The sequence below is a fragment of the Streptomyces sp. NPDC006997 genome (assembly GCF_040635175.1).
Classification (GTDB): Bacteria; Actinomycetota; Actinomycetes; order Streptomycetales; family Streptomycetaceae; genus Streptomyces.
Window position 1 is genome coordinate 112581 of sequence record NZ_JBEYHH010000009.1, and the last position, 56955, is coordinate 169535.

At 72.9% G+C, this 56955-nt stretch carries 52 protein-coding genes and 2 tRNA genes (2 of these 54 running past the window's edge); 12 read left to right on the forward strand and 42 right to left on the reverse strand.

Annotated elements, in window-relative coordinates:
* From ABZ659_RS11495 to leuA, 4 genes are all read right to left on the reverse strand, one after another.
* A protein-coding gene (locus ABZ659_RS11495; RefSeq protein ID WP_360216896.1) for a histidine kinase crosses the window boundary here: on the reverse strand, nt 1–139 show its start. Its footprint begins 1034 nt before the window's first position; 139 of the gene's 1173 nt are visible here — the first part of the coding sequence; its start codon is at nt 137–139; its stop codon lies off the left edge, out of view.
* 113 nt (nt 140–252) lie between these two features.
* Entirely contained in the window at nt 253–2346 is a 2094-nt protein-coding gene (locus ABZ659_RS11500) for an MMPL family transporter (RefSeq protein ID WP_360216621.1), read from the reverse strand.
* A gap of 170 nt (nt 2347–2516) precedes the next feature.
* Nucleotides 2517–3212, reverse strand: coding sequence for a TerB family tellurite resistance protein (locus ABZ659_RS11505; RefSeq protein WP_360216624.1), 696 nt, complete (start codon nt 3210–3212; stop codon nt 2517–2519).
* Nucleotides 3213–3400: 188 nt separating this feature from the next.
* Nucleotides 3401–5122, reverse strand: a complete 1722-nt coding sequence (leuA, locus tag ABZ659_RS11510; protein WP_360216627.1) for a 2-isopropylmalate synthase — start codon at nt 5120–5122, stop codon at nt 3401–3403.
* A 336-nt stretch (nt 5123–5458) separates the two neighbouring features.
* Here leuA and ABZ659_RS11515 point away from each other — a divergent pair, with 336 nt between their 5' ends.
* The 3 genes from ABZ659_RS11515 to ABZ659_RS11525 are packed head-to-tail and all read left to right on the forward strand — an operon-like array spanning nt 5459 to nt 8211.
* On the forward strand, nt 5459–6529 hold the full coding sequence (locus tag ABZ659_RS11515; protein ID WP_360216630.1) for a M4 family metallopeptidase: 1071 nt from the start codon (nt 5459–5461) through the stop codon (nt 6527–6529).
* A gap of 21 nt (nt 6530–6550) precedes the next feature.
* Nucleotides 6551–6817 carry a protealysin inhibitor emfourin gene (locus ABZ659_RS11520; protein ID WP_360216633.1) on the forward strand — a complete coding sequence of 89 codons (267 nt, stop codon included), beginning with the start codon at nt 6551–6553 and terminating at the stop codon, nt 6815–6817.
* 50 nt (nt 6818–6867) lie between these two features.
* Entirely contained in the window at nt 6868–8211 is a 1344-nt protein-coding gene (locus ABZ659_RS11525; protein ID WP_360216636.1) for a family 1 glycosylhydrolase, read from the forward strand.
* Nucleotides 8212–8221: 10 nt separating this feature from the next.
* Here the strand turns inward: ABZ659_RS11525 and era are convergent, their stop codons facing one another.
* Nucleotides 8222–9175 (reverse strand): GTPase Era, encoded by a 954-nt coding sequence (era, locus tag ABZ659_RS11530; RefSeq protein WP_360216639.1) that lies wholly within the window; start codon nt 9173–9175, stop codon nt 8222–8224.
* Nucleotides 9176–9337: 162 nt separating this feature from the next.
* On the opposite strand from era, the gene ABZ659_RS11535 reads away from it, so the two are divergent.
* The gene (locus ABZ659_RS11535) at nt 9338–10648 is read left to right on the forward strand and encodes an ammonium transporter (RefSeq protein WP_360216899.1); all 1311 of its coding nucleotides are present in this window, start codon (nt 9338–9340) and stop codon (nt 10646–10648) included.
* 3 nt (nt 10649–10651) lie between these two features.
* A complete protein-coding gene (locus ABZ659_RS11540) occupies nt 10652–10990 on the forward strand; it encodes a P-II family nitrogen regulator (protein WP_360216642.1) in 339 nt (112 codons plus the stop codon).
* A gap of 35 nt (nt 10991–11025) precedes the next feature.
* On the opposite strand, the gene ABZ659_RS11545 is transcribed toward ABZ659_RS11540, so the two are convergent.
* From ABZ659_RS11545 to ABZ659_RS11575, 7 genes are all read right to left on the reverse strand, one after another.
* Entirely contained in the window at nt 11026–11379 is a 354-nt protein-coding gene (locus ABZ659_RS11545) for a cytidine deaminase (RefSeq protein WP_360216645.1), read from the reverse strand.
* A gap of 20 nt (nt 11380–11399) precedes the next feature.
* Nucleotides 11400–11759, reverse strand: coding sequence for an MmcQ/YjbR family DNA-binding protein (locus tag ABZ659_RS11550; RefSeq protein WP_360216648.1), 360 nt, complete (start codon nt 11757–11759; stop codon nt 11400–11402).
* A complete protein-coding gene (locus ABZ659_RS11555) occupies nt 11756–13066 on the reverse strand; it encodes a hemolysin family protein (protein WP_360216651.1) in 1311 nt (436 codons plus the stop codon). Before ABZ659_RS11555 ends, ABZ659_RS11550 begins: the two co-directional genes overlap by 4 nt.
* Nucleotides 13063–13560, reverse strand: coding sequence for an rRNA maturation RNase YbeY (ybeY, locus tag ABZ659_RS11560; RefSeq protein ID WP_360216654.1), 498 nt, complete (start codon nt 13558–13560; stop codon nt 13063–13065). The genes ABZ659_RS11555 and ybeY overlap by 4 nt, the downstream gene beginning before the upstream one ends.
* Before the next feature lie 14 nt (nt 13561–13574).
* Entirely contained in the window at nt 13575–14645 is a 1071-nt protein-coding gene (locus ABZ659_RS11565; protein WP_360216657.1) for a PhoH family protein, read from the reverse strand.
* A 143-nt stretch (nt 14646–14788) separates the two neighbouring features.
* The gene (locus tag ABZ659_RS11570; RefSeq protein WP_360216902.1) at nt 14789–15874 is read right to left on the reverse strand and encodes a PfkB family carbohydrate kinase; all 1086 of its coding nucleotides are present in this window, start codon (nt 15872–15874) and stop codon (nt 14789–14791) included.
* Between the two features lie 184 nt (nt 15875–16058).
* Nucleotides 16059–17348: a glucarate dehydratase family protein gene (locus ABZ659_RS11575; RefSeq protein ID WP_360216660.1), complete on the reverse strand. Its 1290-nt coding sequence runs from the start codon at nt 17346–17348 to the stop codon at nt 16059–16061.
* Between the two features lie 246 nt (nt 17349–17594).
* On the opposite strand from ABZ659_RS11575, the gene ABZ659_RS11580 reads away from it, so the two are divergent.
* Nucleotides 17595–18794 (forward strand): MFS transporter, encoded by a 1200-nt coding sequence (locus ABZ659_RS11580; RefSeq protein ID WP_360216663.1) that lies wholly within the window; start codon nt 17595–17597, stop codon nt 18792–18794.
* A 94-nt stretch (nt 18795–18888) separates the two neighbouring features.
* Here ABZ659_RS11580 and ABZ659_RS11585 read toward each other — a convergent pair whose 3' ends face one another.
* From ABZ659_RS11585 to ABZ659_RS11605, 5 genes are all read right to left on the reverse strand, one after another.
* Nucleotides 18889–19866: an adenosine deaminase gene (locus ABZ659_RS11585; RefSeq protein WP_360216666.1), complete on the reverse strand. Its 978-nt coding sequence runs from the start codon at nt 19864–19866 to the stop codon at nt 18889–18891.
* A gap of 20 nt (nt 19867–19886) precedes the next feature.
* Entirely contained in the window at nt 19887–20792 is a 906-nt protein-coding gene (locus ABZ659_RS11590; protein WP_360216669.1) for a ribonuclease Z, read from the reverse strand.
* A gap of 6 nt (nt 20793–20798) precedes the next feature.
* The gene (locus ABZ659_RS11595; RefSeq protein WP_360216672.1) at nt 20799–21152 is read right to left on the reverse strand and encodes a histidine triad nucleotide-binding protein; all 354 of its coding nucleotides are present in this window, start codon (nt 21150–21152) and stop codon (nt 20799–20801) included.
* Nucleotides 21153–21217: 65 nt separating this feature from the next.
* Nucleotides 21218–24433, reverse strand: coding sequence for a S41 family peptidase (locus ABZ659_RS11600; protein WP_360216674.1), 3216 nt, complete (start codon nt 24431–24433; stop codon nt 21218–21220).
* Between the two features lie 91 nt (nt 24434–24524).
* A complete protein-coding gene (locus tag ABZ659_RS11605; RefSeq protein ID WP_360216905.1) occupies nt 24525–25013 on the reverse strand; it encodes a hypothetical protein in 489 nt (162 codons plus the stop codon).
* 127 nt (nt 25014–25140) lie between these two features.
* On the opposite strand from ABZ659_RS11605, the gene ABZ659_RS11610 reads away from it, so the two are divergent.
* Nucleotides 25141–25515 (forward strand): hypothetical protein, encoded by a 375-nt coding sequence (locus ABZ659_RS11610; RefSeq protein WP_360216677.1) that lies wholly within the window; start codon nt 25141–25143, stop codon nt 25513–25515.
* Nucleotides 25516–25524: 9 nt separating this feature from the next.
* Here the strand turns inward: ABZ659_RS11610 and ABZ659_RS11615 are convergent, their stop codons facing one another.
* The 4 genes from ABZ659_RS11615 to hrcA form a co-directional block, all read right to left on the reverse strand.
* The gene (locus ABZ659_RS11615) at nt 25525–26265 is read right to left on the reverse strand and encodes a 16S rRNA (uracil(1498)-N(3))-methyltransferase (RefSeq protein WP_360216680.1); all 741 of its coding nucleotides are present in this window, start codon (nt 26263–26265) and stop codon (nt 25525–25527) included.
* Nucleotides 26265–27383: a nitronate monooxygenase gene (locus ABZ659_RS11620; protein ID WP_360216683.1), complete on the reverse strand. Its 1119-nt coding sequence runs from the start codon at nt 27381–27383 to the stop codon at nt 26265–26267. Before ABZ659_RS11620 ends, ABZ659_RS11615 begins: the two co-directional genes overlap by 1 nt.
* Before the next feature lie 100 nt (nt 27384–27483).
* Nucleotides 27484–28620, reverse strand: a complete 1137-nt coding sequence (gene dnaJ / locus ABZ659_RS11625; RefSeq protein WP_360216686.1) for a molecular chaperone DnaJ — start codon at nt 28618–28620, stop codon at nt 27484–27486.
* Nucleotides 28621–29637 (reverse strand): heat-inducible transcriptional repressor HrcA, encoded by a 1017-nt coding sequence (hrcA, locus tag ABZ659_RS11630; RefSeq protein WP_360216688.1) that lies wholly within the window; start codon nt 29635–29637, stop codon nt 28621–28623.
* A gap of 162 nt (nt 29638–29799) precedes the next feature.
* On the opposite strand from hrcA, the gene ABZ659_RS11635 reads away from it, so the two are divergent.
* Together ABZ659_RS11635 and ABZ659_RS11640 are read left to right on the forward strand one after the other, a co-directional pair.
* The gene (locus ABZ659_RS11635) at nt 29800–30531 is read left to right on the forward strand and encodes an MBL fold metallo-hydrolase (RefSeq protein ID WP_360216691.1); all 732 of its coding nucleotides are present in this window, start codon (nt 29800–29802) and stop codon (nt 30529–30531) included.
* Between the two features lie 32 nt (nt 30532–30563).
* Nucleotides 30564–31367 carry a DUF3097 domain-containing protein gene (locus tag ABZ659_RS11640; protein ID WP_360216694.1) on the forward strand — a complete coding sequence of 268 codons (804 nt, stop codon included), beginning with the start codon at nt 30564–30566 and terminating at the stop codon, nt 31365–31367.
* 126 nt (nt 31368–31493) lie between these two features.
* Here ABZ659_RS11640 and hemW read toward each other — a convergent pair whose 3' ends face one another.
* The 4 genes from hemW to lepA form a co-directional block, all read right to left on the reverse strand.
* Nucleotides 31494–32726, reverse strand: a complete 1233-nt coding sequence (hemW, locus tag ABZ659_RS11645) for a radical SAM family heme chaperone HemW (RefSeq protein WP_360216697.1) — start codon at nt 32724–32726, stop codon at nt 31494–31496.
* Between the two features lie 31 nt (nt 32727–32757).
* Entirely contained in the window at nt 32758–34620 is a 1863-nt protein-coding gene (locus tag ABZ659_RS11650; RefSeq protein WP_360216700.1) for an ATP-binding SpoIIE family protein phosphatase, read from the reverse strand.
* A 256-nt stretch (nt 34621–34876) separates the two neighbouring features.
* Nucleotides 34877–36751: an AMP-dependent synthetase/ligase gene (locus ABZ659_RS11655; RefSeq protein ID WP_360216703.1), complete on the reverse strand. Its 1875-nt coding sequence runs from the start codon at nt 36749–36751 to the stop codon at nt 34877–34879.
* 272 nt (nt 36752–37023) lie between these two features.
* On the reverse strand, nt 37024–38892 hold the full coding sequence (gene lepA / locus ABZ659_RS11660) for a translation elongation factor 4 (RefSeq protein WP_360216706.1): 1869 nt from the start codon (nt 38890–38892) through the stop codon (nt 37024–37026).
* 232 nt (nt 38893–39124) lie between these two features.
* Between lepA and rpsT the strand changes: the two genes are divergently transcribed.
* Nucleotides 39125–39391, forward strand: coding sequence for a 30S ribosomal protein S20 (rpsT, locus tag ABZ659_RS11665; protein ID WP_360216709.1), 267 nt, complete (start codon nt 39125–39127; stop codon nt 39389–39391).
* Nucleotides 39392–39588: 197 nt separating this feature from the next.
* Here rpsT and ABZ659_RS11670 read toward each other — a convergent pair whose 3' ends face one another.
* The 10 genes from ABZ659_RS11670 to leuS form a co-directional block, all read right to left on the reverse strand.
* Nucleotides 39589–39984 (reverse strand): nuclear transport factor 2 family protein, encoded by a 396-nt coding sequence (locus ABZ659_RS11670; RefSeq protein ID WP_360216712.1) that lies wholly within the window; start codon nt 39982–39984, stop codon nt 39589–39591.
* A gap of 298 nt (nt 39985–40282) precedes the next feature.
* Nucleotides 40283–40474 carry a hypothetical protein gene (locus tag ABZ659_RS11675; RefSeq protein ID WP_360216916.1) on the reverse strand — a complete coding sequence of 64 codons (192 nt, stop codon included), beginning with the start codon at nt 40472–40474 and terminating at the stop codon, nt 40283–40285.
* 74 nt (nt 40475–40548) lie between these two features.
* On the reverse strand, nt 40549–41541 hold the full coding sequence (holA, locus tag ABZ659_RS11680; RefSeq protein WP_360216715.1) for a DNA polymerase III subunit delta: 993 nt from the start codon (nt 41539–41541) through the stop codon (nt 40549–40551).
* 75 nt (nt 41542–41616) lie between these two features.
* A complete protein-coding gene (locus ABZ659_RS11685) occupies nt 41617–41862 on the reverse strand; it encodes a hypothetical protein (RefSeq protein WP_360216718.1) in 246 nt (81 codons plus the stop codon).
* Nucleotides 41855–42667: an arylamine N-acetyltransferase gene (locus ABZ659_RS11690; RefSeq protein WP_360216721.1), complete on the reverse strand. Its 813-nt coding sequence runs from the start codon at nt 42665–42667 to the stop codon at nt 41855–41857. The genes ABZ659_RS11685 and ABZ659_RS11690 overlap by 8 nt, the downstream gene beginning before the upstream one ends.
* A 4-nt stretch (nt 42668–42671) precedes the next feature.
* Complete coding sequence (locus ABZ659_RS11695) at nt 42672–45251, reverse strand: ComEC/Rec2 family competence protein (RefSeq protein ID WP_360216724.1); 2580 nt, start codon at nt 45249–45251, stop codon at nt 42672–42674.
* Nucleotides 45248–46195, reverse strand: a complete 948-nt coding sequence (locus ABZ659_RS11700; RefSeq protein WP_360216727.1) for a ComEA family DNA-binding protein — start codon at nt 46193–46195, stop codon at nt 45248–45250. Before ABZ659_RS11700 ends, ABZ659_RS11695 begins: the two co-directional genes overlap by 4 nt.
* A 130-nt stretch (nt 46196–46325) precedes the next feature.
* Nucleotides 46326–47171 (reverse strand): DegV family protein, encoded by an 846-nt coding sequence (locus tag ABZ659_RS11705; RefSeq protein ID WP_360216729.1) that lies wholly within the window; start codon nt 47169–47171, stop codon nt 46326–46328.
* Between the two features lie 71 nt (nt 47172–47242).
* Nucleotides 47243–47977 (reverse strand): hypothetical protein, encoded by a 735-nt coding sequence (locus tag ABZ659_RS11710; RefSeq protein WP_360216732.1) that lies wholly within the window; start codon nt 47975–47977, stop codon nt 47243–47245.
* Between the two features lie 152 nt (nt 47978–48129).
* Complete coding sequence (leuS, locus tag ABZ659_RS11715) at nt 48130–51000, reverse strand: leucine--tRNA ligase (RefSeq protein WP_360216735.1); 2871 nt, start codon at nt 50998–51000, stop codon at nt 48130–48132.
* A gap of 536 nt (nt 51001–51536) precedes the next feature.
* Between leuS and ABZ659_RS11720 the strand changes: the two genes are divergently transcribed.
* Nucleotides 51537–52724 (forward strand): ferric reductase-like transmembrane domain-containing protein, encoded by a 1188-nt coding sequence (locus ABZ659_RS11720; RefSeq protein ID WP_360216738.1) that lies wholly within the window; start codon nt 51537–51539, stop codon nt 52722–52724.
* On the forward strand, nt 52721–54334 hold the full coding sequence (locus ABZ659_RS11725; protein WP_360216741.1) for an NADH-ubiquinone oxidoreductase-F iron-sulfur binding region domain-containing protein: 1614 nt from the start codon (nt 52721–52723) through the stop codon (nt 54332–54334). The genes ABZ659_RS11720 and ABZ659_RS11725 overlap by 4 nt, the downstream gene beginning before the upstream one ends.
* A 77-nt stretch (nt 54335–54411) precedes the next feature.
* Here ABZ659_RS11725 and ABZ659_RS11730 read toward each other — a convergent pair.
* From ABZ659_RS11730 to ABZ659_RS11760, 7 genes are all read right to left on the reverse strand, one after another.
* Nucleotides 54412–54484: transfer RNA gene (locus ABZ659_RS11730), tRNA-Ala, on the reverse strand.
* Nucleotides 54485–54568: 84 nt separating this feature from the next.
* Nucleotides 54569–54802, reverse strand: a complete 234-nt coding sequence (locus ABZ659_RS11735; protein WP_003976229.1) for a hypothetical protein — start codon at nt 54800–54802, stop codon at nt 54569–54571.
* 3 nt (nt 54803–54805) lie between these two features.
* Nucleotides 54806–54982 (reverse strand): hypothetical protein, encoded by a 177-nt coding sequence (locus ABZ659_RS11740; RefSeq protein WP_360216745.1) that lies wholly within the window; start codon nt 54980–54982, stop codon nt 54806–54808.
* 207 nt (nt 54983–55189) lie between these two features.
* Nucleotides 55190–55262, reverse strand: a tRNA-Ala gene (locus ABZ659_RS11745).
* A gap of 100 nt (nt 55263–55362) precedes the next feature.
* Nucleotides 55363–56046, reverse strand: coding sequence for a histidine phosphatase family protein (locus ABZ659_RS11750; protein WP_360216747.1), 684 nt, complete (start codon nt 56044–56046; stop codon nt 55363–55365).
* The gene (gene rsfS / locus ABZ659_RS11755) at nt 56043–56489 is read right to left on the reverse strand and encodes a ribosome silencing factor (RefSeq protein ID WP_360216750.1); all 447 of its coding nucleotides are present in this window, start codon (nt 56487–56489) and stop codon (nt 56043–56045) included. Before rsfS ends, ABZ659_RS11750 begins: the two co-directional genes overlap by 4 nt.
* A gap of 107 nt (nt 56490–56596) precedes the next feature.
* Nucleotides 56597–56955, reverse strand: the end of a protein-coding gene (locus ABZ659_RS11760) for an LCP family protein (RefSeq protein ID WP_360216753.1). Its footprint extends 1315 nt past the window's final position; 359 of the gene's 1674 nt are visible here — the last part of the coding sequence; its start codon lies off the right edge, out of view — the gene reads right to left on this strand; the stop codon is at nt 56597–56599.

Sequence of the window (56955 nt, forward strand, 5' to 3'; positions counted from 1 at the left end):
AGCCGACCGCGCCGGGGCGGCGGCCCTCGTCGGTGAGCAGGGCGATGGTGACGGCGATGACGGCGCTGGCCACGGCGAGCAGGACGTCGTTGCGCAGGCCGTGCGGGGCGGTGCGCGGGTCGCGGTTGACGACGGCCATGATCCGCTCGCCGACGCCGGGCGCGGGGGCCGCTGGGATGGTTGCCTGCACGGGTCCATCTTCCGGGAGGAGGGCGCCCCTCCGGTCGTGGAGGGGCGCCCGGGGGAGGTATGTCACACCGGTTCGGGCTGCCGCTGGGGCGTGACCGGCTCGGGTTCCTTCGACAGCCGTCCGGGCCACCACACCCGGCGCCGCAGCAGCACGCTCGCGGTGGTCACCAGGTAGGTCCGCACGAGGAAGGTGTCCAGCAGGACGCCGACCGCGATGACGAAGCCGAGTTCGACCAGCGCGACCAGGGGCAGCGTGGTGAGCACGGCGAAGGTGGCGGCGAGGACGACGCCCGCGGAGGCGATGACGCCGCCGGTGGTGCGCAGCGCGGTGAGCGCCGCGGCCTGCGGTTCGGTGCCCGCGAGGGACTCCTCGCGCATCCGGTGCATCAGGAAGATGCCGTAGTCCACGCCGAGGGCGACGAGGAAGACGAAGGAGAGCAGTCCGAGACCGCCGTCGGTGCCGTCGAAGCCGAACAGCGGGCCGAAGACGAGGCCGCCGATGCCGAGGGCGGCGCCCCACACCGCGACGACCGCGAGGAGCAGCAGCAGCGGCGCGACGAGGCTGCGCAGCAGGCCGACGAGGATCACGAAGACGGCGGCCAGCACCAGCGGCACGATGACCTCGCGGTCCCGGGCCTGGCTGTCGGCGAGGTCGAGCTGCTGGGCGCTGGGCCCGCCGACGTAGGCGCCGTCGGCGTCGTCGAGCGCGGTGCGCAGGGCCTCGATGGTGCGGGTCTCGGCGGCGGTCTCGGGGGCGGCGGTGGCGTACACGGTGATCTCGGTCCAGCCCGCGCCGCTGCGTCCGGCCGCCGCCTCCGCGACGCCGTCGGTGGCGCGGACGTCGTCGAGGACGGCGGCGGCGCGGTCGGCGGGGGCGATCACGGTGATGGGCTGGCTGCCGCGTTCGGGGTAGGCGGCGGCGAGGGTCTGTCCCGCGGTGATGGACTCGGGCCGGTCGGTGAAGGAGTCCTCCTGCTTGAGGTTGCCGGGCTGGTTGAGGACGCCCAGCGCGAGCGCGCCGAGCAGGACGGCGCCCCCGGCGAGGACGACGGCGGGGCGGCGGGTGGCGGAGGTGCCCATCGCCGCGAACAGGGAGCGGCGGGCCTTGGGCGTGCTGCCGAAGGCGGGTACCAGCGGCCAGAACACGCGCCGCCCGAGCAGTACCAGGACGGCGGGCAGCAGCGTCGTCATCGCCACCAGCGCGGCGAGCACGCCGACCGTGCCGACCGGGCCCATGCCGCTGCTGCTGTTGAGGTCGGCGGCGAGCAGGCACAGCAGTCCGGCGGCGACGGTGCCGGAGGAGGCGAGGACCGCCGGTCCGCAGCCGCGCAGGGCGGCGCGCATGGCGTCGTAGGGGCGTTCGTGGCGGCGTAGCTCCTCGCGGTAGCGGGAGATGAGCAGCAGGGCGTAGTCGGTGCCCGCGCCGAGGACGAGGACGGTCATCACGCCGCCGCTCTGGCCGGTGATGGTGACGTCGAGGAGTTCGTGCATCCCGTAGGCCGCGGCCATCGCCATGGACGCGGCGACGCCCGCGACGGCGAGCGGCACCAGCCACAGGAAGGGGCTGCGGTAGATGAGGATCAGCAGCACGGTGACGACGCCGAGGGTGGCCAGCAGCAGGGTGCCGTCGATGGTCTCGAACACCTTGCCCATGTCGGTCTGGAGGGCTCCGGGGCCGCCGACCTCGACGGTGAGCCCGTCGCCGCCGTCGGTGATCTCGCGCACCCCGTCCACGAAGGCGTTGCGGGCCTCCTCGTCCTGGCCGGGCTGGGTGCTGGAGACCGGGTACATGAGGGTGGTGCCGTCGGCGGACGGGACCGCCCGGGGCGTGCCCGTGAGGTCGTAGGCGTCGCCCACCTCGGTGAGCTGCCGGGCGGCGGTGTCGCGGTCGGCGTCGGTGAGGCCGCCGTCGCGGTGGTACACGAGCACCAGGTCGGTCGACTCGCCGCCGGGGAGCCGGTCCTGGACGCGGGCGACCTGGGTGGAGTCGGCGCTGTCCGGGAGGTAGTCGACGGCGCGGTTTTGCTGTACGTCGCCGAACTTGCCCGCGAGTGGCCCGGCGAGCACGAGCGCGGCCAGCCACAGTCCGATCACCGCCCACGGGACCAGGCGTCGTCGCCGGGTGCTCACTGTCGTCGCTGTCCTGGGTCCCCCCATCGGGTGGGTCTCCCTCCGCTCGGTGTCCGGGTCGACTCCAGACTCCCGGTGGGCACGCGCCGAAACGTCCGGCGCGGGGGCGACTTCGCGGGTACGGCGAGGGGTGACAAGCGCGGTGGACTACTCCCCGGGGAGTACCGGGCGCTGCCGCGAGGGCGTACCGGGCGGCGCTACGAGGGGGTGCCCGCCGCCGTCAGCAGTCGCTCCACGTCGGCCGTGGTCAGGGTGAGCGCGGCGCCGACGGTGGCGAGGACCTCGCGCTCGGCGGCGGTGTAGGGGCCGTCGGCGAGGGCGATACGGGCGCCCTGGAGGAGGATCGACTCGCGTCCGGGGGGCGCGAGGTGCGGGGCGAGCGGGTCGAGGGCCTCGTGGAGTTCTATGGCGAGTCCGGGACCGCAGGGCTCCCCGAAGATCCGCCCGGTGTCGGCGGCGAGCGCCTCGACGAGGGCGTTGAGCTGTTCCTCCGTGCAGTCCTGGAACCCGGCGGCGCGCACGGCGCCCGCGGCGGCGGACAGGGAGGTCGGGGTGCGGGTGTTCCCGGCGGCGAGCACGGCGAGGGCGACGGTGTGCACGGCGTCGCGGAGCATCGCGGAGAAGCGGATGGTGGTGGGGTGGTCGAGGACGTCGGTGCCGAAGTGGCGGCGGCAGGCGGCGCACTCCACGACCGGTCCGGCCTCGCCGCGCGGCAGCACGGGCAGGCCGAGCAGGGTGAAGCGGCGGTGTCCGGTCAGCCGCTGGTAGTTGCGGTCGCCGCCGCAGCCGGGACAGAAGAACTGTCCGTCGCCGACCGGCGTCCACGCGGTGCGGGTGCCCAGGACGCGCGCGAAACGGAACGCACGGCCATTCTGTCCCTGTTCAGGCAGCACGTCGCAGCACCTCCGTAACCCCGCGGCAACATCGCCGCGCTGGCGTGATGTTAGCCACATCAGCGACGTCCAGTCAGCCCCCGGACGAGACCTCTCCGTGACCTGCGTCGCCGGATGGCCGGTATACGACGGGGTCCCGCCCGCCGGTCGACGGCGGACGGGACCCTGAAACCCCCGGTCAGAGGGGGTCAGCGAGCCGCTCGGTTGACGGCGGAGACGACCGCCTTCAGCGAGGCACGTGTCGTGTTCGCATCGATGCCGATGCCCCACAGGACCTTGTCGTCGATCGCGCACTCGATGTACGAGGCGGCCTGCGCGGAGGCGCCCTCGCTCATCGTGTGCTCCTGGTAGTCCAGCAGCCGGGCGTCGACGCCGATGCCCTGCAGGGCGTGGAAGAACGCGGAGATCGGGCCGTTGCCGCTGCCGACCAGGGTGACCTCGGCGCCGTCGACCTCGGCCTCGACGGTGAGGGTGTCCACACCGTCCTTGTCGGTGGTGGACTGGCCGTTCCTCAGCTGGATCCGGCCCCACGGGTTGCCGGGGTTGGGCAGGTACTCGTCCTGGAAGACCGCCCAGATGTCGCGCGGCGTGACCTCGCCGCCCTCGGCGTCCGTCTTGGCCTGGATGATCCTGGAGAACTCGATCTGCATCCGGCGGGGCAGTTCCAGCTTGTGGTCGTTCTTCAGGACGTAGGCGATGCCGCCCTTGCCGGACTGCGAGTTCACGCGGATGACGGCCTCGTAGGACCGGCCGACGTCCTTGGGGTCGATCGGCAGGTACGGCACGGCCCACTCGATGTCGTCGACCGTGACGCCCTTCGCCCTGGCGTCGGCCTCCATCGCGTCGAAGCCCTTCTTGATGGCGTCCTGGTGGGAGCCGGAGAAGGACGTGTAGACCAGGTCGCCCACGTACGGGTGGCGCGGGTGGACCTCCATCTGGTTGCAGTACTCCCACGTACGACGGATCTCGTCGATGTCGGAGAAGTCGATCTGCGGGTCCACGCCCTGCGAGAACAGGTTCATGCCCAGCGTGACCAGGTCGACGTTGCCGGTGCGCTCGCCCTGCCCGAACAGGCAGCCCTCGACCCGGTCGGCCCCGGCCATCAGCGCCAGCTCGGCCGCCGCCACCGCCGTACCGCGGTCGTTGTGCGGGTGGACGGACAGGCAGACGAACTCGCGGCGGGACAGGTTGCGGCCCATCCACTCGAACCGGTCGGCGTGCGTGGACGGCGTGGAGCGCTCCACGGTCGCGGGCAGGTTCAGGATGATCTCGCGGTCCGGGCCGGGCTGCCAGACGTCCATGACGCCCTCGCAGACCTCCAGCGCGAAGTCCAGCTCGGTGTCGGTGAAGATCTCGGGGCTGTACTGGTAGCCGAAGTGCGTCTCGTCGCCCAGCAGCTTCTCCGCGTACTCCATCACCAGCCGGGTGCCGTCCACGGCGATCTGCCGGATGTCGTCCCTGGAGCCCCGGAAGACGACCCGGCGGAAGACCGGCGCGGTGGCGTTGTACAGGTGGACGGTGGCGCGGTGGGCGCCGCGCAGGGACTCCACGGTCCGCTCGATCAGGTCCTCGCGGGCCTGCGTCAGCACGGAGATCGTCACGTCCTCGGGGATGGCGCCGGGCTCCTCGATGATCGACCGTACGAAGTCGAAGTCGGTCTGCCCGGAGGCCGGGAAGCCGACCTCGATCTCCTTGTAGCCCATCGTGACCAGCAGGTCGAACATGGCCCGCTTGCGCACCGGGGACATCGGGTCGATCAGGGCCTGGTTGCCGTCGCGCAGGTCGGTGGAGAGCCAGCGGGGGGCGGCGGTGACGCGCTGGTCGGGCCAGCCGCGGTCGGGGATGCCGACCTGCTCGTAGCGGCCGTACTTGTGGATCGGCATGGGGCTGGGCTGCTGGCGGTTGGCCATGTCTGCGGGGCTCCTCAGGGTGTCCGGAAGGACGGCCGACGACGCAACACCAAGCTCCGCGGGGAGGGAGTCGGCCTCGACTACAGGCCCTCGCCGCGGCAGCTAAGGAGAAGCAGCCCGAAACGCATGATGCGCAGCATGTTAGCCGAGCCGGTCCAGAACGCGGGGTCACGTCCCAGTATGCGGGACCGCGGGGCCTTCCAGCGGGGCGAGCGAGCCGCCACGGACCCGCATCCGATAGCACAGAGCGACCGATCATGGAGCCCACACCCCCACAATTCACCAATCATGGTGGCGCCTAGTGACAGCGCGTACACGCGGTGCCATGGTGCCGCCATGACCACAAACGGGGGCCGCAGGCCCGTCTTCTGCACGATCGTCCCGCCCCACGTCCTCGACCGGCTCGCCCAGGCCGAGGACCCCGCACTCTCCGGTCCCGCCCGCCGCACCCTGCAACGCGACGCCTACGAGCGCACCCAGCGCCGCCTCACCACGGTGCTGGGCGCGCCCGCCGTCGCCGTCTCCGAGGCCGCCGAGGCCGGCACCCCGCACCGCACGGTCTACGACGCCCAGCACCGGACCGGCCTGCCCGGGAGGAAGGTCCGCGGCGAGGGCGACACCCCCGGCAGGGACGCCACGGTCAACCGCGCCTACGCCGGTCTCGGCGCCACCTTCGAGCTGCTGCTCACCGCCTACGGCCGCGACTCCGTCGACGGCGCGGGCCTGCCGCTCAACGCGACCGTCCACTACGGCGAGGACTACAACAACGCCTTCTGGAACGGCGAGCAGATGGTGTTCGGCGACGGCGACGGCGAGATCTTCCTCGACTTCACGATCGCCGTCGACGTCATCGGCCACGAGCTGGCCCACGGCGTCACCCAGCACACCGCCAACCTCACCTACTTCGGGCAGCCGGGCGCGCTGAACGAGTCGATGTCGGACGTCTTCGGCTCACTGATCAAGCAGTACACCCTCGGCCAGAGTGCCGCCGACGCGGACTGGCTGATCGGCGCGGGCCTGCTCGCCCCGCGCGTCACCGGCGAGGCGCTGCGCTCGATGAAGGCCCCGGGCACCGCGTACGACGACGACGTCCTCGGCAAGGACCCGCAGCCCGCGACGATGGACGACTACGTGCGCACCGGCCGCGACAACGGCGGCGTCCACATCAACTCCGGCATCCCCAACCACGCCTTCTACCTCGCCGCGACCGCGCTCGGCGGCAACGCCTGGGAGAAGGCGGGACAGGTCTGGTACGACGTGCTCACCGGCGGCGAGCTGAAGGAGGACGCCTCCTTCGCGGAGTTCGCCACGCTCACCGTCGGCGCGGCCCGCGCCCGCTTCGGCGGCGGCGACGAGCTGGACGCCGTGGCGAAGGCGTGGGAGCAGGTGGGGGTGGACACCGCGTAGTTCCGTACTAGACATACACCCATGCGTATTCAGGTACGGCGCACGGGAGGGTTCGCGGGCATCGAGCGCCATGCCGAGGTGGACACCTCGGGACGGCCCGACGCGGCGCAGTGGCAGGCCCTGGCCGAACAGGCGGTGGCGTCCGGCCGGGGCACGCCCCCCGCGGGGGTGCCCGACGGGTTCGGCTACCAGATCACGGTGGACGGCCGCACGGTGTACTGCGCGGACCCGGGACTGACCGACGAGCAGCGGCGGCTGATCAGCCGGGTGCTGAAGGAAGGGGCGTGACTCCCGGCGGGGGTTGCGGTGGTGGGGCGGCGGCCGGATGATCCGGGTGCATGGCCACCGAACCGCCTCCGCGTCCGCGCCCCCGCCCGCCCCTGCCGCGCTTCCCGGCGGACTTCCTCTGGGGCGTGTCCACGTCGGCCCACCAGATCGAGGGCGCGGCGGAGCTGCGGGAGCCGTCGGTCTGGGACACCTTCACGGCGGAGCCCGGCCGGGTGCGGGACGGCTCCACGGCCGCCGTCGCCTGCGACCACTTCCACCGCCACCGCGAGGACGTGGCGCTCCTCGCCGACCTGGGCGTGGACGCGTACCGCTTCTCGGTCTCCTGGCCGCGGGCCCGGTCGCCGAAGGGGCTCGACTTCTACGACGCGCTGGTGGACGACCTGTGCGCGGCGGGCGTGCGCCCGGTGCCCACGCTGTTCCACTGGGAGCTGCCCGACGGCCTGGACTGGCTGGACCGGGACACGGCGTACCGGCTGGCCGACCACGTGGCGCGGGTGGTGGACCGGCTCGGTGACCGGGTCGGGAAGTGGATCACCCTGAACGAGCCCGCCGAGCACACCCTCCTCGGGCACGCCCTGGGCACCCACGCCCCCGGCAGGCGGCTGCTGTTCGACGCGCTGCCCGTGGCCCACCACCAGCTCCTCGCCCACGGTCTCGCGGTGCGCGCGCTGCGGGCGGCGGGCGCGACGGACGTCGGGATCGCCAACTCGCACGGCCCGGTGTGGCCCGCGTCGTCCGGGGGCGCGGACACGGAGGCGGCGGAGTTCTACGACGTCCTCCTGAACCGGCTGTTCGCGGAGCCGGTGCTGCGGGGCGCCTACCCGTCCGGCCTGGGTGAGCTGATGCCGGGCGACGACGTGGCGGCGGACCTGGAGGTCATCGCCGAGCCGGTCGACTGGTACGGCGTGAACTACTACGCGCCGACGAAGGTGGGCGCCCCGCGCGGTACGGAGACCGACTTCGGCGGGGTGCGGATGCCCGCGGAGCTGCCGTTCTCCGTCCTGCCGGTCGAGGGGCTGCCGACGACGGACTTCGGCTGGCCGGTGGCGCCCGCGGCGCTGACCGAACTCCTCACCGGCTTCCGCGAGCGGTACGGCGACCGGCTCCCCCCGGTCGTCATCACCGAGAACGGCTGCTCCTACCGGGGGCTGGACGACCAGGACCGGATCGCCTACCTGGACGCCCACGTCCGCGCCCTGCACGAGGCGCTGACGGCGGGCGTCGACGTGCGCGGCTACTTCGTGTGGTCGCTGCTGGACAACTTCGAGTGGGCGGAGGGCTACACCCAGCGGTTCGGGCTGGTGCACGTCGACTTCGGGAGCGGGACCCTGGAGCGCGTCCCGAAGGCGTCGTACGCCTGGTACCGGGAGGCGCTGCGCGGGCAGCGGCGGTGAGGGGAGCGGCTCAGAAGCCCAGCCTGCGGAGCTGCTTGGGGTCGCGCTGCCAGTCCTTGGCGACCTTGACGTGCAGGTCGAGGAAGACGGGCGTGCCGAGGAGGGCCTCGATCTGGCGGCGGGACTTGATGCCGACCTCCTTCAGGCGCTTGCCCTTGGGGCCGATGATGATGCCCTTCTGGCTGGGGCGCTCGATGTAGACGTTGGCGTGGATGTCGAGCAGCGGCCGGTCGGCGGGGCGGTCCTCGCGCGGCAGCATCTCCTCGACGACGACGGCGATGGAGTGCGGCAGCTCGTCGCGTACGCCCTCCAGCGCGGCCTCCCGGATCAGCTCCGCGATCATGATCTGCTCGGGCTCGTCGGTGAGGTCGCCCTCGGGGTAGAGGGCGGGGCCCTCGGGGAGGAGGGGGACGAGCAGGTCGGCCAGGAGGCCCACCTGCTGGTCGCCCACCGCGGAGACCGGCACGATCTCCGCCCACTCGAAGCCCAGCTCCTTGCCGAGCTGGTCGACGGCGATGAGCTGCTCGGCGAGGGCCTTGCTGTCGACGAGGTCGGTCTTGGTGACGATCGCGATCTTCGGGGTCTTCCTGATCGACGCCAGTTCCTTGGCGATGAACCGGTCGCCGGGGCCGAGCTTCTCGTTGGCGGGCAGGCAGAAGCCGATCACGTCGACCTCCGCCCAGGTGGTGCGCACCACGTCGTTGAGGCGCTCCCCGAGCAGGGTGCGCGGCTTGTGCAGGCCCGGGGTGTCCACCAGGATGAGCTGCGCGTCCGGCCGGTGCACGATGCCGCGCACGGTGTGCCGGGTGGTCTGCGGCTGGTTGGCGGTGATGGCCACCTTCTGGCCGACCAGGGCGTTCGTGAGGGTGGACTTGCCCGCGTTGGGACGGCCCACGAAGCAGGCGAAGCCCGCCCGGTGCGCGGTCTCGGCGGGCTCTGCGGAGGACGGGGTACGAACGCTCATGGCGCCCATTCTCCCTGATCGCCGGAGCCGTGCCGCACCGCTCACTCCCGGTGAGGTTCCGGAAACCCGTACGCAATGAAACACGGCGGAAACACCGTCGTACACGGCCGGAAACCCGGTGCGGTGAGTCTCGTGCGGACCCCGACCCCGTTGGAGACCACCGTGACCCTGGCCGCGTCCCCCCTCGACACCGGCGACACCGCCTGGCTCCTCGCCGCGACCGCGCTGGTGCTGCTGATGACCCCGGGCCTCGCCCTGTTCTACGGCGGCATGGTCCGCACGAAGAGCGTCCTCAACATGCTGATGATGAGCTTCGTGTCGATCGCGCTGGTCACCGTGGTGTGGCTGGTCGCCGGGTACTCGCTGGTGTTCGACGCGGACGCGGGCGGCGCGGGCCTGCTCGGCGGCCTGGACCACCTCGGCATGGCGGGCCTCGGCCCGGACAGCGTGCGGGGCACGGTGCCGACGCTGCTGTTCGCCACCTTCCAGCTCACCTTCGCCGTCATCACCGCGGCGCTGGTCAGCGGGGCGATCGCGGACCGGGCCAAGTTCGGGGCGTGGCTGGTCTTCGTGCCGGTGTGGACGCTGCTGGTATACGTTCCGGTGGCGCACTGGACCTGGGGTCCCGGCGGCTGGATCCTGGACCGCCTCGGCGCCCTGGACTTCGCGGGCGGACTGCCCGTCGAGATCACCTCAGGCGCCTCCGGGCTGGCGCTGGCGCTGGTCCTGGGCCCGCGGCTGGGCTTCAAGAAGGACGCGATGCGCCCGCACAACCTGCCCATGGTGATGCTCGGCGCCGGTCTGCTCTGGTTCGGCTGGTTCGGCTTCAACGCGGGCTCCGCGCTCGGCGCCAACGGGCTGGCCGCCGCCGCCTTCCTCAACACCTTCGCCGCCGGGTGCACCGGACTGCTCGGCTGGCTCTTCGTCGAGCAGCTCCGCGACGGCCACCCCACCACCCTCGGCGCCGCCTCCGGCGTGGTCGCGGGCCTGGTCGCCATCACCCCGTCGTGCGGCTCGGTCTCCCTGCTCGGCGCGCTCGTCGTCGGCCTCGCCGCGGGCGTGGTCTGCTCGTACGCCGTGGGCTGGAAGTTCAGGCTGGGCTACGACGACTCCCTGGACGTCGTCGGGGTGCACCTGGTCGGCGGGGTCGTCGGCACCCTGCTGATCGGCGTCTTCGCCGTCGACTCGATGACCGGCGGGCCCGAGGGGCTGCTGTACGGCGGCGGGCTCACGCAGCTCGGCAAGCAGCTCGTGGCGATCGTCGCGGTGGCGGTGTACGCCTTCGCCGTGACGTACGGCGTCGGCAGGCTGATCGACCGGGCGATGGGCTTCCGCGCGAGCGAGGAGCAGGAGCACACCGGCCTGGACCTTACGGTGCACGCCGAGACGGCCTACGATCACGGGGTCCTGGGGCACGGCGCCCCGGTCACCTCCTCCCCCGTCGGCTCCCCCGCCCGGAAGACCAAGGCCTAAGCCATGAAACTCATCACCGCGATCGTCAAGCCGTACCGCCTCGACGAGGTCAAGACGGCACTCCAGGAGATCGGCGTCCAGGGCCTGACCGTCTCCGAGGCCAGCGGCTACGGGCGGCAGCGCGGCCACACCGAGGTGTACCGCGGCGCCGAGTACCGGGTCGACCTGGTGCCGAAGATCCGTATCGAGGTCGTCGTGGAGGACGCGGAGTCGGAGACCGTGATCGACACGATCGTGAAGGCCGCGCAGACCGGGAAGATCGGCGACGGCAAGGTGTGGGCGCTGCCCGTGGACACGGTCGTACGGGTGCGGACCGGTGAGCGCGGGCCGGACGCGCTGTAGCGGGACGCCCGGCGCCCGGCCCGGGACGGCCCCGCTCAGCTCGCGGGGACCGTCTCCCGTACCGCTCCGTCCGGGCCCGCCACCAGGACCGGCGTTCCGGCCCCGCCCAGGTCACGGACGGCCGCCAGGTCGTCCGCCGAGGCCGCCGCGGCCTCCGTCACCACCGCCGCCGCCTCCAGCGACTTCGCGCCGGACGCCACCGCCATCGCCACCGCCGTCTGCAGGGCGGTGAGCTTCAGGGAGTCCAGGGCGACGGTCCCGGCGACATACGTCCGCCCCGTCTCGTCGCGGACGGCGGCGCCCTCCGGGACGCCGTTGCGGGCCCGCGCGGAACGGGCCAGGGTCACGATCTTGCGGTCCTCGGGGTCGAGCGCGCTGCTGTCGGTCATGGGGTGAGCATACGTAAGGGTCAGGGCCGGTCCAGGCGCAGGCGGTCCGCGCGCGGCAGGCCCGCCACCACCAGGTCGTAGGAGTCCTCGACCAGCTCCCGCACCAACGCGTCGGGGAGGGAGCCGTCGGCGGTGACCGTGTTCCAGTGGCGCTTGTTCATGTGGTAGCCGGGGACGACCAGGCCCTCGTGGTCGGCACGCAGCCGCAGGGCGTCCTCCGGGTCGCACTTGAGGTTGACCGTCAGGGGCCGGCCGCCCAGGTCGGTGAGGGCGAACATCTTGCCGCACACCTTGAACACCGACGTCTCCGGGTTGAAGGGGAACTCCTCCACGGTGGCGTTGAAGGAGAGGCAGAACGCGCGCAGTTCCTCGGGGCTCACTCCGGTCCGTCCCCTTCCCCGGACGGCACGTGGGCCGCCGCGACCGGCTCCGCCAGCACCGTCACGATCTTGTTCCGGCGGCCCGCGGCGGCCTCCGCGGTCAGCCGCAGCGCCCGCCCGTCGGGGAGTTCGACGACCGAGGACGCCCCGGCGATCGGCACCCGGCCCAGCGCCTTGGCCATCAGCCCGCCGACGGTCTCCACGTCCTCGTCGTCGAACGCCTCCAGTCCGTACAGCTCACCGAGGTCACCGATGTCGAGCCGGGCGGTGACCCGGAAGCGGTCGTCGCCCAGCGCCTCGACGGGCGGCAGCTCACGGTCGTACTCGTCGGTGATCTCCCCGACGATCTCCTCCAGGATGTCCTCGATGGTGACGATCCCGGCCGTGCCGCCGTACTCGTCGATGACGACGGCGACGTGGTTGCGTTCCTTCTGCATCTCGCGCAGCAGGTCGCCCGCGTTCTTGGTGTCGGGCACGAAGAACGCCGGGCGCATCGCCGTGGACACCAGCTCGCTCTCCGCGTCCCGGCTGATGTGCGTCTTGCGGGCGAGGTCCTTCAGGTACACGATCCCGACGACGTCGTCCTCGCTCTCGCCGGTGACCGGGATCCGGGAGAAACCGGAGCGCAGGGCGAGGGTGAGGGCCTGCCGGATGGTCTTGTACCGCTCGATCACGACCAGGTCGGTGCGGGGCACCATCACCTCGCGGACGAGGGTGTCACCGAGTTCGAAGACGGAGTGCACCATGCGGCGCTCCTCGTCCTCGATCAGGGACTCCTTCTCCGCCAGGTCGACCAGCGCCCGCAGCTCCGCCTCGGAGGCGAACGGGCCGCGCCGGAAGCCCTTGCCGGGGGTGAGGGCGTTGCCGATGAGGATCAGCAGCGACGGGATCGGCCCCATGACCCTGGCGAGCGGGACGAGGACGTACGCCGCCGCGGTGGCCGTGTTCAGGGGGTGCTGGCGGCCGATGGTCCGCGGGGAGACCCCGACGGCGACGTACGACACCAGCACCATCACCGCGATGGCGACCAGCAGCGCCTCGGTGGTGCCGTCGAACTCGCGCAGGCACAGGTAGGTGACGATCGCCGCGGCGGCCATCTCGCAGGCGACGCGGACCAGCAGCGCCACGTTGAGGTAGCGGGTGGGGTCGGCGGCGACCTTGGCGAGCCGGGCGCTGCCGCGCCGCCCGGAGCGGACCGCCTCGTCGGCGCGGAAGCTGGAGACCCGGGCGAGGCCCGCCTCCGCGCTGGCGGCGAGCCAGGCGACGACCACCAGGGCGATCGCGCCCAGGACCAGTTGCGGACTCATGACACGGTCGGCGCGGGCGACGGACCGGTCATGCCCCGCTCACCGCGCCAGCCGTCCACGATGGCGGCCTGCAGGCCGAACATCTCGGCCTTCTCGTCCGGCTCCTCGTGGTCGTAGCCGAGCAGGTGCAGCACACCGTGGACGGTGAGGAGGTGCAGTTCCTCGTCCATGGTGTGCTGCGTGGGCGCCTCCGCCCCCTGCTTGGCGGCGACCTCCGGGCACAGCACGATGTCCCCGAGCAGCCCCTGCGGGGGCTCGTCGTCGTCCTTGGACGGCGGGCGCAGCTCGTCCATCGGGAAGGACATGACGTCGGTGGGCCCGGGCAGGTCCATCCACTGGATGTGCAGTTGCTCCATGGCGTCGGCGTCCACGACGATCACCGACAGTTCGGAGAGCGGGTGGATGCGCATCCGCCCGAGCGCGTAGCGGGCGATGTCGAGGATCGCCTGCTCGTCGACCTCGGTTCCGGACTCGTTGTTCACGTCGATCGACATGGTGCGGTGCTTGTCTACTTCCCCTTGTGCGCGGACTTGCCCCGGCCGCCCTTGTGGGCGCCGTTCTGGGTGCCGTGCGTGGTGTCGTACTTCTCGTAGGCGTCGACGATACGGCCCACCAGCTTGTGCCGGACGACGTCCTGCGACGACAGCCGCGAGAAGTGGACATCCTCGACGCCGTCCAGGATGTCCTGCACCTGCCGCAGCCCGGACTTGGTGCCGTCGGGCAGGTCGACCTGGGTCACGTCGCCCGTGATCACGATCTTCGAGTCGAACCCGAGCCGCGTGAGGAACATCTTCATCTGCTCGGGACTCGTGTTCTGCGCCTCGTCCAGGATGATGAAGGCGTCGTTCAGGCTCCTGCCGCGCATGTACGCCAGCGGCGCCACCTCGATCGTCCCCGCCGCCATCAGGCGCGGGATCGAGTCGGGGTCGAGCATGTCGTGCAGGGCGTCGTAGAGCGGGCGGAGGTAGGGGTCGATCTTCTCGTAGAGGGTGCCGGGGAGGAAGCCGAGGCGTTCGCCCGCCTCCACCGCGGGGCGGGTCAGGATGATGCGGTTGACCTGCTTGGACTGGAGGGCCTGGACCGCCTTGGCCATGGCCAGGTAGGTCTTGCCGGTGCCCGCGGGGCCGATGCCGAAGACGATGGTGTGGTGGTCGATGGCGTCGACGTACCGCTTCTGGTTGAGCGTCTTGGGGCGGATCGTACGGCCGCGCGAGGACAGGATGTTCTGCGTGAGGACCTGCGCCGGGGTCTCCGGGCCGTCGCTCTCCCCGTTCTCGCTCGCCCTGAGCATGGCGATCGAGCGTTCCACTGCGTCCTCCGTCATCGGCTGCCCGGTGCGGAGCACGAGCATCATCTCGTCGAACACGCGCGAGACGAGGGCGACGTCCGCCGCGTCGCCGACCGCGCTGATCTCATTGCCCCGGACATGGATGTCGACCGCCGGGAAGGCCTTCTCGATCACGCGCAGGAGGGCGTCGCCGGAGCCCAGGACGGTCACCATCGGGTGCGCCGCGGGGACGGTCAGCCGCACTTTCGCCTGCCCCTGCGCGGGGGTGTGAGCTGTGGGTGTCTGAGTCATGGGCTGGCCAGCCGGCCTGCACGTCCTCCTCGATACGACTCGCCCGCCACGAGGGCGGCCTGGCGACTTCCAGGGTACGCCGGGGGACTGACAACGCCGTAGGGCTTTTCGTCGGATGATCGCCCTACCTCACGGCGCCCGCCTCACGCCGAGCGGCGGAAGCCGATCGTCGGGACCGCGCGGCGCAGCGGCCACGGGCGGGCCGTGGCGGGGAGCAGCCCGGCCAGGAACGCGTACCGCCGTAGCGCCGCCGGGTCCTGGTCGGCGACCGACTGCACCCGCCGCCACCAGGCCGCGACCTCCGACCAGCCGGGCGCCGACAGGGAGCCGCCGAACTCCTGCACCGACAGGGCCGCCGTGAGCCCGGCGAAGGCCAGCCGGTCGGCGAGCGGCCAGCCCGCGAGGGTGCCGGTGACGAACCCGGCGACGAAGACGTCCCCCGCGCCGGTCGGGTCCAGGGCCTCCACCTCGATGGCGGGGACCTCTGCGGTCTCGCCGGTGCGGCGGTCCACGGCGTAGGCGCCGTCCGCGCCGAGGGTGACGACGGCGAGCGGCACGTGGTCGGTGAGGGCGCGGGCCGCGGCGCGCGGGCAGGTGGTGCGGGTGTAGCGCATCGCCTCCTCCGCGTTCGGCAGGAACGCCTCGCAGTGCGCGAGGTCGGTGAGGCCCGCCAGGTCCCAGGCGCCGGTGTCGTCCCAGCCGACGTCGGCGAAGATCCGGGTGCCCTTGGCGGCGGCCTGCGCGATCCACGGGGCGCGCTTGCCGGGCTCCAGCGCGGCGACGGCCGCCCGCGCGTACGGCGGGCAGTCGGGGGCGGGTTCCTCGGGCGGGGGCTCGTGGCCGTGCGAGACCATCGTGCGCTCACCCTCGTACGCCATGGAGACCGTGACCGGCGAGTGCCAGCCGGGGACCGTGCGGGAGGGGCCGAGGTCGATGCCCTCGCCGCGTTCCAGGGCGTCCCAGCAGTAGTCGCCGTAGTGGTCGTCGCCGAACGCGGCGGCCAGGCACGTCCGCAGGCCGAGGCGGGACAGCGCGGCGGCCATGTTGGCGACCCCGCCGGGGCTGGAGCCCATGCCGCGCGCCCAGGACTCGGTGCCGCGCACCGGGGCGGAGTCGAGGCCGGTGAAGATGATGTCGAGGAAGACGGTGCCCGTGAGGTACACGTCCCAGGGCGGGTCCTGCGGCGCGCGCAGTCCGGCCAGCGGGTCCGTCTGGGCCCGATGGTGCAGCGCCTCGGCGGGGCCGGGCGGTTTCCTGCCGGTGACGGTGACGGCGGATGCGTTGGTCGCGGTCACGGTGCGCTCCTGAGAGGGTGCGGATCAGGCCAGTCTGCACCACCCCACTGACAACGCGCCGTCCCTCCTGACCGGCCGGTGCCTTCGCCCGGCGGATGTCAGCCGTCCCCGGCGCGCGTCACCAGCGCGGCACCGACGGCGTCACCCACCCCGGGTCCGCGGCCCGCATCGCCGCCGCGTCGTCGCGGTCCCGCAGCGCGCCGTCGTCGTCCAGCCAGCGGCGGTGCAGGCGTCGTAGCTCGGCGCGGTCGAGTTCGACGCCGAGGCCGGGGGCGTCGGAGACCGTGACGCCGCCGTCCTCGAAGGTGAGGCGCCGGGTGAGGACGTCCTCGGACTGCCAGGGGTAGTGGGAGTCGCAGGCGTGGTGGAGGTTCGGCACGGTGGCCGCGACGTGGGTCATCGCGGCCAGCGAGATCCCCAGGTGGGTGTTGGAGTGCATGGACACCCCGACGCCGAAGGTCCGGCAGATCGCCGCGAGTTGCTGGGTGTTGCGCAGTCCGCCCCAGTAGTGGTGGTCGGAGAGCACGACCTGCACGGCGCCCCGCGTGAACGCCTCCTCGATCTCCGCGAACGTCGTCACGCACATGTTGGTCGCCAGCGGCACGTCGGTCCCCGCCGCGACCTCGGCCATCGCGGGCGTGCCCAGCGCCGGGTCCTCCAGGTACTCCAGGACGTCGCCGAGTTCCGCGGCGACCCGCAGCGAGGTCGCCACGGACCACGCCCCGTTGGGGTCGAGCCGCAGCGGGCGCCCGGGGAACGCCCGCGCGAGCGCGCGCACGGCGGCGATCTCCTCGTCCGGCGGGAGGACGCCGCCCTTGAGCTTGTACGAGGTGAAGCCGTACCGCTCGGTGAAGGCGCGGGCCTGGGCGACGATCCCCGCCGGGTCCAGCGCGGCGCCCCAGTCGTCCCGCTCCGCCGCGACCCCGGCCGGGTGGGCGTCCCACTTGTAGAACAGGTACGCGCTGTACTCGACCGCGTCGCGCACCTTGCCGCCGAGCAGCGCGTGCACGGGCAGCCCGAGGGTCTTGCCGAGGGCGTCCAGACAGGCCACCTCGAACGCCGAGGCGACGGACAGCCGCAGCTTGTCGGCGGTCTGGACGCCGCGCAGCCCGCCGACGTCGACCTGGTCGCGCACCCGTGCGGAGTCCACCGCCACCTCGTCCGCGACGGTGAACAGCCCGTTCAGATCGGTGACCCGCCGTCCCTTCAGCTTCTCCGCGAACGGCCGGGCCAGCTCCAGGTACTTGGTGTCGCCGTACGTCTCCCCGACGCCCGTCACCCCGTCGGCGGTCTCCACCTCCACGATGAGCCGGGGCGTGTACGGCTGGTGCACGCCCTGCGTGTTGAGCAGCGGCGGGTCGGCGACCAGGATCGGCGTCAGCCGGACGTCGGTGAGGGTGAGGTTCACGGGCCACTCCTCCGCTGTCCACATATGAGAATGGAAGCCATGTACGCGAACTAGAGTCGCGACGCTCCTACCCCTCCTCCCCCACCCCAAACGGAAGGTGACCTACATCACACCGCCACGCGCCTTTCACGCCTTCTTCACGCACGCCCCCGCTTGATACAAATTGCCCGCGCCTTCCTGTCTGTCGACGGACGTCGCGCAATCCCCCGCTTTGTGCCACTTCTTTCGCATGTCCTGGGAACGCCCGTGTCCGCCCGCACCCCCACGCCCCGGCCCCTCGTCGCCCTCTTCACGGCCGGGCACCTCGCCCCCTACCTGCTGCCGACCGTCGTCGGCCGCTTCGACTCGGGGCTTCCGCTCACCGCCACCCAGTCCGGCGCCGTCGGCAGCGCGCTGCTGCTGAGTTCGGCGTCGGCGGGGCTCCTGCTCGCCTCCCGCGTCCACCGCGTCGGCCCGCGCGTCCTGGCCCGGCTCGGGCTGACGCTCGCCGTCGTCGGCTACGGCGGGGCCGCGCTCACCGGCTGGCTGCCCGCGGTCGTCGTGGGCGCGATGGTCGGCGGCTTCGGCTCCGGTACGGCCACCGCCGTCGCCGCCACCCTGGTCGCGGGGCGGCCCGACCCGCACCGGACCACCACGCTGGGGCTGCTCAGCGTCTCCGCCCTCGCGGGCGCCGTCTACCTGACGGTCCCGCGCCTCGGCCCCGGCCACGGCCTGCCGCTGCTGGCGATCGCGCTCACCGCGCTGGCCGTCTGGCCGCTCACCGGCCGCCTCGACACCGCCCGGACCGACCCGCGGCGCCGCGCCGACGCCAGCACCGGCCTGCCCCACCGGCGGGCCGGGCTGGTCCTCGCCGGGACCCTGCTGTGCTGGTCCCTCGCCCAGAACTCCCTGTGGGGCGTCAGCGGACGCATCGGCCTCACCCAGGCCCACCTCAGCGAGGTCACCGTCGGCGCGGTGTTCGCCGTCGCGCTGGGCGCCGGGCTGGTGGGCGTGGTGCTGGCGGGGGCGCTGGGGCCGCGGCTCGGGCTCGCCCTGCCGATCGGCGGGGGTACGGCGGTCATCGGCGCGTGCGTCGCGCTGAGCGCGGGGGCGACGGACCTCGCGACGTTCGCCGCGGGGGAGGTCGCGTGGAACGCGCTGTACCCGATCGTGCTGTCGTACGTCATCGGGCTGGCCGCGTCCCTGGACGGGCGGGGGCGGTGGGCGGTGCTGGTGGGAGCGGCGTCCTCACTGGGGACGGCGGCGGGACCGGTCACCGGCGGTGTGCTGGCGGCGGGGGTCGGTTACCCGGCGATGGGCGCGGTGTTGGCGGGTGGGCTGCTTGTTGTCGCCGTGCCGATGACGGTCGTCGCCCTGCGGGCGGGGCGGCGGGCGGTGCCGGTGGTTCCGGTTCCGGTGGAGGTCGCGGCGGAAGAACGCGCCTACGAGGCTGCCACGGCTGCGTGAGGCGCGGGTGCGTGAGGCGCGGGTGCGTGGCGGCTTGTCGCGCCCGCGCGGCGGAGCCGCACAGCGACAGGGCCCCGCGCCCCTCGTGGGGCGTTCACCACTCGTAGGTGTCCACTTCCGCCAGGTAACGCGCCCTCTTCTCCTCCTCGTCGTCCAGGAACGCGGCGAGGAAGGAGTTGCGGGCCAGTTCGCGCTGGCGTTCCTCCGTGAGGCGCAGGGCCCGGAAGTTGTCGTCGGCGTAGCCGCCGAAGTACGCCGGGTCGTCGGAGTTGACCGTGCACATCAGGCCCGCGTCGAGCATCGCGGGGAGGGGGTGGGCGGCCAAATCGGGTACGGCGCGCAGGCGGACGTTGGACAGGGGGCACACCGTCAGGGGTACGCGGTCGCGGACCAGGCGGGCCACCAGCCCCGGGTCCTCCAGGCAGCGCAGGCCGTGGTCGATCCGCTCGACGCCGAGGATGTCGAGGGCCTCGGTGACGTACTCCGGCGGCCCCTCCTCGCCCGCGTGGGCGACCCGGCGCAGGCCGAGCGCGGCGGCGGCCTCGTACACCTCGCGGAACTTCGCCGGCGGGTGTCCGACCTCGGCGGAGTCGAGGCCGACGCCGGTGACGCGGTCGAGGTACGGCTTGGCGGCGGTCAGGGTGTCCATGGCCGACTCGGCGGACTCGTCCCGCAGGAAGCACATGATCAGGCGGGTGGAGACGCCGTGCCGGGTCTCGCTCGCGCCGAGGGCACGCCACAGGCCCTCGACGACCGTCCCCATGGACACGCCGCGGGCGAGGTGGGCCTGCGGGTCGAAGAAGACCTCCGCGTGCCGGACGCCCTGCGCGGCGGCGCGGGCGAGGTAGGCGTCGGCGAGGTCCGCGAAGTCCCGCTCGGTGCGCAGCACCGCCATCAGCGCGTAGTACAGGTCGAGGAAGGACTGGAGGTCGTCGAAGTCGTACGCCGCGCGGATCGCGTCCGTGTCGGCGTACGGCAGTTCGACACCGTTGCGGGCGGCCAACTCGAAGGCCAGCTCCGGCTCCAGGGTGCCTTCGATGTGCAGGTGAAGCTCAGCTTTGGGCAGTGGCATCAGGGAATGGTACGGCCGTTTCACCTGCGCTTCGGGACCGGCACCGTCAGCAGATCGTGGGCGACGGTCAGCTCGCCCTCGTATCCGGCGGCCCGCGCCTGGCGTTCGAAGTCGTCCGGGTCGGAGTAGCGCTGGCTGAAGTGGGTGAGGACCAGGTGCCGTACGCCCGCCTCGCTGGCGACCCGGGCGGCCTGTCCGGCGGTGAGGTGGCCGTGCTCGACGGCAAGGTGCTCGTCCTCGTCGAGGAAGGTGGACTCGATGACGAGCAGGTCGCAGCCCTCGGCGAGCGCGTACACGCCGTCGCACAGCCGGGTGTCCATGACGAACGCGAACCGCTGTCCGCGCCGGGCCTCGCTCACCTCGTCCAGGGTGACCCCGCCGAGGACGCCCTCGCGCTGGACGCGGCCGATGTCCGGGCCCCTGACGCCGTGCGCGGCGAGCCGCTCGGGCAGCATCCGGCGGCCGTCGGGTTCGACGAGCCGGTAGCCGTAGGACTCCACGGGGTGGGACAGCTTCCGCGCCTCCAGGCGGTACGCGCGCGTGCTGGCCAGGTCGCCGTCGGTGTCGACGGGGGCCTCGGTGATGCCGACGGTCTCGCGGTAGGCGGTGGCGTACCGGAGCCGGTCGAAGAAGCGCTGGCCGGAGCGCGGGTAGTGGGCGGTGACGGGGTGCGGGACCCGGTCCAGGTTGACGCGCTGGATCACCCCGGCGAGGCCGAGGGAGTGGTCGCCGTGGAAGTGGCTGACGCAGATGCGGTGGATGTCGTGGGCGGCGACCCCGGCGCGCAGCATCTGCCGCTGGGTGCCCTCGCCGGGGTCGAACAGGATGCCCTCGCCGTCCCAGCGCAGCAGGTAGCCGTTGTGGTTGCGGTGCCGGGTCGGGACCTGGCTGGCGGTGCCGAGGACGACGAGTTCACGTACGGACACGTCGGCTCACCCGGGGGGCCACTGCAGGCCCCGGCCGCCCAGGACGTGGGCGTGGGCGTGGAAGACGGTCTGTCCGGCGCCGCCGCCGGTGTTGAGGACGACGCGGTAGCTGTCGAGCTTCTCGTCGTCGGCGACGGCCTGGGTCTCGCGCAGCACGTCGGCGGCGAGTTCCGGGGCTCCGGCGGCGAGCGCGGCGGCGTTGGGGTAGTGCGCCTTGGGGATCACCAGGACGTGGGTGGGGGCCTGCGGGTTGATGTCGCGGAACGCGACGGTGGTGTCCGTCTCGCGAACGACGGTCGCGGGGATCTGCCCCGCGACGATCTTGCAGAACAAGCAGTCGTCCTGTGGTTCGCCTGCCATGCGTGTCGTGCCTCCTGACGCGGGTGGTCCGTTGACCCCGGCATCGTAGCGAGCGGTGGGGTGGGTTATCCGAGGTCGGGCAGGGCGGGCGGGCTCTTCGCCGGGTTGCCCTCCAGGGCGGCCAGCGCGATCCGGACCGCCTCGTCGAGTTGCGGGTCGCGGCCCGCCGCGTGGTCCTGCGGGCGGGGGACGACCTCGACGTCCGGGTCCACGCCGTGGTTCTCCACGTCCCACGCGTAGTTCTCCAGCCAGAACGCGTACTTGGGCTGGGTGATCAGGGTGCCGTCGACGAGCCGGTAGCGGCTGTCGATGCCGATGACGCCGCCCCAGGTGCGGGTGCCGACGACGGGTCCGAGGCCGAGCGCCTTGACCGCGGCGTTGACGATGTCGCCGTCCGAGCCGGAGAACTCGTTGGCGACGGCGACGACCGGCCCGCGCGGCGCGTCCTCCGGGTAGCTGTACGGCCGCATCCCGCGCGGCACCGCCCAGCCGATGATCCGGCGGGCCAGTTTCTCCACGACGAGCTGGGAGGTGTGCCCGCCGCGGTTCTCCCGGACGTCGACGACGAGGCCCTCGCGGGCGACCTCCACGCGCAGGTCGCGGTGGATCTGCGCCCAGCCGGGAGGCATCATGTCGGGCACGTGGAGGTAGCCGAGGCGGCCACCGGACTTCTCGTGGACGTAGGCGCGGCGGTCGGCGACCCAGGCGTGGTAGCGCAGCGGCTCCTCGTCGGCGAGCGGGACGACGACAGCGTGCCGTACGTCGCCGCCGCCGGACGGGGAGACGGTCAGCTCGACGGGTTTGCCCGCGGTGCCGACGAGCAGCGGTCCGGGGCCGGTGACCGGGTCGACGGGGCGTCCGGCGACGGCGACGACGGCGTCCCCGGGGCGGACCGCGACGCCGGGCGCGGCGAGCGGCGAGCGGCCGTCGGGATCGGAGGTCTCGGAGGGCAGGATGCGGTCGATGCGCCAGACGCCGTCGGCGTCCCGGGACAGGTCGGCGCCGAGCAGACCCTGCCGGGCGCCGTCGCCGAAGCCGCCGCGCGGGACGACGTAGGCGTGTGAGGTGCCCAGTTCGCCGTGGGTCTCCCAGAGCAGGTCGACGAGGTCGTCGTGGGTGGCGAGGCGGTCCAGGACGGGGCGGTAGCGGTCGAGGATCCCGGCCCAGTCGACGCCGTTCATGTCGGGCCGCCAGAAGTGGTCCCGCATGATGCGGCCGGTCTCCTCGAACATCTGCCGCCACTCGGCGGCCGGGTCGACGAACTGCCGTACCCGGCCGAGGTCGACGGTGATGTGGGTGTCGCCGTCGTCGTCGTGGGCGGCGCGCCGGTCGCTGGGGACGACCTTGAGGCGGCCGTCGCTCCACAGCAGGACGCGTTTGCCGTCGCCGCTGACCTCGAAGTGGTCGGCGTCGGCGGCGAGGTGTTCGAGGCGGTGCTGGGCGAGGTCGTAGCGCTCCAGCTCGCTCTTGGGGTCGGGGTCGTCCGGGGTGGCGCGGGAGACGCCGAGGACGCCGCGCACCGGGTGCCGCAGCCACAGCACGCCGTCCTTGGCGGCGCGCAGGTTGGAGTAGCGGCCCGCCTCCACGGGGAACGGCACGATCCGGTCGGCGAGCCCTTCGAGGTCGATGCGGGTGGCGGGGGTGCCCTCGCCGTCGGGGGTCTCGTCCTTGTCGGCGTTCTCGAAGGGGCGGCCGTGCCGCTGCGGGCCGAACGGGGACGGCGTGGTCGCGGCGAGGGTGATCAGGTGCGGCCGGTCGCCGACGACGAACGCCAGGTCGAAGACGTGCTCGTCGTAGACCGGGTCGAAGGAGCGGTTGGAGAGGAAGGCGAGGTGCTTGCCGTCCGGGGTGAAGGCGGGGCTGTAGTCCTGGAAGCGCAGCGGGGTCGCCTCGGTGACGGACAGGTCGGTGGTGTGGGCGAGCTTGAGCTGGCAGAGCGGGCGCGGGCCGGGGTGCGACCAGGCCAGCCAGGTGGAGTCCGGGGAGAAGACCAGGCCGGTGGCGTCGCCGTCCTCGCTGCGGTCGATCTCGCGGATCTCGCCGGACTCGCGCTCCACGAGCAGGACCCGCCCGTCGTGCGCGGCGACCGCGGCCCGGCTGCCGTCCGGCGCCATCGCCAGGTCGAGCACCCGGCCGAGCTGGCCAGCGGCGAGGCGGCGCGGGGTGGCGCCCGGGGCGACGCCGGTGGCGGGCGCGAACTCCAGGGCGTCGTCGCCCTCGGCGTCCGTCACCCACACCACCCACTCCTCGCCGTCGGCGCGGAACGTGCGCGGCAGCCGGGCCCGGACGCCCGGTTCGGCGGCGAGCGCGCGGGCCGGTCCGGAGCGGTGGGTGACCCAGTGCACGGAGCCGCGCACGGCGATCGCGCTGCCCCGTGCGGTGTGGTCGGGGGAGGCGGAGCCGAACCAGCGGGCGGTGTTGACCGGGTAGGGCTGCTGGTCGGCGCGCTGCCCGCCGAGCCGGATGTCGAGCCGGCGCGGCTCGGCGCCGTCGAGGTCGTCGAGGAGCCACAGCTCACCGGCGCTGGAGTACGTCACACGGGTGCCGTCGGTCGCGGCGTGCCGGGCGTAGAAGCCTCCGAGGGGGGTGTGCCGCCGCAGGTCGGAGCCGTCGGCGAGGGAGGAGTACAGGGCGCCGGTGCCCTCGTGGTCGGAGAGGAAGGCGATCCGCTCGCCCACCCAGAACGGGTACTCGACGTTCCCGTTGACGTCCTCGTGGAGCCGGACGAACTCGCCGTCGCCGTCCCGGTCGATCCACAGCTTGCCCGCCGTGCCGCCCCGGTACCTCTTCCACCAGGCGGCCTCGCGGCCCATCGGCGCCGACAGCAGCACGGTGTGCGGGCCGTACGCCACCTCCCCGACCGGCCCGTACGGCAGCCGGGTCGCCGGTCCGCCGTCGAGGGGGACGGCGTGCGCCCAGGTGCGGCGCAGGCTGGCCTGGCCGTGGGTGGTGAGGGCGAGGACCTCGCCGTCGGGGGTCCAGCCGCGGACCTGGGTCTTGAGGCTGCCCCAGTGGGTGAGGCGGCGGGCGGGGCCGCCGTCGACGGGCGCCAGGTGCACCTCGGGGGCGCCGTCCCGGGTGGAGGACCAGGCGACGGCGGTGCCGTCGGGTGAGACGCGCGGGTGGTTGACGGGCACGTTGTCGGCGCTCACGCGCCAGGCACGGCCGCCGTCGAGGGGGGCGAGCCAGACGTCGTCCTCGGCGGTGAACGCGACCAACTCGCCGTGCGGATGCGGGAAGCGGAGGTACGCCGTTGCGGCGGACGCTGCGGACTGAGTCACCCGAGCAACCCTATGCAGGCGAGCTGCCCGCGAACAGCGGTTTGGATCACTTGCCACCCCGTCACTCGCCGCCCCATCACTCGCCGCCCCGTCACTTGCCGTCGGGCCAGCAGCGCGGCGCCTGCTGGCAGTACACGGTCTTGGTGACGGTCACGGTGACCGTGGGCCCCGGCCGCTGGCCGCCGGGGTTCCCGGCGGGCGGGGTGCTCGGCGCGGCGTCGCAGTCACCGAGACCCGAGACGCGGAACCGCTCCTTGCCGTCGACCTTGACGGTGAGCTGACCGCGTACGCAGGCGCCGTTGACCGCGCGGGTCACGTTGCCGTCGACGGTGATCTCCTTGCCGCTGTCGGTGCGGCCCTGGCAGTCGACGTCGGCGACGCTGTCCTCGCTGGCGGTCGGCGTGGTGTTGCCGCCGTTCCCGAAGCCGGCTGTGCAGTTGAGCCACTGCACGCCGGTGTCCCGCCGCTCCAGCTCCCGGGTCATCAACTCGTCGGTGGTGAACCCCACCGCCGCCGAGCTGAGCTGGCCCGGCTCGCAGGCCACCAGTCCGCCCACGGCGACGACCGCGAGTCCCACCATGCCTGCCATCCGTCGCGACACCCCCATGACAGGCAGCGTGCCACCGCCGCGCCGGTCACGGAAGAGGACATACGGACACCGCGAAATCCCGAGCGAAACGGACGTTCGACGTCATAGCGTGACCGTCATGGGGAACGACCACAGGCTGAGGAGGCTCGTCGTCGACGAGCGGACGGCGTACGACTGGACGTTACGGCACTCGCACGCGCCGGACGGCGGCTGCCGGGAGACGCTCACGCTGTACCGGGACCCGCGGACGGTCACCCGGATCGCCTTCGGCTCCGGGGAGGGCCGCTACGTCGCCGAGGGGTACTGGTACTCGGGCTCCGTCACCGACGGCCGGGGCAACCTGCTGAACCTGCACGAGCCGGGCGTGGTCCGCGCGTTCGTGGACGAGGCGGACCGGCGCGGACTGCTGGCGGCGCCGGGCGCGGGGACGGTGGAGGTGGACGGCTGGGAGCTGTTCCGGGCGGTGGTGCGGGGCCGACAGGCGCTGGCCTGAGGGGGTTCCTCAGGCCCAGCGTCCGGTGCGCCCCAGCAGCAGCGCGGTCGCCGCCGTGCCCGCCGTCGAGGTGCGCAGCACGCTGCGCCCGAGCCGGTAGGGCCGCGCCCCGGCGGCCGTGAACAGCGCCAACTCGTCCGGTGTCACGCCTCCTTCGGGGCCGACGACGAGCACGATGTCACCGTCCGTGGGCAGTTCGGCGGTGGCCAGCGGCGCGTCGCCGCTCTCGTGGAGTACGGCGGCGAAGTCCGCGTCGGCCAGAAGCGAGGCAACCTGCTTGCCCGTCGCCGCGTCCGCGACGTCGGGGAAGCGGACCCGGCGGGACTGCTTGCCCGCCTCGCGGGCGGTGGCCCGCCACTTGCCGAGCGCCTTCGCGCCGCGCTCGCCCTTCCACTGCGTGATGCAGCGGGCCGCCGCCCACGGCACGATCGCGTCGACGCCGACCTCGGTCATGGTCTCCACGGCGAGTTCGCCCCGGTCGCCCTTGGGCAGCGCCTGCACGACGGTGATCCGGGGCCGCTGCTCGGGCTCCTCCCGCACCGGCGTCAACTCGCCCACGACCAGCCGGTCCTTGCCCTCGGCGGCCCGGACGACGCCCTCGGTGAAGCGTCCGCGCCCGTCGGTGAGGACGACGGCCTCACCGGGCCGCAGCCGCTTCACGGAGACGGCGTGCCGGCCCTCGGCCCCGTCGAGCACGAACTCGGCGCCGACCGCGTCGAGCTGGTCGGCCACGAACACCGGCGCGGTCATCAGCCCCGCCCTCCCGTCGACAACGCTGTCCACGCCGCGTCGAGTTCGGCGGCGAGGACCTCCACCAGCTGTCCGGCGGGCAGCGCGCGGGCCATCCGGTGGCCCTGCCCCGCCCACAGCGCCATGCCCTGCGCGTCCCCGGCCCTCGCCGCCGCCTTCCGCAGCGGCGAGGTCAGGTGGTGCACCTCGGGGTAGGCGGCGGGCGCGTACGGCCCGTGCTCCCGCATGAACCGGTTGACCAGGCCCCGTGCGGGCCGCCCGGAGAACGCCCGGGTCAGCTCGGTGCGCACGAACAGCGGGTTGGTCAGCGCCTCCTTGTGCACGGCGTGGGCGCCGGACTCGTCGGTGGCGAGGAACGCGGTGCCGAGCTGCGCCGCGCTCGCCCCGGCCGCGAGGACGGCGGCGATCTGGCTGCCGCGCATGACGCCTCCGGCGGCGACGAGGGGCACGCTCACCGCCTCCCGGACCTGGGCGAGCAGGGAGAGCAGCCCGATCCCGGCGCCGTCCCGCTCGGGGAGGTCGCGGTGGGTGCCCTGGTGGCCGCCTGCCTCGACGCCCTGCACGATCACCGCGTCCGCCCCGGCCTGCTCGACGGCGACGGCCTCGTCGACGGTGGTCGCGGTGACCAGGGTGAACGTCCCGGCGCGGCGCAGGGAGGCCAGCACGTCGGGCGCGGGTACGCCGAAGTGGAACGACACCACCGGCACCGGGTTGTCCAGGAGGACGGAGAGCTTGGGCTCGTAGCCGTCGTCCCGGCCGCTGTCGGCGTCGCCCAGCTCGGTCTCGTACCAGACGGCCTCACCGGCGAGCTGGTGGGCGTACACGTCGACGGCGGCGGTGTAGGGCGGCGCGGCGTCAGCCGCTCCAGAGGGGCCGGTGCCCGCACCGGGATACTCGGGCTGGGGCAGGAAGAGGTTGACGCCGAAGGGGCGTGGGGTGAGGCTCCGCAGCTGCTTGATCTCCTGGTACATCCCGTCGGCGGTCTTGTACCCGGCGGCGAGGAAGCCGAGGCCGCCCGCCTCGGAGACGGCCGCGGCGAGGCGGGGCACGGAGACGCCGCCCGCCATGGGGGCCTGCACGATCGGACGGGCGAGGAGATCGGTCAGTGCGGAGGACATGACGGCATGTTGTCACGTCCTCCGCGCCAGTCCGAATCGAGTCTTCCGTAGACATATGCCTACGGAGGACTCCGCATGTCAGCGACGGCCGAGGTGACCCTCAGCGCCCGTTGAAGGCGTCCTTCAGCCGGGAGAACAGGCCCTGCTGGCCGGGCTGGAACTGCCCCTGCGGACGCTCCTCGCCGCGCAGCTTGGCCAGCTCGCGCAGCAGCCGCTCCTGCTCGACGTCGAGCTTGGACGGCGTCTGCACCTCGACGTGCACGATGAGGTCGCCGCGCCCGCCGCCGCGCAGGTGCGTCACCCCGCGCCCGTGCAGCGGGATCGACTGCCCGGACTGGGTGCCGGGGCGGATGTCGACCTCCTCCATGCCGTCGAGCGTCTCCAGCGGCACCTTCGTGCCGAGGGCCGCCGCCGTCATCGGGAGGGTGACCGTGCAGTGCAGGTCGTCGCCGCGCCGCTGGAACATGGGGTGCGGCAGCTCGTGGATCTCGACGTACAGGTCACCGGCGGGACCGCCGCCGGGGCCGACCTCGCCCTCGCCGGCGAGCTGGATGCGGGTGCCGTTGTCGACACCGGCCGGGATCTTCACGGTCAGCGTCCGCCGGGAGCGGATCCGGCCGTCACCGGCGCACTCCGGGCACGGGGTCGGCACGACGGTGCCGAAGCCCTGGCACTGCGGGCACGGCCGCGAGGTCATGACCTGGCCCAGGAAGGACCGGGTGACCTGGGAGACCTCACCGCGGCCGCGGCACATGTCACAGGTCTGCGCGGTGGTGCCCGGCGCGGCGCCCTCACCGTTGCAGGTGGAGCAGACGACGGCCGTGTCGACCTGGATGTCCTTGGTCGTGCCGAAGGCCGCCTCGTCCAGCTCCACCTCGATCCGGATCATCGCGTCCTGGCCGCGGCGGGTGCGCGAGCGCGGTCCGCGCTGCGACGCCGTACCGAAGAACGCGTCCATGATGTCCGAGAAGTTCCCGAAGCCGCCCGCGCCGAAGCCGCCCGCGCCCGCGCCGCCCGCCTGGGACAGCGGGTCGCCGCCGAGGTCGTAGACCTGCTTCTTCTGCGGGTCCGACAGCACCTCGTAAGCGGCGTTGATCTCCTTGAACCGCTCCTGGGTCTTCGGATCGGGGTTGACGTCCGGGTGCAGCTCGCGTGCGAGCCGCCGGAAGGCCTTCTTGATCTCTTCCTGCGACGCGTCGCGACGCACGCCGAGAACGGCGTAGTAGTCCGTGGCCACCTACGACTCCGCCAGGATCTGTCCGACGTACCGTGCCACCGCTCGTACCGCTCCCATCGTTCCCGGGTAATCCATGCGCGTCGGTCCGACCACGCCGAGTTTGGCTACTGCCCTGCCGCCCGAACCGTAGCCGACCGACACCACCGACGTGGAGTTGAGCCCCTCGTGGGCGTTCTCGTGACCGATACGGACGGTCATGCCCGGATCCTTCGCCTCACCCAGGAGCTTGAGGAGCACCACCTGCTCCTCCAGGGCCTCCAGGACGGGCCGGATCACGAGGGGGAAGTCGTGTCCGAAGCGGGTGAGATTGGCGGTGCCGCCGATCATCAGCCGCTCCTCGTTCTCCTCGACGAGGGTCTCCAGCAGGGTGGAGAGCACCGTCGAGACCGTGCCGCGGTCCTCCAGGTCGAAGGCCTCCGGCAGGTCCTCGACGAGGGTGGGCACGTCGGTGAAGCGGCGGCCCGCGACCCGGCTGTTCAGCCGCGCCCGCAGGTCCGCCAGCGACGTCTCGCCGAACGGCGCCGGGCAGTCGACCATCCGCTGCTCGACCCGCCCGGTGTCCGTGATCAGCACCAGCATCAGCCGCGCCGGGGCCAGCGCCAGCAGCTCCACGTGCCGCACCGTGGAACGGGTCAGCGACGGGTACTGCACGACCGCGACCTGCCGGGTCAGCTGCGCCAGCAGCCGCACCGTGCGCGCCACGACGTCGTCGAGGTCGACGGCGCCGTCGAGGAAGTTCTGGATCGCGCGCCGCTCGGGCGCGGTCAGCGGCTTCACCTCGGCGAGCTTGTCCACGAAGAGCCGGTAGCCCTTGTCGGTGGGGATCCGCCCGGCGCTGGTGTGCGGCTGGGCGATGTACCCCTCGTCCTCCAGGGCGGCCATGTCGTTGCGGACGGTGGCCGGGGAGACCCCGAGGCCGTGCCGCTCGGTGAGGGCCTTGGAACCGACGGGCTCCTCGGTGCCGACGTAGTCCTGGACGATGGCGCGCAGCACCTGCAGCCTTCGTTCACTGAGCATCGCGCACACCTCCAGCGGTCTTCCCCTCGGCGCTCCCCCTGGCACTCGGCGCTCGCGAGTGCCAGCCTTACCCGGCCCAGTGTACGGCGGTCGGGTACGCCCCCGGCAAGGCCGGTCCCGTGACGGCGTCGGTGAACGGGCGTCGCGACTAGCGTCGCGGGTATGACGGTGACTTGGGAAGAGCTGGGGTGGGAACGGCTGGCGCCGGGGGTCGGGCGGTGCCGGTTGCCGGGCTGGGACTGCACGGTGGGGCTGGTGGTCGGGGCGGGCGCGGCCCTGGTGGTCGACGCGGGGTCGAGCCTCGCGGAGGGCGCCCGGTCGCGTACGCGGGCGCAGTCGCTCGCCGGGGACCGTGTGACCCATCTCGCTCTCACCCATCCGCACTTCGACCACGTCTTCGGCGCGGCGGCGTTCGCGGGCGCCGAGGTGTACGGCGCGGTCGGCGTGGACGCGGTGCTCGGCTCCCGGCACGGCCGTGAGGAGCTGCGCGCGGACGCCGTACGGCACGGTCTCGCCGAGGACCTGGCCGCGGAGGCCGCCGAGACGCTGACCGCGCCCCGGCACCACGTCTCCGGCGAGTGGACGCTCGACCTGGGCAGCGGGCGGCAGGTGCTGCTGGCCAACGTGGGTCCGGGGCACACGGCGTACGACCTCGCCGTGCTGGTGCCGGGCGACCCGGAGGTGGTGTTCTGCGGGGACCTGGTCGAGGAGTCCGGGGAGCCGCAGGCGGGGCCCGACGCCGTACCGGCGCGGTGGCCGGAGGCACTGGACCGGCTGCTGTCCCTGGGCGGCGGGGGCGCGGTGTACGTGCCCGGTCACGGGGCGGCGGTGGACGCGGCGTTCGTGCGGGCCCAGCGGGACGCGCTGGCGGCGCGTTTCGGCGTGTCGCGCTGAGGGCGCGCGGGGGTGTCCATATCGTCATCCGAATGCGCCAGTACTCCGCCGACCTGACCCCGCCCTGGAAGAAGCCCCGGCCCGCCCCCGAGGTCCCGGCGGACCCCGGTCTGGTGGTGGAGGAACAGGGCACCGGCTTCTGCGGCGCCGTGATCCGCTGCGAGGCGGGCACGGTCACCCTGGAGGACCGCTTCGGCAAGCACCGGGTGTTCCCGCTGGAGCCGCGCGGGTTCCTGCTGGAGGGCGAGCCGGTGACCCTGGTGCGACCGGCCAGGGGTCCGGTACGCCCCACCCGCACCGCCTCCGGCTCGGTCGCCGTCCCCGGCGCCCGCGCGCGCGTCGCCCGCGCCGGGCGCATCTACGTCGAGGGCCGCCATGACGCCGAGCTGGTGGAGAAGGTCTGGGGCGACGACCTGCGCGTGGAGGGCGTCGTCGTGGAGTACCTGGAGGGCGTCGACGACCTGCCGTCGATCGTCGCCGACTTCGCCCCGGGCCCGGACGCCCGCCTGGGCGTCCTGGTCGACCACCTCGTCCCCGGCTCGAAGGAGTGGCGCATCGCACAGTCGGTCACCAGCGGACACGCCCTCGTCGTCGGCCACCCGTACATCGACGTCTGGGAGGCGGTGAAGCCGTCGTCCCTGGGCATCGGCTCCTGGCCACGGGTCCCGCGCGGCCAGGACTGGAAGACGGGGGTGTGCCGGGCGCTGGGGTGGCCGTCGGACAACACCGGCGCGGTGTGGCAGGAGATCCTGAAGCGGGTGACGTCCTACAAGGACCTGGAGCCGGAGCTGTTGGGCAGCGTGGAACGACTAATCGATCACGTGACCGTGTCCTGAACGCCGTCCGACCGTTGACAGACCGGGCCTGGTGGGCTGCTCTCCGCCGCTGCGGAGGTGGTCCGTCGATCAGCTCGTCCACACGGCCGAGCAGCTCCTGCTCCCCGCCGAAGCGGGGGTGACCCCTCAGTCCACCAGGTCCCGCACCACCGCGTCCGCGAGGAGCCGTCCGCGCAGCGTCAGCACGGCCCGCCCCTCGTCGTAGGGGTCCCGCTGGAGCAGCCCCTCCGCCAGCGCGCGCCCCGCCGCCGCGAGGCCCGCCTCCCGCAGCAGCGACAGCGGTACGCCCTCCCTGAGCCGCAGCTCCAGCAGGACGCGCTCGACGCGGCGGTCCTCGTCCGACAGGAGTTCGCGACCCGCGCCCGGTGACCGGCCGTCCGCCAGCGCCGCCGCGTACGCCCCCGGGTGCTTCACGTTCCACCAGCGCACGCCGCCGACGTGGGAGTGGGCGCCGGGGCCCGCGCCCCACCAGTCGGCGCCGCGCCAGTACAGCTCGTTGTGCAGGCAGCGGGCGGCCTCGGAGGCCGCCCAGTTGGAGACCTCGTACCAGTCGAGGCCCGCCCCCGACAGCACCTCGTCCGCGATCAGGTACCGGTCCGCGTGCACGTCGTCGTCGGTCGTCGGGACCTCGCCGCGGCGGATGCGGCGGGCGAGCTGCGTGCCCTCCTCGACGATCAGCGCGTACGCCGAGACGTGGTCGGGTCCGGCGCCGAGCGCCGCGTCCAGGGACGCCCGCCAGTCGTCGTCGGACTCGCCCGGGGTGCCGTAGATCAGGTCCAGGTTGACGTGGTCGAAGCCCGCCGCGCGGGCCTCCGCGACGCACGCCTCGGGGCGGCCGGGGGTGTGGGTGCGGTCGAGGACCTTCAGGACGTGCTGACGGGCGCTCTGCATCCCGAAGGAGATCCGGTTGAAGCCGCCCTCGCGGAGGGCCGCGAGGTACGCCGGGTCCACCGACTCCGGGTTGGCCTCCGTCGTGACCTCGGCGTCCGCCGCGAGCCCGAACTCGTCGCGGATCGCCCGCAGCATCCGTACGAGGTCCTCGGCGGCCAGCAGCGTCGGCGTACCGCCCCCCACGAACACCGTGCGGACCTCGCGCGGGTCGTCGCCGAGAACCTTGCGGGCGAGGCGGACCTCGTCGGTGAGGGTGTCGGCGTAGTTGTCGCGGGAGGCGAGGACGCCGCCGGTGGAGCGCAGCTCGGTCGCGGTGTAGGTGTTGAAGTCGCAGTAGCCGCAGCGGGTCGCGCAGTACGGGACGTGCAGGTAGAACCCGAGGGGGCGGGTCGCCGCCCGGGCGAGCGCGGACGCGGGCAGCGCGCCGTCGGCGGGGACGGGTTCGCCGTCGGGGAGTGCGGAAGGCATGTACTCCATTGTCCGGCATCGGCGCCGGGGCCTACTCCGCCTGGAGGACCAGCAGCGCGAGGTCGTCCTCCGGCGGCCGTCCGCCGAAGTCGTGGACCAGGCGCCGGATGCGTTCCGCGATCAGGTCGGCGCCGAGCCCGGCGCATCCGGCGAGCGCGGTCGCGAGGCCGTCCTCGTCGTCGAACTGGCGGGAGCCGCTGCGCCGCTCGGTGACCCCGTCGGTGACGCAGAGCAGGCTGTCGCCGGGGGCCAGGTCGACCGTCTCGCTGGTGTACGTCTCGTCCTCGACGACGCCGAGCAGGGTCTGCGGGCGGGCCGCGGTGCGCACGGTGCCGTCGGGACGGAGGACCAGCGGCAGCGGGTGGCCCGCGGAGGCGAGGGTGAGGCGGACGCCGCCGCCGTCGCGGGGCACGAGATCGCCGTAGAGCAGGGAGAGGAAGCGGGTCTGCGGGCCCTCGCCGGGCGGGACCGGGCCGACCAGGGCGCGGGCGGCGGCGTCGGCGGCCTCGGTGGCGTCGTCGAGGAGGAGCTGGTTGAGCCGGTCCAGGACGTCGGCGACGCGGTAGCCCTCGCGGGCCAGCAGCCGCAGCCAGGGCCGGGCGAGCCCGATGACGACGGCGGCCTCGGGCCCCTTGCCCTGGACGTCGCCGATGGCGAAGCACCAGCGGCCGTTCCCGGCGGGGAACAGATCGTAGAAGTCGCCGCTGGGTCCGCCCTGGTCGCAGGGTTCGTGGACGAGGGCGCTGCGCACGCCGGGGATCTCGGCGACCGCGCCGGGCAGCAGTCCGCGCTGGAGCACGGCGCTGATGGTGGCCTGCCGGGCGTACTGGCGGGCGGCGCCGATGGCGAGCGCGACCCGGCGGCCGAGGTCCTCGACGAGGCCGGTGATCTCGTCGGGGAAGCGGGGCAGTCCGGCCCGGCCGATGACGAGGGTGCCCAGCGGGCGTCCGCCCGCGACGAGGCGGTAGGCGAGGGCGGCGCCGTGCGTTCCGCGCGGGCCGAGCGCGGTGCCGGGCCACGGGTAGGGGACGGGGCCGGAGCGCAGGGCGTCGGGCGGCCGCGGCGGGTCCTTCTCCAGGATCTGGCGGAGGTCCTCCAGGCAGTCCTCGCGGCGGTGCCAGACGCGCGCGAGCCGGGCGCCGGACAGCCCGCCGGCCCCGTCGGCGCCCCAGCCGCCGACGCGGCCCATCGCCTCGTCCTCCAGCCAGACCGCGCACCAGTCGGCCAGCCGGGGCACGATCAGCTGGCCGGTGAGCGCGGCGACCAGGTTCTCGTCGAGCTGTCCGGCGAGCAGGTCGGAGGCCTCGGCGAGGAAGGACAGGGCGCCCCGGCCCAGCCAGTCCCGGTCGGCGCCGGAGGGGCGGGGCCCGGGGGCGAGCAGCTCGGCGACGTGCAGGCCGAGGTCGGCGGTCCCGGCGATCCGGTCCGGCTCCTCGGCCGGGAGCCGCGCCCACACCGTCTTGGCGCCGCGCTGGTAGCTGACGCCCCAGGCATCCGCGAGGGCGGCGACCAGGCGCAGCCCGCGCCCCTGTCGCGGCGCCCCGCGCGGCGGGCGTGCGGGGTGCCGGTCGGTGACCTCCACGACCAGCGCGCCGGTGCCGGGGTCCAGACGGCAGGCCAGCACGACGTCGGTCCCGGCGTGCACGACGGCGTTGGTGACCAGTTCGCTGACGGCCACCATGGCGTCGTGGGCGAGACGGCCGCTGATCCTCTCGGTGCCGGGCAGACCGCGGTCGGTCCACTCGCCCAGCGCCGCGCGGACCAGGCCGCGGGCGGTGCCGGGCGCGAGGGGACTCCCGGACAGGGTGGCGCGCAGGTGCGCCGCGGTGGCCGCGTCCGCGGGCTCCTCGGAGGCCGGGGAGACGGTCTCCCGTTGCGTGGGAATGGCCCCCATGGACGGCTCCCCGGACGGCTCGGACGGACAGACCTCGGTCAGTGCCGACAGGGTGACAGAAAGACGGCACCCGTACGCACCGAGTTACCGAAGTGGGCCGCCGGGGGTGAGATAGCTGTAGTACGCCTATCCGAAGCTGGCCGATTCTGATCGAAAGCGGTAGGGGGAGCGACGCAAAGGGGCGCGGGGCCCTGGCTGGTCCGGGGCCCCGGGCGGTTCGCGGCCGCCCGCGGCCCCCGCCACCACTCCCTCCCCCCTACGCCTCGCGCGACCCCGCGTACATCTCCTCGATCAGGTGCCCGTACTCCCGCTCCACCACCGGCCGCTTCAGCTTCAGGCTCGGTGTCAGCTCGCCGTGCTCCACGTCGAGGTCCCGCGGCAGCAGCCGGAACTTCTTGATGGTCTGCCACCGCTGGAGCCCCTGGTTCAGCTCCCGCACGTACCCGTCGATCAGCTCGACCGTGGCGGGCGCGGCGACGACCTCCGCGTACGACTTGCCCTCCAGGCCGTTCTCCGCCGCCCACTGCAGGATCGACGGCTCGTCGAGCGCGATGAGCGCGGTGCAGTAGTTCCGGTCGGCGCCGTGCACGAGGATGTTGGAGACGTACGGGCAGACCGCCTTGAACTGCCCCTCGGCCTCCGCCGGGGCGATGTACTTGCCGCCGGAGGTCTTGATGAGGTCCTTCTTGCGGTCGGTGATGCGCAGGTAGCCGTCGGGGGACAGCTCGCCGATGTCGCCGGTGTGGAACCAGCCGTCCGGCTCCAGCACCTCGGCGGTCTTCTCGGGCAGCTTGTGGTAGCCCTGCATGATGCCGGGGCCGCGCATCAGGATCTCGCCGTCGTCGGCGATGCGGACCTCCGTGCCGGGCAGCGGCTTGCCGACGGTGCCGGTGCGGTAGGCCTCGCCGGGGTTGACGAAGGACGCGGCGGAGGACTCGGTGAGGCCGTAGCCCTCCAGGATGTGGATGCCGGCACCGGCGAAGAAGAAGCCGATGTCGGGCGCGAGGGCGGCGGAGCCGGAGATGCAGGCGCGCAGGTTGCCGCCGAAGGCCTCGCGGATCTTGGCGTAGACGAGCTTGTCGGCGACGCCGTGCTTGGTGCGCAGCCCGAAGGGGACGCTCGCGCTGCCGGTGCGGCGGAAGTTGTCCTGGCTGGTCCTGGCGTACTCCCGGGCGACCTCGGCGGCCCACTGGAAGATCTTGTACTTGGCGCCGCCGCCCGCGCGGGCCTTCGCCGCGACGCCGTTGTAGACCTTCTCGAAGATGCGCGGGACGGCCGCCATGTACGTCGGCCGCACCACCGGCAGGTTCTCGATGATCTTGTCCACCCGGCCGTCGACGGCGGTGACGTGGCCGACCTCGATCTGGCCGGAGGTGAGCACCTTGCCGAAGACGTGCGCGAGCGGCAGCCACAGGTACTGCACGTCGTCCGCCCCGACCATGCCGGTCGCGGCGATCGCCTTCGCCATGTACGACCAGTTGTCGTGCGGGAGGCGTACGCCCTTGGGCCGGCCGGTGGTGCCGGAGGTGTAGATGAGGGTGGCGAGCTGGTCCTTGGTGATCGCGCCGACCCGCTCCCTGACCAGCTCGGGGTCCTTCTCCAGCCGGGCGGCGCCCCGGCTCTCCAGCTCGGCGAGGGTCAGGATCCAGTCACCGCTCTCCACGCCGTCGCCGTCGACGACCACGACGTGCGTCAGCTCGGGCAGCTCGGCGCGCTTCTCGACGGCCTTGGCGAGCTGCTCGGCGTTCTCCGCGATCAGCACCCGGCTCTCGGAGTCGGAGAGGATGTACGCCGACTCGTCCGCGTTGGTCTGCGGGTAGACGGTCGTCGTCGCGGCGCCCGCGCACATGATGCCGAGGTCGTTGAGGATCCACTCCAGACGGGTGCTGGAGGCGAGCGCGACCCGCTGCTCCGGCTCGACGCCCAGCTCGATCAGTCCGGCGGCGATGTTGAACACCCGTTCCGCGGCCTGCGCCCAGGTCAGCGACTTCCAGTCGTCGGGACCCTCGCCGGAGGCCGCGGGCACCGGGTAGCGGTAGGCCTCGGCGTCCGGGGTGGCCGCCACCCGCTCCAGGAAGAGGCCAGCCACGGACGGCGGACGGTTCTCGATCAGGGTCTGTGTGTCGCTCACGACATCCTCCGGGGCCCGCGACGGTGCGGCTGGATCAGGGGCTCGTAATCTGTGGGCTCGTGGACAGGGGCTCGTAGACAGGGGGCTCGTAGCACTCTCAGGGCACTTGTTTAACTCGCGAGTAACCTGTGAGTGGAGATCAGAGTAAAGCCCGACCGGCCGTGACGTAAGGGCCCGCGCCCTGTGACTTCCTCCGGGCTGTGGCCGTGGACGTGACCAGGGGCCCGCCGCACTCGCGTACGACGGGCCCCTGCTGCGCCTGGTTGGCCCGGTTACTTCTTGGCCTTGCCCGACCCCGCGCTGTCGTCGCTGGAGAGCACCGCGATGAAGGCCTCCTGCGGAACCTCCACGGAACCCACCATCTTCATGCGCTTCTTGCCTTCCTTCTGCTTCTCCAGCAGCTTCCGCTTGCGGGAGATGTCACCGCCGTAGCACTTGGCGAGGACGTCCTTGCGGATGGCGCGGATGGTCTCGCGGGCGATCACCCGGGAGCCGATGGCCGCCTGTACCGGCACCTCGAAGTTCTGCCGCGGGATCAGCTCCTTCAGCTTGGCGACGAGCCGTACGCCGTACGCGTACGCCTGGTCCTTGTGGGTGATCGCCGAGAAGGCGTCCACCTTGTCGCCGTGCAGCAGGATGTCGACCTTGACGAGCGAGCTGGACTGCTCGCCCGTGGGCTCGTAGTCCAGGGAGGCGTAGCCGCGGGTCTTGGACTTCAGCTGGTCGAAGAAGTCGAAGACGATCTCGGCGAGCGGGAGCGTGTAGCGGATCTCGACGCGGTCCTCGGAGAGGTAGTCCATGCCGAGCAGCGTGCCGCGCCGGGTCTGGCACAGCTCCATGATCGCGCCGATGAACTCGGTGGGCGCGAGGATCGTCGACCGTACGACCGGCTCGAAGACCTCGGCGATCTTCCCCTCGGGGAACTCGCTGGGGTTGGTGACCGTGTGCTCCTCGCCGTCCTCCATGATCACGCGGTAGACCACGTTCGGCGCGGTGGCGATCAGGTCGAGCCCGAACTCGCGCTCCAGGCGCTCGCGGATCACGTCGAGGTGGAGCAGGCCCAGGAAGCCGACGCGGAAGCCGAAGCCGAGGGCCGCGGAGGTCTCCGGCTCGTAGACCAGGGCGGCGTCGTTGAGCTGGAGCTTGTCGAGGGCCTCGCGCAGCTCGGGGTAGTCGGAGCCGTCCAGCGGATACAGACCGGAGAACACCATCGGCTTCGGGTCCTTGTAACCGCCGAGCGCTTCCGTGGCGCCCTTGTGCTGGCTGGTGACGGTGTCACCCACCTTCGACTGGCGGACGTCCTTCACCCCGGTGATCAGATAGCCCACCTCACCGACGCCGAGCCCGTCGGCCGGGAGCATCTCGGGTGAGTTCGTCCCGATCTCCAGCAGCTCGTGCGTGGCGTTGGTGGACATCATCCGGATGCGCTCACGCCGGTTGAGCTGGCCGTCGATGACACGGACGTACGTCACGACACCGCGGTAGGAGTCGTAGACCGAGTCGAAGATCATGGCGCGGGCGGGGGCGTCCTTGACGCCGACCGGCGCGGGGATCTCGGCGACGACCTTGTCCAGCAGCGCCTCGACCCCGAGCCCGGTCTTGGCGGAGACCTTCAGCACGTCGTCCGGCTCACACCCGACCAGGTTCGCCAGCTCCTCGGCGAACTTCTCCGGCTGCGCGGCCGGCAGGTCGATCTTGTTGAGTACGGGGATGATCGTGAGGTCGTTCTCCATCGCCAGGTAGAGGTTGGCGAGGGTCTGGGCCTCGATGCCCTGGGCGGCGTCGACGAGGAGGATGGTCCCCTCGCAGGCGGCGAGCGACCGCGAGACCTCGTACGTGAAGTCGACGTGCCCCGGGGTGTCGATCATGTTGAGGATGTGCGTGTCGCTCTTGTCGTGGGTGGGAGCCCACGGCAGCCGCACCGCCTGGGACTTGATCGTGATGCCGCGCTCGCGCTCGATGTCCATACGGTCGAGGTACTGAGCGCGCATCTGCCGCTGCTCGACCACCCCGGTCAGCTGGAGCATCCGGTCGGCTAGCGTGGACTTGCCGTGGTCGATGTGCGCGATGATGCAGAAGTTGCGGATCAGAGCCGGGTCGGTACGGCTCGGCTCGGGCACATTGTTAGGGGTCGCGGGCACGCAGGGTCCTGTCTCTTGAGGCGCCTTATGCCTCGGGTCGGATCGATACGTAGCCTCCATGGTCCCACGGGCGGCGACCGGGAGCGGGTTTGGGCCACTCAACGGGCCGCTGGTAGTGTGGGGGGCTGTGTCTCATGCCCTCTCAGCGCGGGACACACCTCAAGAAATCACCTGGTACGGGACCTTCAGGGTTTCCTGGCGGCTCCGTGCCTGAACCTGAAAAGGCTCATTCGTGGCGAACATCAAGTCCCAGATCAAGCGGAACAAGACCAACGAGAAGGCCCGGCTGCGCAACAAGGCCGTCAAGTCCTCTCTGAAGACCGCGATCCGCAAGGCCCGTGAGGCCGCTGCCGCGGGTGACGCCGAGAAGGCCACCGAGTACCAGCGCGCTGCCGCGCGCCAGCTCGACAAGGCCGTCTCCAAGGGCGTCATCCACAAGAACCAGGCCGCCAACAAGAAGTCGGCGCTGGCCGCCAAGGTCGCGTCCCTCAAGGGCTGAGAACCTTCTCTGATCTGACCGTCGGCGGGACGTAGAGCGGGCCCTCTCTCATCCGCTCCCCACCGGCACCTCCGAGCCGCCCGCGGCCTGCGTTCGCCACGCGGGGGCGGCTCTCCCTCTTCACCCGGAGGCCCCGGCGCCACGCCCTTCCCCAGGGCGGGCACCGGGGCCTCCGGCATGACGCCGTCGTCCGGTGATCACGCCCAGAACGCGTCGGCCTCGTCGATGTCGCCGACGCACTCGTCGATGTCGGTGACCTTCTCACCGACGATCCGGAAGATCAGGCATCCGGTGTCGTCGTAGCTCCGGCCGCCCCGCTCGGCCTGGAAGCGGTGCAGGGCGACGGCGTGCCCCCGGCCGTCGACCATCACGTTGAGCATCTCGACCCGCATCGTCCCGGCGGTCTCCTCGGCGAGCCTGCCGTACATGTCGATGATCGCGTCCTGCCCCTTGAAGTCCCCGGACAGCGGGTGGCTGCCGGGCACATGATGCGTGCAGTCCGCCGCGAGCAGCCCGCGCAGGGCCTCCATGTCCCCGCGTACGAAGGCGTCGTAGCCCTTGCGGACGAGTTGAGCGTGCGCGTGTTCAGCCACCGGAACCGCCACCTCTCCGTGCACTCGGCGATTTTGGCTGATGTGTCCGATTCTCCTCCTGGGGGGAGGCGCCGTCATCCGGGTGGGCCGCGCGCCGTTCCCTCGCGGGTGGGCCGCGCGCCGTGCCCTCGCGGGCGTGCCGCGCGCCGTTCCCTCGCGGGTGGGCCGCGCGCCGTGCCCTCGCGGGCGTGCCGCGCGCCGTGCCCTCGCGGGCGTGCCGCGCGCCGTTCCCTCGCGGGCGTGCCGCCGGTGGACTACGCCCGGCCGCGACCGCCCGGTGGTTGTGCCGCCGGGTCGCCTACAGCCGGGCACCCCGCGAGCGGGCCGCGCGGGCGATCACCGGGAGGACCACGCACCGCCACGCCATGGGCACGCCACCACGTGCACTACGCCCGAAGCGGGAGAGGAAGGTCGCCTCCTCCATCGCGGTGTCGCCGCCGCAGATGACGGCGATGCCCCGCCCACCCGTCCTGGTGGCGCGACCCGGCACCCCGCGAGCGGACCGCACAGGCCATCACCAGGAGGACCACACACCGCCACCCCATGGGCACCCCACCGCGTGCACTACGCCCGGGCACCCCGCGAGCGGGCCGCGCGGGCGATCGTGACGACCGCCTTCTCCAGCGCGTACCCGGGGTCGTCCCCGCCGCCCTTCACCCCGGCGTCCGCCTCGGCCACGGCGCGCAGGGCCACGGCGACAGCGTCCGGGGTCCAGCCGCGCATCTGCTGGCGGACCCGGTCGATCTTCCACGGCGGCATCCCCAGCTCACGGGCGAGGTCGGCGGGGCGTCCGCCGCGGGCGGAGGACAGCTTGCCGATCGCCCGGACCCCCTGCGCCAGGGCGCTGGTGATCAGCACCGGAGCCACCCCGGTCGCGAGCGACCACCGCAGCGCCTCCAGCGCCTCCGCCGCCCGCCCCTCCACCGCCCGGTCGGCGACGGTGAAGCTCGACGCCTCGGCCCGCCCGGTGTAGTACCGCCCCACGACCGCCTCGTCGATCGTGCCCTCGACATCCGCGACCAACTGCGACACCGCCGACGCCAGCTCCCGCAGATCACTGCCGATCGCGTCGACGAGCGCCTGGCACGCCTCCGGTGTCGCCGACCGGCCGAGCGCCCGGAACTCCTGCCGTACGAAGGCCAGCCGGTCCGCCGGTTTGGTCATCTTCGGGCAGGCCACCTCCCGCGCCCCCGCCTTGCGCGCGGCGTCGAGCAGCCCCTTGCCCTTGGCCCCGCCCGCGTGCAGCAGCACGAGCGTGATCTCCTCGGCGGGCGCCGCCAGATACGCCTTCACGTCCTTGACCGTGTCGGCCGACAGGTCCTGCGCGTTGCGCACCACCACGACCTTGCGCTCGGCGAAGAGCGACGGGCTGGTCAGCTCGGCGAGCGTCCCCGGCTGCAACTGCTCCGGCGTCAGCTCCCGCACGTCCGTGTCGGCGTCGGTGGCCTTGGCGGCGGCCACCACCTCCCGCACGGCACGGTCGAGCAGCAGGTCCTCCTGCCCCACGGCGAGAGTCACCGACGCGAGGGGATCATCGTTCACAGTCTTCCTGGCCATCGCGTTCAGCATGTCATGGGGCACTGACAACCGGCCGGGCAGTCCATGAAGGAGAGCGAGCGGGTCGCCCTCGGTCTACGGCTCCTCCCGCCAGCCCTCCCACTCCCCCGCGAACGCGTCCAGTTGCCCGGCGTCCAGTCGTTCCTCCGTGTCCCGCAGCAGCACCAGCCACTGCGCGTCCTCGGCGTCGTCCTCCCCCGCCAGCGCGTCCCGCACGATCCGGGGTTCCTCCGTGATCCCGAAACGCTCGGCGAGCACCTCGGCCGCCTCCTCCGCGGCGTCCCGGTCGGGCAGCACCAGCACATGTCTCACCTCACTCACGCCCGCCGTTCTCCGTCCCCCGCACCTGCGGCACGCGCGCCAGCTCGATCCCGAAGCGGTCCCGGTAGGCCGCCAGCACCTCCGCGTCGTCGCCCAGCTCCCGCACCTCCGACACCGCCCCGTCCACGCCGGTCACCTTCACCTTCCGCCCGCTCAGCGTGACCCGCCCACCGTCCTCGGTGAGCCGTGAGCACACCAGGGACCGGGTGAAGTGCGACTCCGGCGAGGTCCGGTGCCACCACGCCCCGGCGACGAAGTCACCCAGCGCCCTCGGCCGTGTCTCCAGCCGGTACTGCGGCGTGCCGTCCTTCACCACGTCCACGTCACCCCCCGTGCCCGCCACGTCCACGAGCCGGAACACCCCGGCGTCGTCCACCTGGTCGCCCCGCTCCCGCCACGCCAACGGCCCGTTGCTCAGCCCGCCGAACCCGATGTCGGCCAGCCACTCCCCGCCGTCCACCGTCCGCACCAGCAGCGCGAGGTGGTCGAACGGGATGCCCAGCCCGCCGCCCGGGGTGTGCACCCGCGCCGCCAGCAGGGTGACCTCGAAGCCCAGCGTGGTGAGCAGCGCCGCGAACGCCCCGTTCAGCTCGTAACAGAACCCGCCCCGGCGCGTGCCCAGCACCTTGCCCAGCAGCCGTTCCTCCGTGAGCACGATCTCCTCGCCGAGGTGGATCGACAGGTTCTCGAAGGGCACGGTCTCCAGGTGCCGCAGATGCAGGGTGCGGAGGGCGTCGGCGGTGGGCCGGGCGGGGCGTTCGGCGCCGAGCCGGTCGAGGTAGGCGTCAGTCTGTGCGGAATCCATGCGCTCAGTCTCCGTCGTCCGCCACCCGCAGTTCACCCCCCTCCGTCACGACCGCCACCGCCCCGTCCCGGTCCGTCCGCGCCACCGCCGCCCCGCCCGCCCGCAGCGCCGCGACCGTCGCCGGAGCCGGATGCCCGTACGGGTTGTCGGCGCCCGCGGAGATCAGCGCCAACCGCGGCGCCAGCGCGCGTATCAGCCCCGGGTCCTGGTACGCCGAGCCGTGATGGGCGACTTTGATGACGTCCACCCCGTCCAGCGCCGCAGCCGCCGGGCCCCGCGGCAGCGCCCGCTGGCCCGGGGGTTCGAGGTCCCCGAGGAGCAGGATCCGCAGTCCGGCCGTGCTGACCAGGAGGGTGACGCTGGCGTCGTTGGGTTCGTCGACGCCGTGGGGGCTGTGGAGCGCGTCGGCCCCCGGGGGCTGGGGCGGCGGGGGCCACAGCACCTCCCAGGACAGGTCCCCGGTGCGCCGCCGCTCCCCCGCGACCGCGGTCCGGACCGGTACCCCACGCGCGGCGGCCTCCCGCCGCACGAACCCTGCCTGGTCGGCGGGCTCCGCCAGTCCCGTCGTCTCGATCGCCCCCACCGAACGGCCGCGCAGCACCCCGGGCAGCCCCGCCACGTGGTCGGCGTGGAAGTGGGTCAGCAGAAGCAGCGGAACGCTGGTGACGCCGAGGTCGCGCAGGCAGCCGTCCACCAGACCCGGGTCGGGCCCGGCGTCCACCACCACCCCGGCGCCGTCGCCCGCCGCCAGTACCAGCGCGTCACCCTGCCCCACGTCGCACATCACCAGCCGCCACCCCGGCGGTGGCCAGCCCGTGAGCGCCCTGGTCAGCGGGGGTGGCCGCACCACCGCCAGCACCAGCAGCAGCCCGCAGACACCGCACAGCCAGGGGTGCCGTGACAGCCGCCGCCCGGCCAGGACGGTCACGGCGACGACGAGCGCGAGCAGCGCCGCCCCCGTCCAGTCGCCCGGCCAGACGACGCCCGCGCCGGGGAGCGCGGCCCCGGTACGCGCCACCTGGGCGAGCCACCCCACTGGCCAACTCGCGAGCCACGCCGCCGCCTTGGCGACCGGCATCGTCAGCGGTGCCGCCGCGAGCGCCGCGAAGCCCAGCACCGTGGCCGGGGCCAACGCGAACTCCGCCAGCAGGTTGCAGGGCACCGCCACCAGACTCACCCGCGCCGACAGCACCACGACGACCGGCGCGCACAGCGCCTGCGCCGCGGCAGCCGCCGCCACCGCCTCCGACAGCCTCGGCGGCACCCCACGCCGCCGCAGGGCGGCGCTCCAGCGCGGGGCGAGGGTGAGCAGGGCGCCGGTCGCCAGCACGGAGAGCAGGAAGCCGTAACTCCGGGCCAGCCACGGGTCGTACAGGACCAGCAGCAGGACCGCCGTCGCCAGTGCCGGGACCAGCGACCTGCGCCGTCCCGTCGCCAGGGCGAGCAGCACCACGGCTCCGCAGGCCGCCGCCCGCAGCACGCTCGGGTCCGGTCGGCACACCACGACGAAGGCCAGCGTGAGCGCCCCGCCGAGCAGCGCCGTCGTCCGCAGGGAGACGCCGAGCCGTGGCGCCAGCCCCCGGCGTTCACTGCGCCGCGCCAGGCCCGGCGGTCCCAGCAGCAGGGCGAGGACGATCGTGAGGTTGCTGCCGGACACGGCGAGCGTGTGGGCGAGGTCGGTCTCCTTGAACGCCTCGTCCAGCTCGGGCGTGAGCCGCGAGGTGTCCCCGACCACCAGCCCCGGCAGCAGCGCCCGCGCGTCCGGGGGCAGCCCGTCGGTGGCCTCCCGCAGCCCGGCCCGCAGCCGCCCCGCCAGCCGCTGCGGTCCCGACGGCCTGCCCGACACGCGGGGCGCCGTCCCCTCGCCGACCCGCAGCACGGCCGCGATCCGGTCGCCGCCCGTCAGCGGGGGCGCCAGCCGTCCCGTGACCCGGACCCGGGTCGACGGCAGCAGCCCCAGCCAGGCCGCCCGCGCCGACCCGCCGCCGGCTGAGCGGTGGGCGTCCGCGTCCACGATCAGCAGCACCGGCGTCCGTGTCACCGCCGCCGCCCCGCCCGTCACCGCCACACCCCGCACCCGCGCGCCGACCAGCACCCTGGGCTCCGGCATCCGGTCGCCCGTGACCCGGGGCCGGGAGAGCCGGGGGTCGGAGGTGACCTCGACCTCCGCGGTCACCGTGGCGTACCGGGCCGCCAGCTCCGGCACGGGTCCGCGGCGCAGATCGGCGCCGTGCAGCCCGGCCGAGGTGGCGGCGGCGGCGACACAGAGCAGCGTGGCCACCACCGCGACGGCCGTCGAACCACCGTCCGCCCCGGCTGTCCGGCTCCGGCGCCGACGTCGACGCCGTGCCCACAGCAGCACCCCCACTGCCGTCGCCCCACAGGCGGCGACGACACCGGTCACCCGGCCCGGTGGCGCGTGCAGGGTCAGTGCCGCCGTGGCCCAGGCGGCGAGCGCGGGCGGCACGAGGCGCAGGTCGGTCGGGCCCTCCTGCCGGGGGTCGGAGGCGCCGAGCCGCTTGCCCGAGGCCGCGTGCACCGGTTGGCGGGCGGGAGGCGCGAGCCCCTGGCGGTCGGCGCTCATGGCCGTACCAGGTCCCGTAGGTCGGCGTACCGCTGGTCTCCGATGCCCTTGACCTCCCGCAGCTCGTCCACCGAGCGGAAGCCGCCATGCTGGGTGCGGTAGTCGATGATGTGCCGGGCCAGGACGGGGCCGACGCCCGGCAGGGTGTCGAGCTGCTCGGCGGTGGCCGTGTTCAGCGACACCGGCGCCACCGGGGCACCGGCTCCCCCGGTCCCTGCCCCGGCCCCCGCGACCGGAGCGGGCAGCGGCGTGGGGGTGGGGCCTCCGACGACCACCTGCTCGCCGTCCACCAGGAACCGCGCCCGGTTGAGCCCTTCGGTGGCCGTACCCGGCCTGACCCCTCCGGCCGCCTCCAACGCGTCCATCACCCGTGAACCGGGCGGCAGACGGTGCACCCCCGGCTCCCGCACCTTGCCACCGACGTCCACGACGATCTCACCCGCGGGCGCACCCGAGGCACCCGCGGCGCTGACCGCCCCCGCATCCGCCCCCGCATCCGGCGCCGCCGACTCGAACGGCTCCGCCGCCCGCACCACCTCCGGCGCCCGCACGGCCTCCGTCCGCCCGGTCCAGAAGTGCTGCACGGCGAGGACGGCGGCGGCGACCAGCAGCACGCTCAGCGCGATGACGTTCCTCGGCCGCAGACCGCACCGGGCCTGGAGCCACACCGGCATCCGCTCCCGCACGGCAAGCCCCACCCGCGCAGACGCCCGTCCCGGCCTCGGCTCCGGCCCGGACCGCGGCTCCTCCGGCGGTCCGCTCCCCGACTCCCGCCGCTCCCCGTCCCGTTCCGCGAACATCGCCTCTGCGCGCCGCCGCGTCTCCTGAGCGGCCGCTGCCGCAGCCGGCACCCGCCTGTGCCGCACCCGCCCGTCGGAGGCGGGCCCCCGCCCCGGGCCACTGCTCGCAGCCGCAGCCGTCCGGGTACGGGGCCCGGCGGGCATACCTGAAGGTGATCGAAGTTCCATGCACCGAGCATCACCCGATCACGCCCACCCGCGATGATCTTGCTCAAGTTCCGGGGATTACTTCCCGGTTGTGGACAACCCCGTCACCCACACGTGTGAACCACGGTCACCGCGGCGACACCACGACCCCCAGCAGCCCGGGACCCGTGTGCGCCCCGATCACCGCCCCCACCTCGCTCACATGCAGGTCCGCCAGCCTCGGCACCCGGGCCCGCAACCGCTCCGCCAGCGCTGACGCCCGGTCGGCGGCGGCGAGATGGTGGACGGCGATGTCGACCTCGGCGTTGCCCGCCCGGTCGGCCGCGATCTCCTCAAGACGGGCGATCGCCCTGGACGCGGTGCGCACCTTCTCCAGCGGTTCGATCCGGCCGCCGTCCAGCTGGAGCAGCGGCTTCACCGCGAGCGCCGAGCCGAAGAGGGCCTGCGCGGCGCCGATCCGGCCGCCTCGGCGCAGGTAGTCGAGGGTGTCGACGTAGAAGTAGGCGGAGGTGCCGGAGGCCCGCTTCTCCGCGGCGGTCACCGCCTCGTCCGCCGTGCCGCCCGCCTCCGCGGTCTCGGCGGCGGCCAGCGCGCAGAAGCCGAGGGCCATCGCGATCATGCCGGTGTCGACGACCCGTACCGCCACGGGCGCCTCACGGGCGGCGAGCAGGGCCGCGTCATGGGTGCCGGACAGCTCGGCGGACAGGTGCAGGGAGACGATGGCGCTGGCGCCCGACTCGGCGACCTTGCGGTAGTGCTCGGCGAAGAGCTGGGGGCTGGGGCGCGAGGTGGTGACGGGGCGTCGCTTCTGGAGTGCCTGGGCGAGGGAGCGGGTCGAGATCTCGGTGCCCTCTTCGAGCGCCCGGTCGCCGAGGACGACGGTCAGGGGGACCGCCGTGATGCCGTGCCGCTCCATCGTCCGTGGCGGCAGGTAGGCCGTTGAATCGGTGACGATCGCGACATGGCGGGACATGAGCTGGAGGTTACCTGCCGTAGTGCCCGAACGGCAGTCCGGGCCGGTCCCCCCGGAGCGCGGTGGCGGGATCAGGTGGTGCTCTCCGGGCGGGTCTTCTTCTGCCAGGGGTAGGTGAGGCGAGGACCCGGCGGGGTGATAGCGGGGCGCGTCGGCTCCTCGGCGGCGGATGGGCGCGGCGCCTTCGGCCGGGTCTGGCGGGCCGCCTCACCGGGGTCGGTGGCCTCGGGCCCCGGGGAGGCGGCCGGGGTCGGGGTGTCCGTGGTGGTCCAGTGGCGCAGGGCGCCGCTCTCCATGTCTATCTGGGCGCTGAGCGATTCCAGGTCGTCGTCGGCGAAGTGGCGGGCGCGGTCGCGGGCGGCCCAGCGCAGGGAGTCGGCCGCGTCGGTGATGCGCCGGGTGCGCTCACGCAGCGCGGGAAGCCGCTCGGTGAGCGTGGCGCGGTCCGGTTCGGACTCCAGGCGCCGCAGTTCGTCGTCCAGTTCGTGCCCGTGGGCGCTGAGGCGCTGGAAGAGGCTGAGGGACTCCTTCAGCGACTCGTCCTCGGTGGCGCCCCGCTGGAGGGCCTCCTTGGTGGCCCGCATCGTGGTGCGCAGGCGCAGCCGCAGCTGGGCCAGCTCGCCCGCGGGGCCGGGCTGGGCGAGGGACTTGGCGCGCAGGGTGTGGTCCTCGACGGTGCGGCGGGCCTGGGTGAGGGTGCGGTCCACGCCGCGCTTGGCGGCGCCGACGGCCTTCGCCGTGGCGTAGGCACCGAGCACCATGAACAGCACGAACAGCAGGGCGAAGACAGCGATCACTGCTTCCACGGTGCTCCTCCTCCGACCGGCCACGGCGTCCACCGCGTCACTCCTCAACGGTAAACGGAACGGGCAGGCCCGGAGTTCCAGAAAAACCCCGAACCTGCCCGTAGGGGACTACCCCTAGCCCGTGGAAGGGATCCGCGACGATCCCGCCGTGGCTACGCCGGAACGATGTTCACCAGCTTCGGCGCCCGCACGATCACCTTGCGGATTCCGGCCCCGCCCAGCGCCGCGACGACCTTCTCGTCCGCCAGGGCGGCCTTCTCCAGCTCCGCCTCGGAGATCCCCGGCGGCACCTCCAGACGCGCCTTGACCTTGCCCTTGACCTGCACCACACAGGTGACGGTCTCGTCCACGACGTACGCCGGGTCGGCGACCGGGAAGTCCTGGTGGACGACCGAGTCGCCGTGGCCCAGCCTGCGCCACAGCTCCTCGGCGACGTGCGGGGCCAGCGGCGCGACCAGCAGCACCAGCGCCTCGGCGACGGACCGCGACACCGGGCCGCCCACCTTGGTCAGGTGGTTGTTCAGCTCGGTGATCTTGGCGATGGCGGTGTTGAACCGCATCCCCTCCAGGTCGCCGCGCACCCCGTCGATCGCCTTGTGCAGCGCGCGCAGGGTGTCCTCGTCGGGCTCCGCGTCCACCACCGTGACCGCGCCGGTCGTCTCGTCGACGACGTTCCGCCACAGCCGCTGGAGCAGCCGGAACTGGCCGACCACCGCGCGCGTGTCCCACGGCCGGGAGACGTCCAGCGGGCCCATCGCCATCTCGTACAGGCGCAGGGTGTCGGCGCCGTACTCGGCGCAGATCTCGTCCGGGGTGACCGCGTTCTTCAGGGACTTGCCCATCTTGCCCAGCAGCCGGGAGACCTTCTCGCCCTGGTAGGAGTAGGCGCCGTCGCGCTCCTCCACCTCGGCGGCGGGTACGGCGATACCGCGGCTGTCGCGGTAGACGTACGCCTGGATCATGCCCTGGTTGAACAGCTTGTGGAACGGCTCGGCGGACGAGATGTGCCCCAGGTCGTACAGCACCTTGGACCAGAAGCGGGCGTACAGCAGGTGCAGCACGGCGTGTTCGGCGCCGCCCACGTACAGGTCGACGCCGCCGTGCGGCTGGCCCTCGCGCGGGCCCATCCAGTACCGCTCGATCTCCGGGTCGACCAGCTTCTCGCTGTTGTGCGGGTCCAGGTAGCGCAGCTCGTACCAGCAGGAACCGGCCCAGTTGGGCATGGTGTTGGTCTCGCGGCGGTACTTCTTCGGGCCGTCGCCCAGGTCCAGGGTGACGTTGACCCAGTCCTCGTTGCGCGACAGCGGCGTCTCGGGCTGGGTGTCGGCGTCGTCCGGGTCGAAGGTGCGCGGGGAGTAGTCCTCGACCTCGGGCAGCTCCAGCGGCAGCATCGACTCGGGCAGGGCGTGGGCGGTGCCGTCCTCGTCGTAGACGATGGGGAAGGGCTCGCCCCAGTAGCGCTGGCGGCTGAACAGCCAGTCGCGCAGGCGGAAGTTGACGGTGCCCTCGCCGATGCCGGACCGCTCCAGCCACTCGGTGACGCGGGCCTTGGCCTCGACGACGCCCAGGCCGTCCAGGGAGACGTCCGCACTGGCGGAGTTGACGATCGTCGCCTCGTAGGAGACGAAGGCGTCGTCCCACGCGGACGTGTCGGTACCGCGGCCGTCGGTGGGCTCGACTACGCAGCGGACGGGCAGTTCGAAGGCGCGGGCGAAGGCGAAGTCACGCGTGTCGTGCGCGGGGACGGCCATGATGGCGCCGGTGCCGTAGCCCATCAGGACGTAGTCGGCGATGAAGACGGGGACCTTCTCGCCGTTGACCGGGTTGGTGGCGTACGCGCCGGTGAAGACGCCGGTCTTGTCCTTGGCCTCGGCCTGCCGCTCCACGTCGGACTTGGAGGCGGCCTGCGCGCGGTAGGCGGCGACGGCGTCGGCGGGGGTGGCGTGGCCACCGGTCCACACCTCGTGGGTGCCCTCGGGCCAGGCGGCCGGGGTGAACTTCTCCACCAGCGGGTGCTCGGGCGCCAGCACCATGTAGGTGGCGCCGAACAGGGTGTCCTGGCGGGTGGTGAAGACGGTGATGCGCTCGCCGTCGATGGGGAAGTCGACGCGGGCGCCCTCGGAGCGGCCGATCCAGTTGCGCTGCTGCAGCTTGATGGCCTCGGGCCAGTCCAGCTCCTCCAGGTCGTCCAGCAGCCGGTCGGCGTAGGCGGTGATGCGCATGTTCCACTGGCGCAGCTTGGCCTTGAAGACGGGGAAGTTGCCGCGCTCGGAGCGGCCGTCGGCGGTGACCTCCTCGTTGGCCAGCACGGTGCCCAGCCCCGGGCACCAGTTGACCGGCGCGTCGGAGGCGTAGGCCAGCCGGTACCCGCCCAGGACGTCGGCGCGCTCGGCGGCGTTCAGCGCGCTCCACTCCCGCCCGCCGGGCACGGCGCGCTCACCGGACTCGAACGCGGCGACCAGCTCGGAGATCGGGCGGGCCCGCTTCGCCTCGGTGTCGTACCAGGAGTCGAAGATCTGGACGAAGATCCACTGGGTCCACTTGTAGTAGTCCGGGTCGATCGTGGCGAACGACCGGCGCTTGTCGTGGCCCAGGCCCAGGCGGCGCAGCTGGACCTTCATGTTCTCCATGTTGGCCTCGGTGGACACGCGCGGGTGCGTGCCCGTCTGCACGGCGTACTGCTCGGCGGGCAGGCCGAAGGCGTCGAAGCCCAGGGTGTGCAGGACGTTGTGGCCGGTCATGCGCTGGAACCGGGCGAAGACGTCGGTCGCGATGTACCCCAGGGGGTGGCCGACGTGCAGGCCCGCGCCGGAGGGGTACGGGAACATGTCCATGATGAACTTCTTGGGCCTGGCGGCCAGCTCCGGGTCGCCCGCCAGGTCCCCGCTCGGGTTGGGCGCGGCGTAGGTGCCCTCGGCGTCCCAGAAGTCCTGCCAGCGTGCCTCGATCTCGGCCGCGACGGCGGCCGTGTAGCGGTGCGGCGCGGCCACCTCGGCGGTGACAGCGGGGTTCGTCTCGCTCATGGTCCTCAAAGCTCCATCGATCGTCTTCGCCAGCTGCTGCGGTTGTCGCGCTCGTCCGGAGGGGTGCTCCGGAAACGAAAAAGCCCCTCACACAGGAGGGGACGCCGCGCCGAGTCCGGCCACTCGTTCCGACGGTGGCCGGTGCTGATCAGCGCGGCTCGCTAAGCAGAAGGCGTACGGCACGCATGGCGTCAGGGTACCGCAGCCGTCGAGGCGCCCGCGACGGCGTTTCACGGCCACCGGACGGCCACCACAGGGCCACCGCACACCGGACCGACCACGGAGCCAGCCACTGAACCGAAGTCGAATATTACTTCGCGTAACACCCCACACCCACACATCACCACAACACGATCACCCCTTGATAACAACGCAATAACTCAAACCTCGTACCCATGGGTACGGCTCGACTTAGAGTGCGGCAGCGGGACCGCTTTCCCGATACCGCTCGGAGTCGCCCCCATGAAACCTCCTCGCAGTACCCGCCCCCTCCCCCAACGGGGCACAGCGCCCGTCGTCAGCTGGGGAGGTCCGGCATGACGACGGACAGCACGGTCGACGACCGGATAACGGAGTACCTCAACTTCGGCGTGGGCGTCCTGTCGCTCGTGTGCCTGACCTGCTCGGTGATCTGGGGCCTGGTCGCCCAGGACCGGATCCTGCTGGACGCCCGGCGACGGATCCTGGCGCAGGCGGTGCACCGGACCGCCGCGCTCGCCTCGCTCGTCTTCCTGGTGATCCACATCGTGGTCAAGCTGATGCTGGAGCACACCTCGTGGATCGCCGCGGTGGTCCCGTTCGGGCTGGCGTTCACCGACGACGAGGTGGCCACCGGCCGGACCTTCCTCATCGGCCTCGGCACCCTGGCCGCCCTGCTCATGGGCTTCGTGGCCGTCACCGGCCTGATCCGCAACCGGTTCGCCTCCCCGGCGCCCATCGCGGCCCACTGGCGGGCGGTGCACATGCTGGCCTATCCGGCCTGGTGCGCCGGTCTCGTCCACGGGCTCTACGCGGGTCGAGCCGCAGCCCCGTTGTTCATGACCCTGTACGCGCTGTCCGTGGTCTTCGTCGGCGGCGCGCTCGCCCTGCGCGCCGCGCCCCGCCCGGTCAAGCGCCGGGTGGCCGACAAGATCACCGCTCTCTTCGACACCGAGCCGCAGCCCGGCCGCGAGGACCTGGACGCGAGCCGCTCCCGCGCGACGGCCGCCCCCGGCCCGATCCCGGGCTACGACGGCCCCCCGCCCGGCTCCGGCAGCGCCTCCTCCGGCTACGGCGACCAGCGCGCCGGGGCCTCCCCGCAGCGGTCCGCCGAACCCGCGCACGGCTTCGCCGCCGCCTACCGGGCCGTGTCCCGGCCCTCCCGCGCGCGCGAGTCCCACTCCACCGACCCGACGGGCCCCGTCCCCGCCGCCTCCTGGCCGGTGCCGTCCCCGCCCCCGGTCGGCGAGGCCCCGCCCTCGGCCTACGACCCGCTCCAGGACACCGGATACACCATCCCGAGCTACGGCAATCCGGGCACGACGGGCTACGGCGCGAGTGATGTGTACGACACCGGTGAGACGAACACCCTCTACGGCACGTACAACCCCAACGACACATACGACACCAGCGGTCCCGCCACAGAAACACTGCACAGCGAAACACTCCCCACCGGTGCGTCCCACGACTTCGACGCACCGGGCTCGGGCGAACCATGGAACACCCCGTCCGGAGGCTTTAAGTGAACGAGGCCCTGCCCGACGTCCCAGAAGTCCGCGTGGTCGGCCTTCCGCAACTCACGTCGGGCTTCGACCTTGTGGAACGACTCGACCTGCCCATGCACCTCAAGGTGCACGGGCCGCTCGAACCGATGGGCGGCGAACAGCTCGCCAAGCTCGCCGAGAACATCCACCTCATGGGCCGCGGCGGCGCGGGTTTCCCCTTCCACCGAAAGCTGCGCTCGGTCGCCGAATCGGCGATCAAGCGCGGCGTACGGCCGGTGGTGGTCGTCAACGGCAGCGAGGACGAACCGGCCTGCCGCAAGGACACGGTGCTGATCAACCGTGCCCCGCACCTCATCCTGGACGGCGCGCTGCTGTGCGCCGAGGCCCTGGGCGCCCGCACCCTCGTGGTGGGGGTCACCCGGGAGTCCACCCAGCGCTCCATGGAGGCCGCGCTCGCCGAACGCGGCCTGAGCAACGGCCGTAGATCGGCCCTCCGCGCGCGCGTGCAGCGCAACCCGGTACGGATGGTCACCGGGGCCGCCGCCTCCCTCGTCCGCTCGATCGACGGCGGCCCGGCCATCCCGCCGGGCCGCAAGATCAGCGCCTCCAAGAGCGGCGTGGGCGGCGCCCCCACCCTGCTGTCCAACGCCGAGACCTTCGCCCAGCTGGCCATCGCCGCCCGCATCGGCCCCGAGCGCTACGGGAACACCGGCCTGTACGACGAGCCGGGCACCGTCATGCTCACGGTCTCCGGCGCGGTCGCCCGCCCCATGGTCCTGGAGGTGCCCACGGGCGTGCCGTTGCGCTACGTCCTCCAGCTGGCCGGCGCGCCACCGGTGCCGCAGGGCGTGCTCACCGGCGGCTACCACGGCAAGTGGATCGACGCGGCGACCGTCAACGAGGCGATCGTCTCCCGCAACTCCCTGGACGCCGTGGGCGGTTCGCTGGGCGCTGGGGCGATCCTGCCGATCAGCCAGGACACCTGTCCGCTGGGCGAGTCGCTGCGGGTCGCCCAGTGGCTGGCGGAGGAGAGCGCGGGCCAGTGCGGCCCCTGCTACCTCGGCCTGCCCGCCGCCGCCCGGGGCCTGGAGGACATCCTCAACGGCGGCGGCCCGGCCGCCCTGGAGGCGGTCAAGCAGGTCGCGAGGAACGTCAAGCGGCGGGGCGCCTGCTCGCACCCGGACGGCTCCGCGATGTTCCTGGAGTCGACGCTGAAGGCGTTCACCGACGACCTGGCCGCCCACGTCCTCGGCAACGGCTGCGGACGGCGCGTGACGGGCGTCCTGCCGCTCTTCGAGGGCGGCAGGGCCCCCACGGGCATCCCGGGCGGCGGCGATTCCCAGGAGAACGGCCCCAGCCGTCAGAAGATCCACGTCGACTGGACGCTGTGCCGGGGCCACGGCCTGTGCGCCGACATCCTGCCGGAGGTCTTCGAGCTGGGCGCGGACGGCTTCCCGACGGTGGCGCAGGCGTCCGTCCCGCGCTACGCGGAGGCCAAGGCGATGCGCGCGGTGCGCCGCTGCCCGGCACTCGCCCTGCGTATCGAGGAGGACACGCGCGCGCAGGAGACCACGCGCAGCAACCTCCCGGTGCTCTCCCAGGGGCGGGGCCGCCGCGCGCTCGGCCGCTGACCGGAGAAGCCCCCCACTACACGGAAGATCCCGCCGGATCGGTCTGATCCGGCGGGATCTTCTACGAACTGCGCTTGTGGAGCTAAGGAGAATTGAACTCCTGACCTCCTGCATGCCATGCAGGCGCTCTACCAACTGAGCTATAGCCCCTTGCCGTTCCGCCCGGTCTCCCTGGCGGCGACGCCAACATTACAGGTCCCCCCGGTGGAGCACCAAATCGTTTTCGTCGGGCCGTCAGGCCGTCACGAACGAGTAGAACCGCTTGAGCGTGCAGTGTTCCTCCAGGAGACGCCCGTAGATCGGCTCCCCCTCCAGCTCGCGGTAGGTCTCGATCGGGTCGCCTTTTATGATCAGCGCCCGCGCGCATTCCTCGCACCAGTACTGGTAGTCGGGGTTGACCGGCTCCATGTCGCGGACGATCGGCGTACCGCTGCCGCACCAGTCGCACTTCCGCCTGTGTGCACCCATCGATCAGCTCCAGCTGTGGCCGCAGGCCGTGCACACGTAGGAGATCCCACCGTTGTCGCCGAGGACCTGGGCGACATGGGCGGAACCGCAGGAAGGGCAGCTGAGCCGGGTGGCCGTGTTCCGCGTCAACGCCGCTTGCCCAGGGAGGTGGCCGACCTCCCTGAGGATGCTCGCAGGCATCGCTACTCCCTCCCGTCGGGCCGCGCCCCCTTCCGGCCGTTTGATTCTGCCACGAGCGGACCAACACGGTCAGCGACGCCCGGGTTCCAGTCCGGACACGGCAGCCACCGGGAGCGCCCGCGCAGAGGTATACGCCTCTCGCGTCCCACCTGCTCAACGGGAAACGAAAGATCCCGCCCCCTGCGGGGACGGGATCTTCACCGGGTGTGGAGCTAAGGAGAATTGAACTCCTGACCTCCTGCATGCCATGCAGGCGCTCTACCAACTGAGCTATAGCCCCGGGTGCTCCCCCGGTCGGTCGGGCGAACAAGAAGAACTTTAGCCTGCGACCTGCCGGAAAGTGAAATCCGGGCTCCCGGCCCCGGTCACCGCTCCGCGGCTCAGTCGTCGTCGCCCAGCACCGGCTCCGGCAGCGTGCCCGCGTTGTGTTCGAGGAGCCGCCAGCCGCGGGCGCCCTCGCCGAGGACGGACCAGCAGCAGTTGGACAGGCCGCCGAGGCTCTCCCAGTGCCGGGAGTCCAGGCCGAGCAGTCGCCCGATGGTGGTGCGGATCGTGCCGCCGTGGCTGACGACGACGAGGGTGCCGTCCTCGGGGAGCTTCTCGGCGTGCCGGAGCACCACGGGGGCGGCGCGCTCGGCGACCTCGGTCTCCAGTTCGCCGCCGCCGCGGCGCACCGGCTCACCGCGCTTCCAGGCGGCGTACTCCTCGCCGTACCGGGCGATGATCTCGTCGTGCGTCAGGCCCTGCCAGGCGCCCGCGTAGGTCTCCCGCAGGCCTTCCTCGTGGGTGACGTCGAGGCTGGTGAGCACGGCCAGCTCGGCGGCGGTGTTCGCGGCCCGCCGCAGGTCGGAGGCGACGATCGCGTCGGGACGCAGCGAGGCGAGCAGCCGGGCGGCGCGACGGGCCTGGGCGACGCCCGCCTCGGTGAGGGCCACGTCGGTGGTGCCCTGGAAGCGGCGCTCCACGTTCCACGACGTCTGCCCGTGCCGCCACAGGATGACGCGGCGGCCCCGGCCGGAGGGCCGGGACCCGGCGGACCCGGCGACCTCGCCGGTGGCGCTCATCGCCACTCACCGCCCGTCTCGGCGGCCTCCTCCGCGGCCTGGAGCTCGGCGTGCTCCTTGGCCTTGCCCCGGGTGGCCTTGGCGTCGGCGGGCAGGTCGAGTTCGGGGCAGTCCTTCCACAGCCGCTCCAGGGCGTAGAAGACGCGCTCCTCGCTGTGCTGCACGTGGACGACGATGTCGACGTAGTCGAGCAGGATCCAGCGGGAGTCGCGGTCGCCCTCACGGCGCACCGGCTTGGCGCCGAGTTCCTTCTGGAGGCGCTCCTCGATCTCGTCGACGATCGACTTGACCTGGCGGTCGTTGGGCGCGGAGGCCAGCAGGAAGGCGTCCGTGATCGACAGGACGTCGCTCACGTCGTAGGCGATGACGTCGTGCGCCAGTTTGTCAGCGGCCGCCTGGGCGGCGGTGCTGATGAGGTGGAGGGAGCGGTCGGTAGCGGTCACTGCATGGCTTTCCGTCGGTGGTCACTTGACACCAAGGGTCTCACGGACGGCGAGGGGCGCCCCAGAGGATTCCGGGGCGCCTCCTGCCCGAGGACTACCGGGGCTCGCTACGACGCCGGGTCGTAGTCCTGCCCGAGGACGACGGAGACGCTCGCGTTGGCCGCGACGTCGCCCTTGGCCACGGCGCTGGCGGGCAGGTTCAGCGTCTTGGCGACCTCCTCGGCGTCGGCCTTGTCGGCGGCGTCGGCGTAGAGCACCTTGGAGGCGGCCTGCGTGGTCTCCTCGGTGCCGCCGCCCAGGAAGGTGAAGCCGCCGTTGAGGAGGACCACGCGCGCGTTCTCGGCGTTGTCCTCCTCGCCGCTGGCGTTGCGTACCGAGACCCGGACGGCCGCGCCCTGGTCGGGGCTCTTGGCGGTGCCGCCGAGGACGTCCTTGACGACGCTGTCGCTGGCCTCGGCACTGAGGG

What these genes read in the sequence shown, in the direction of transcription:
- ABZ659_RS11735 (WP_003976229.1), bottom strand. Translation starts at nt 54,802, where the DNA reads ATGGGTGCACACAGGCGGAAGTGCGACTGGTGCGGCAGCGGTACGCCG.
- ABZ659_RS11595 (WP_360216672.1), bottom strand. Translation starts at nt 21,152, where the DNA reads ATGGCAGGCGAACCACAGGACGACTGCTTGTTCTGCAAGATCGTCGCG.
- hrcA (WP_360216688.1), bottom strand. Translation starts at nt 29,637, where the DNA reads ATGCTCAGTGAACGAAGGCTGCAGGTGCTGCGCGCCATCGTCCAGGAC.
- ABZ659_RS11620 (WP_360216683.1), bottom strand. Translation starts at nt 27,383, where the DNA reads ATGTCCTCCGCACTGACCGATCTCCTCGCCCGTCCGATCGTGCAGGCC.
- holA (WP_360216715.1), bottom strand. Translation starts at nt 41,541, where the DNA reads ATGGCCAGGAAGACTGTGAACGATGATCCCCTCGCGTCGGTGACTCTC.
- ybeY (WP_360216654.1), bottom strand. Translation starts at nt 13,560, where the DNA reads ATGTCGATCGACGTGAACAACGAGTCCGGAACCGAGGTCGACGAGCAG.
- ABZ659_RS11520 (WP_360216633.1), top strand. Translation starts at nt 6,551, where the DNA reads ATGCGTATTCAGGTACGGCGCACGGGAGGGTTCGCGGGCATCGAGCGC.
- ABZ659_RS11650 (WP_360216700.1), bottom strand. Translation starts at nt 34,620, where the DNA reads ATGGGGGCCATTCCCACGCAACGGGAGACCGTCTCCCCGGCCTCCGAG.
- ABZ659_RS11635 (WP_360216691.1), top strand. Translation starts at nt 29,800, where the DNA reads ATGACGGTGACTTGGGAAGAGCTGGGGTGGGAACGGCTGGCGCCGGGG.
- ABZ659_RS11640 (WP_360216694.1), top strand. Translation starts at nt 30,564, where the DNA reads ATGCGCCAGTACTCCGCCGACCTGACCCCGCCCTGGAAGAAGCCCCGG.
- hemW (WP_360216697.1), bottom strand. Translation starts at nt 32,726, where the DNA reads ATGCCTTCCGCACTCCCCGACGGCGAACCCGTCCCCGCCGACGGCGCG.
- ABZ659_RS11700 (WP_360216727.1), bottom strand. Translation starts at nt 46,195, where the DNA reads ATGCCCGCCGGGCCCCGTACCCGGACGGCTGCGGCTGCGAGCAGTGGC.
- ABZ659_RS11705 (WP_360216729.1), bottom strand. Translation starts at nt 47,171, where the DNA reads ATGTCCCGCCATGTCGCGATCGTCACCGATTCAACGGCCTACCTGCCG.
- ABZ659_RS11515 (WP_360216630.1), top strand. Translation starts at nt 5,459, where the DNA reads ATGACCACAAACGGGGGCCGCAGGCCCGTCTTCTGCACGATCGTCCCG.
- ABZ659_RS11690 (WP_360216721.1), bottom strand. Translation starts at nt 42,667, where the DNA reads ATGGATTCCGCACAGACTGACGCCTACCTCGACCGGCTCGGCGCCGAA.
- ABZ659_RS11740 (WP_360216745.1), bottom strand. Translation starts at nt 54,982, where the DNA reads ATGCCTGCGAGCATCCTCAGGGAGGTCGGCCACCTCCCTGGGCAAGCG.
- ABZ659_RS11695 (WP_360216724.1), bottom strand. Translation starts at nt 45,251, where the DNA reads ATGAGCGCCGACCGCCAGGGGCTCGCGCCTCCCGCCCGCCAACCGGTG.
- ABZ659_RS11545 (WP_360216645.1), bottom strand. Translation starts at nt 11,379, where the DNA reads ATGACCGACAGCAGCGCGCTCGACCCCGAGGACCGCAAGATCGTGACC.
- ABZ659_RS11540 (WP_360216642.1), top strand. Translation starts at nt 10,652, where the DNA reads ATGAAACTCATCACCGCGATCGTCAAGCCGTACCGCCTCGACGAGGTC.
- ABZ659_RS11585 (WP_360216666.1), bottom strand. Translation starts at nt 19,866, where the DNA reads ATGCCACTGCCCAAAGCTGAGCTTCACCTGCACATCGAAGGCACCCTG.
- ABZ659_RS11500 (WP_360216621.1), bottom strand. Translation starts at nt 2,346, where the DNA reads ATGGGGGGACCCAGGACAGCGACGACAGTGAGCACCCGGCGACGACGC.
- ABZ659_RS11525 (WP_360216636.1), top strand. Translation starts at nt 6,868, where the DNA reads ATGGCCACCGAACCGCCTCCGCGTCCGCGCCCCCGCCCGCCCCTGCCG.
- leuA (WP_360216627.1), bottom strand. Translation starts at nt 5,122, where the DNA reads ATGGCCAACCGCCAGCAGCCCAGCCCCATGCCGATCCACAAGTACGGC.
- ABZ659_RS11555 (WP_360216651.1), bottom strand. Translation starts at nt 13,066, where the DNA reads ATGAGTCCGCAACTGGTCCTGGGCGCGATCGCCCTGGTGGTCGTCGCC.
- ABZ659_RS11720 (WP_360216738.1), top strand. Translation starts at nt 51,537, where the DNA reads ATGACGACGGACAGCACGGTCGACGACCGGATAACGGAGTACCTCAAC.
- ABZ659_RS11565 (WP_360216657.1), bottom strand. Translation starts at nt 14,645, where the DNA reads ATGACTCAGACACCCACAGCTCACACCCCCGCGCAGGGGCAGGCGAAA.
- leuS (WP_360216735.1), bottom strand. Translation starts at nt 51,000, where the DNA reads ATGAGCGAGACGAACCCCGCTGTCACCGCCGAGGTGGCCGCGCCGCAC.
- ABZ659_RS11750 (WP_360216747.1), bottom strand. Translation starts at nt 56,046, where the DNA reads ATGAGCGCCACCGGCGAGGTCGCCGGGTCCGCCGGGTCCCGGCCCTCC.
- ABZ659_RS11610 (WP_360216677.1), top strand. Translation starts at nt 25,141, where the DNA reads ATGGGGAACGACCACAGGCTGAGGAGGCTCGTCGTCGACGAGCGGACG.
- ABZ659_RS11615 (WP_360216680.1), bottom strand. Translation starts at nt 26,265, where the DNA reads ATGACCGCGCCGGTGTTCGTGGCCGACCAGCTCGACGCGGTCGGCGCC.
- ABZ659_RS11605 (WP_360216905.1), bottom strand. Translation starts at nt 25,013, where the DNA reads ATGGTGGGACTCGCGGTCGTCGCCGTGGGCGGACTGGTGGCCTGCGAG.
- era (WP_360216639.1), bottom strand. Translation starts at nt 9,175, where the DNA reads ATGAGCGTTCGTACCCCGTCCTCCGCAGAGCCCGCCGAGACCGCGCAC.